59 protein-coding genes (1 of these 59 only partly in view) are annotated in these 57162 nt (G+C 65.9%); 39 read left to right on the top strand and 20 right to left on the bottom strand.

From position 1 onward, the window contains the following. On the bottom strand, window positions 1–240 hold a 240-nt coding region (locus tag DVS29_RS18170), incomplete at its 3' end, for a flagellin N-terminal helical domain-containing protein (protein ID WP_476704097.1). Window positions 241–773: 533 nt separating this feature from the next. Between DVS29_RS18170 and DVS29_RS18175 the strand changes: the two genes are divergently transcribed. From DVS29_RS18175 to rpsU, 3 genes are all read left to right on the top strand, one after another. Next, complete coding sequence (locus DVS29_RS18175) at window positions 774–1484, top strand: glycosyltransferase family protein (RefSeq protein WP_118181878.1); 711 nt, start codon at window positions 774–776, stop codon at window positions 1482–1484. 78 nt (window positions 1485–1562) lie between these two features. Then, on the top strand, window positions 1563–2504 hold the full coding sequence (locus tag DVS29_RS18180; RefSeq protein ID WP_118181879.1) for an aldo/keto reductase: 942 nt from the start codon (window positions 1563–1565) through the stop codon (window positions 2502–2504). 338 nt (window positions 2505–2842) lie between these two features. Beyond that, on the top strand, window positions 2843–3055 hold the full coding sequence (gene rpsU / locus DVS29_RS18185; RefSeq protein ID WP_006401410.1) for a 30S ribosomal protein S21: 213 nt from the start codon (window positions 2843–2845) through the stop codon (window positions 3053–3055). Between the two features lie 153 nt (window positions 3056–3208). On the opposite strand, the gene DVS29_RS18190 is transcribed toward rpsU, so the two are convergent. Both DVS29_RS18190 and DVS29_RS18195 read right to left on the bottom strand, forming a co-directional pair. Then, the gene (locus DVS29_RS18190) at window positions 3209–3634 is read right to left on the bottom strand and encodes a hypothetical protein (RefSeq protein WP_118181880.1); all 426 of its coding nucleotides are present in this window, start codon (window positions 3632–3634) and stop codon (window positions 3209–3211) included. A 336-nt stretch (window positions 3635–3970) separates the two neighbouring features. After that, on the bottom strand, window positions 3971–4567 hold the full coding sequence (locus tag DVS29_RS18195) for a DNA-3-methyladenine glycosylase I (protein ID WP_118181882.1): 597 nt from the start codon (window positions 4565–4567) through the stop codon (window positions 3971–3973). Window positions 4568–4748: 181 nt separating this feature from the next. On the opposite strand from DVS29_RS18195, the gene DVS29_RS18200 reads away from it, so the two are divergent. After that, window positions 4749–5627: a glucosamine kinase nucleotide-binding domain-containing protein gene (locus DVS29_RS18200; RefSeq protein ID WP_118182013.1), complete on the top strand. Its 879-nt coding sequence runs from the start codon at window positions 4749–4751 to the stop codon at window positions 5625–5627. Between the two features lie 113 nt (window positions 5628–5740). Continuing rightward, the gene (locus DVS29_RS18205; RefSeq protein ID WP_118181883.1) at window positions 5741–6562 is read left to right on the top strand and encodes a Cof-type HAD-IIB family hydrolase; all 822 of its coding nucleotides are present in this window, start codon (window positions 5741–5743) and stop codon (window positions 6560–6562) included. A 75-nt stretch (window positions 6563–6637) separates the two neighbouring features. Here DVS29_RS18205 and DVS29_RS18210 read toward each other — a convergent pair whose 3' ends face one another. The 3 genes from DVS29_RS18210 to aqpZ all read right to left on the bottom strand — a co-directional run bounded on the left by DVS29_RS18210 (window position 6638) and on the right by aqpZ (window position 8928). Next, complete coding sequence (locus DVS29_RS18210; protein ID WP_118181884.1) at window positions 6638–6919, bottom strand: hypothetical protein; 282 nt, start codon at window positions 6917–6919, stop codon at window positions 6638–6640. A 342-nt stretch (window positions 6920–7261) separates the two neighbouring features. Next, window positions 7262–7969: a histidine phosphatase family protein gene (locus tag DVS29_RS18215; RefSeq protein WP_420816125.1), complete on the bottom strand. Its 708-nt coding sequence runs from the start codon at window positions 7967–7969 to the stop codon at window positions 7262–7264. 212 nt (window positions 7970–8181) lie between these two features. After that, a complete protein-coding gene (gene aqpZ, locus DVS29_RS18220; RefSeq protein WP_118181886.1) occupies window positions 8182–8928 on the bottom strand; it encodes an aquaporin Z in 747 nt (248 codons plus the stop codon). Window positions 8929–9220: 292 nt separating this feature from the next. On the opposite strand from aqpZ, the gene DVS29_RS18225 reads away from it, so the two are divergent. Beyond that, window positions 9221–9523 (top strand): H-NS histone family protein, encoded by a 303-nt coding sequence (locus tag DVS29_RS18225; protein ID WP_118181887.1) that lies wholly within the window; start codon window positions 9221–9223, stop codon window positions 9521–9523. A 230-nt stretch (window positions 9524–9753) separates the two neighbouring features. On the opposite strand, the gene DVS29_RS18230 is transcribed toward DVS29_RS18225, so the two are convergent. Beyond that, entirely contained in the window at window positions 9754–10818 is a 1065-nt protein-coding gene (locus tag DVS29_RS18230) for a glycosyltransferase family 4 protein (protein WP_118181888.1), read from the bottom strand. Window positions 10819–11513: 695 nt separating this feature from the next. Between DVS29_RS18230 and flhD the strand changes: the two genes are divergently transcribed. The 21 genes from flhD (at window position 11514) to DVS29_RS18335 (ending at window position 34235) form a co-directional block, all read left to right on the top strand. Further along, a complete protein-coding gene (gene flhD, locus DVS29_RS18235) occupies window positions 11514–11843 on the top strand; it encodes a flagellar transcriptional regulator FlhD (RefSeq protein WP_118181889.1) in 330 nt (109 codons plus the stop codon). A 144-nt stretch (window positions 11844–11987) separates the two neighbouring features. After that, window positions 11988–12605 carry a flagellar transcriptional regulator FlhC gene (gene flhC, locus DVS29_RS18240; RefSeq protein ID WP_164707939.1) on the top strand — a complete coding sequence of 206 codons (618 nt, stop codon included), beginning with the start codon at window positions 11988–11990 and terminating at the stop codon, window positions 12603–12605. Between the two features lie 119 nt (window positions 12606–12724). Next, window positions 12725–13585 carry a flagellar motor stator protein MotA gene (gene motA, locus DVS29_RS18245; protein ID WP_118181890.1) on the top strand — a complete coding sequence of 287 codons (861 nt, stop codon included), beginning with the start codon at window positions 12725–12727 and terminating at the stop codon, window positions 13583–13585. Between the two features lie 24 nt (window positions 13586–13609). Continuing rightward, complete coding sequence (gene motB, locus DVS29_RS18250) at window positions 13610–14665, top strand: flagellar motor protein MotB (RefSeq protein ID WP_118181891.1); 1056 nt, start codon at window positions 13610–13612, stop codon at window positions 14663–14665. A gap of 164 nt (window positions 14666–14829) precedes the next feature. Then, on the top strand, window positions 14830–15207 hold the full coding sequence (locus DVS29_RS18255; protein ID WP_118182014.1) for a response regulator: 378 nt from the start codon (window positions 14830–14832) through the stop codon (window positions 15205–15207). A 50-nt stretch (window positions 15208–15257) separates the two neighbouring features. Next, on the top strand, window positions 15258–17522 hold the full coding sequence (gene cheA / locus DVS29_RS18260) for a chemotaxis protein CheA (protein ID WP_118181892.1): 2265 nt from the start codon (window positions 15258–15260) through the stop codon (window positions 17520–17522). 62 nt (window positions 17523–17584) lie between these two features. After that, window positions 17585–18112, top strand: coding sequence for a chemotaxis protein CheW (locus tag DVS29_RS18265; protein ID WP_118181893.1), 528 nt, complete (start codon window positions 17585–17587; stop codon window positions 18110–18112). Between the two features lie 72 nt (window positions 18113–18184). After that, entirely contained in the window at window positions 18185–20044 is a 1860-nt protein-coding gene (locus DVS29_RS18270; RefSeq protein WP_118181894.1) for a methyl-accepting chemotaxis protein, read from the top strand. A 153-nt stretch (window positions 20045–20197) separates the two neighbouring features. Beyond that, the gene (locus tag DVS29_RS18275) at window positions 20198–21163 is read left to right on the top strand and encodes a CheR family methyltransferase (RefSeq protein ID WP_118181895.1); all 966 of its coding nucleotides are present in this window, start codon (window positions 20198–20200) and stop codon (window positions 21161–21163) included. Further along, a complete protein-coding gene (gene cheD / locus DVS29_RS18280) occupies window positions 21160–21990 on the top strand; it encodes a chemoreceptor glutamine deamidase CheD (RefSeq protein ID WP_118181896.1) in 831 nt (276 codons plus the stop codon). The genes DVS29_RS18275 and cheD overlap by 4 nt, the downstream gene beginning before the upstream one ends. A gap of 5 nt (window positions 21991–21995) precedes the next feature. Beyond that, a complete protein-coding gene (locus DVS29_RS18285; protein ID WP_164707942.1) occupies window positions 21996–23087 on the top strand; it encodes a protein-glutamate methylesterase/protein-glutamine glutaminase in 1092 nt (363 codons plus the stop codon). A 136-nt stretch (window positions 23088–23223) separates the two neighbouring features. After that, entirely contained in the window at window positions 23224–23619 is a 396-nt protein-coding gene (gene cheY / locus DVS29_RS18290) for a chemotaxis response regulator CheY (RefSeq protein WP_118182015.1), read from the top strand. A 1-nt stretch (window position 23620) separates the two neighbouring features. Next, a complete protein-coding gene (gene cheZ, locus DVS29_RS18295; RefSeq protein ID WP_420816126.1) occupies window positions 23621–24364 on the top strand; it encodes a protein phosphatase CheZ in 744 nt (247 codons plus the stop codon). Between the two features lie 198 nt (window positions 24365–24562). Beyond that, window positions 24563–25108 carry a DUF2844 domain-containing protein gene (locus tag DVS29_RS18300; protein WP_240655677.1) on the top strand — a complete coding sequence of 182 codons (546 nt, stop codon included), beginning with the start codon at window positions 24563–24565 and terminating at the stop codon, window positions 25106–25108. A gap of 21 nt (window positions 25109–25129) precedes the next feature. Continuing rightward, window positions 25130–26425 carry a DUF3443 family protein gene (locus DVS29_RS18305; protein ID WP_118181898.1) on the top strand — a complete coding sequence of 432 codons (1296 nt, stop codon included), beginning with the start codon at window positions 25130–25132 and terminating at the stop codon, window positions 26423–26425. Between the two features lie 207 nt (window positions 26426–26632). Next, window positions 26633–27838, top strand: a complete 1206-nt coding sequence (gene flhB, locus DVS29_RS18310; RefSeq protein WP_118181899.1) for a flagellar biosynthesis protein FlhB — start codon at window positions 26633–26635, stop codon at window positions 27836–27838. Next, window positions 27835–29937, top strand: a complete 2103-nt coding sequence (flhA, locus tag DVS29_RS18315) for a flagellar biosynthesis protein FlhA (RefSeq protein ID WP_118181900.1) — start codon at window positions 27835–27837, stop codon at window positions 29935–29937. Before flhB ends, flhA begins: the two co-directional genes overlap by 4 nt. Window positions 29938–30287: 350 nt before the next feature. Then, on the top strand, window positions 30288–32270 hold the full coding sequence (gene flhF / locus DVS29_RS18320) for a flagellar biosynthesis GTPase FlhF (RefSeq protein WP_118181901.1): 1983 nt from the start codon (window positions 30288–30290) through the stop codon (window positions 32268–32270). After that, a complete protein-coding gene (locus tag DVS29_RS18325) occupies window positions 32263–33132 on the top strand; it encodes a MinD/ParA family ATP-binding protein (RefSeq protein ID WP_118181902.1) in 870 nt (289 codons plus the stop codon). Before flhF ends, DVS29_RS18325 begins: the two co-directional genes overlap by 8 nt. Window positions 33133–33153: 21 nt before the next feature. Beyond that, complete coding sequence (locus DVS29_RS18330; RefSeq protein WP_205962478.1) at window positions 33154–33888, top strand: RNA polymerase sigma factor FliA; 735 nt, start codon at window positions 33154–33156, stop codon at window positions 33886–33888. Window positions 33889–33983: 95 nt separating this feature from the next. Next, a complete protein-coding gene (locus DVS29_RS18335; protein ID WP_118181903.1) occupies window positions 33984–34235 on the top strand; it encodes a PAAR domain-containing protein in 252 nt (83 codons plus the stop codon). A gap of 172 nt (window positions 34236–34407) precedes the next feature. Here DVS29_RS18335 and DVS29_RS18340 read toward each other — a convergent pair whose 3' ends face one another. The 3 genes from DVS29_RS18340 to flgA form a co-directional block, all read right to left on the bottom strand. Continuing rightward, window positions 34408–34848, bottom strand: a complete 441-nt coding sequence (locus DVS29_RS18340; protein WP_118181904.1) for a flagella synthesis protein FlgN — start codon at window positions 34846–34848, stop codon at window positions 34408–34410. Window positions 34849–34983: 135 nt separating this feature from the next. Further along, complete coding sequence (flgM, locus tag DVS29_RS18345; protein WP_118181905.1) at window positions 34984–35301, bottom strand: flagellar biosynthesis anti-sigma factor FlgM; 318 nt, start codon at window positions 35299–35301, stop codon at window positions 34984–34986. A 131-nt stretch (window positions 35302–35432) separates the two neighbouring features. Continuing rightward, complete coding sequence (flgA, locus tag DVS29_RS18350) at window positions 35433–36806, bottom strand: flagellar basal body P-ring formation chaperone FlgA (RefSeq protein WP_118181906.1); 1374 nt, start codon at window positions 36804–36806, stop codon at window positions 35433–35435. A gap of 225 nt (window positions 36807–37031) precedes the next feature. Between flgA and DVS29_RS18355 the strand changes: the two genes are divergently transcribed. From DVS29_RS18355 to flgL, 12 genes are all read left to right on the top strand, one after another. Beyond that, the gene (locus tag DVS29_RS18355) at window positions 37032–37532 is read left to right on the top strand and encodes a flagellar basal body protein (protein WP_118181907.1); all 501 of its coding nucleotides are present in this window, start codon (window positions 37032–37034) and stop codon (window positions 37530–37532) included. 66 nt (window positions 37533–37598) lie between these two features. After that, window positions 37599–38024, top strand: coding sequence for a flagellar basal body rod protein FlgC (gene flgC / locus DVS29_RS18360; RefSeq protein ID WP_118181908.1), 426 nt, complete (start codon window positions 37599–37601; stop codon window positions 38022–38024). Window positions 38025–38034: 10 nt separating this feature from the next. Beyond that, entirely contained in the window at window positions 38035–38754 is a 720-nt protein-coding gene (locus DVS29_RS18365) for a flagellar hook assembly protein FlgD (RefSeq protein ID WP_118181909.1), read from the top strand. 18 nt (window positions 38755–38772) lie between these two features. After that, window positions 38773–39987, top strand: a complete 1215-nt coding sequence (flgE, locus tag DVS29_RS18370) for a flagellar hook protein FlgE (protein ID WP_118181910.1) — start codon at window positions 38773–38775, stop codon at window positions 39985–39987. A gap of 35 nt (window positions 39988–40022) precedes the next feature. Beyond that, on the top strand, window positions 40023–40781 hold the full coding sequence (gene flgF / locus DVS29_RS18375; protein ID WP_118181911.1) for a flagellar basal-body rod protein FlgF: 759 nt from the start codon (window positions 40023–40025) through the stop codon (window positions 40779–40781). An 89-nt stretch (window positions 40782–40870) separates the two neighbouring features. Next, window positions 40871–41659, top strand: a complete 789-nt coding sequence (flgG, locus tag DVS29_RS18380) for a flagellar basal-body rod protein FlgG (RefSeq protein ID WP_118181912.1) — start codon at window positions 40871–40873, stop codon at window positions 41657–41659. 34 nt (window positions 41660–41693) lie between these two features. After that, window positions 41694–42377, top strand: coding sequence for a flagellar basal body L-ring protein FlgH (flgH, locus tag DVS29_RS18385; RefSeq protein WP_420816127.1), 684 nt, complete (start codon window positions 41694–41696; stop codon window positions 42375–42377). Beyond that, a complete protein-coding gene (locus tag DVS29_RS18390) occupies window positions 42371–43555 on the top strand; it encodes a flagellar basal body P-ring protein FlgI (protein WP_118181914.1) in 1185 nt (394 codons plus the stop codon). Before flgH ends, DVS29_RS18390 begins: the two co-directional genes overlap by 7 nt. Window positions 43556–43564: 9 nt before the next feature. Next, window positions 43565–44515 (top strand): flagellar assembly peptidoglycan hydrolase FlgJ, encoded by a 951-nt coding sequence (flgJ, locus tag DVS29_RS18395; protein WP_118181915.1) that lies wholly within the window; start codon window positions 43565–43567, stop codon window positions 44513–44515. Window positions 44516–44818: 303 nt separating this feature from the next. Beyond that, window positions 44819–45577 (top strand): flagellar brake protein, encoded by a 759-nt coding sequence (locus DVS29_RS18400; RefSeq protein ID WP_118181916.1) that lies wholly within the window; start codon window positions 44819–44821, stop codon window positions 45575–45577. 289 nt (window positions 45578–45866) lie between these two features. Then, complete coding sequence (gene flgK / locus DVS29_RS18405) at window positions 45867–47870, top strand: flagellar hook-associated protein FlgK (RefSeq protein ID WP_118181917.1); 2004 nt, start codon at window positions 45867–45869, stop codon at window positions 47868–47870. A gap of 11 nt (window positions 47871–47881) precedes the next feature. Next, a complete protein-coding gene (flgL, locus tag DVS29_RS18410; protein ID WP_118181918.1) occupies window positions 47882–49114 on the top strand; it encodes a flagellar hook-associated protein FlgL in 1233 nt (410 codons plus the stop codon). A 100-nt stretch (window positions 49115–49214) separates the two neighbouring features. Here the strand turns inward: flgL and fliR are convergent, their stop codons facing one another. The 10 genes from fliR to fliI form a co-directional block, all read right to left on the bottom strand. Beyond that, window positions 49215–49997, bottom strand: coding sequence for a flagellar biosynthetic protein FliR (gene fliR / locus DVS29_RS18415; protein ID WP_118181919.1), 783 nt, complete (start codon window positions 49995–49997; stop codon window positions 49215–49217). Between the two features lie 46 nt (window positions 49998–50043). Next, window positions 50044–50313: a flagellar biosynthesis protein FliQ gene (fliQ, locus tag DVS29_RS18420; protein WP_118181920.1), complete on the bottom strand. Its 270-nt coding sequence runs from the start codon at window positions 50311–50313 to the stop codon at window positions 50044–50046. A gap of 48 nt (window positions 50314–50361) precedes the next feature. Beyond that, entirely contained in the window at window positions 50362–51180 is an 819-nt protein-coding gene (gene fliP / locus DVS29_RS18425) for a flagellar type III secretion system pore protein FliP (protein ID WP_118181921.1), read from the bottom strand. After that, on the bottom strand, window positions 51180–51716 hold the full coding sequence (gene fliO, locus DVS29_RS18430; RefSeq protein ID WP_118181922.1) for a flagellar biosynthetic protein FliO: 537 nt from the start codon (window positions 51714–51716) through the stop codon (window positions 51180–51182). Before fliO ends, fliP begins: the two co-directional genes overlap by 1 nt. After that, a complete protein-coding gene (gene fliN, locus DVS29_RS18435; protein WP_118181923.1) occupies window positions 51713–52168 on the bottom strand; it encodes a flagellar motor switch protein FliN in 456 nt (151 codons plus the stop codon). The genes fliO and fliN overlap by 4 nt, the downstream gene beginning before the upstream one ends. After that, window positions 52161–53159 carry a flagellar motor switch protein FliM gene (gene fliM, locus DVS29_RS18440; protein WP_118181924.1) on the bottom strand — a complete coding sequence of 333 codons (999 nt, stop codon included), beginning with the start codon at window positions 53157–53159 and terminating at the stop codon, window positions 52161–52163. The genes fliN and fliM overlap by 8 nt, the downstream gene beginning before the upstream one ends. Window positions 53160–53218: 59 nt before the next feature. Next, window positions 53219–53725 carry a flagellar basal body-associated protein FliL gene (fliL, locus tag DVS29_RS18445; protein WP_118181925.1) on the bottom strand — a complete coding sequence of 169 codons (507 nt, stop codon included), beginning with the start codon at window positions 53723–53725 and terminating at the stop codon, window positions 53219–53221. Between the two features lie 390 nt (window positions 53726–54115). Further along, window positions 54116–55675, bottom strand: a complete 1560-nt coding sequence (locus DVS29_RS18450) for a flagellar hook-length control protein FliK (protein ID WP_118181926.1) — start codon at window positions 55673–55675, stop codon at window positions 54116–54118. 148 nt (window positions 55676–55823) lie between these two features. Continuing rightward, window positions 55824–56273, bottom strand: coding sequence for a flagellar export protein FliJ (gene fliJ / locus DVS29_RS18455; RefSeq protein ID WP_118181927.1), 450 nt, complete (start codon window positions 56271–56273; stop codon window positions 55824–55826). 2 nt (window positions 56274–56275) lie between these two features. Beyond that, on the bottom strand, window positions 56276–57162 hold the 3' portion of the coding sequence (gene fliI, locus DVS29_RS18460) for a flagellar protein export ATPase FliI (RefSeq protein WP_118181928.1). The gene runs 835 nt beyond the window's last position; only the last 887 of its 1722 coding nucleotides appear in the window; its start codon lies beyond the right edge, outside the window; its stop codon occupies window positions 56276–56278.

The following is a 57162-nucleotide window of genomic DNA, read 5'->3' on the forward strand; positions in this document are numbered from 1 at the left end:
CGCGCTGCTGGCCGTCTGCACGATCGACGTACCGTCGTTCGCGTTCGACACACCCTGGTTAAGACCGTTGATCTGCGTTTGCAGGGTCGTCGAGATTGCGAGACCAGCTGCGTCGTCGGCCGCGCTGTTGATCCGCTTGCCCGAGGACAGGCGCGTGATCGCTTGCGAGAGCGCGTTGCCCGAACCGGTCAGGTTCTCTTGAGCGACGAGCGAGCTGATATTGCTATTGATCGAAAGCATGTTGTTCTCCGAAGAGCAATGGTCCCAGACCGGACCAATGTTGAACTGGGCGGAAGCAGCGTTGCTGCGCGCCTCTAAGCTGGTTTTCGGCGAACCCTTTCCGAACTTTAGGAAAGGAAAGAGAAAAATTACCAACCCTTGGGCGCGCGGGGGCGCGGCGCGGCCACGGAAAACGGGCTCGGCGGGGCGCTCCGGCGGCCATCCGCCGTAAGGTCTGGGGCGGGTGGACGCGCTGTCCGCGCTTCCTGCGCACCGTTCGCGATCGGGTGCCGTGGCGGACAGTTCGACTCAGTTCAACACCCCGACAGTTTCGGGCAAAGCGCGGTATCCGAAAGCCGCGAACAGCGGGGAAGAAGGCGCGTTGCTCACGGCTTCGCGCTCGCGTGCGCTCCTTACAATGCGCGGTGGAGCTGGTGGATCCAGCTTGCATGTCCTTATCGCAGCCTCGCGCCGCCGGACCTCCGGTCGCGGCCGGCGGGCGGCGGTCCCCTGAATTTTCCTGCGCCTCAGCGCGTCGATCCCGAGCCGTTTCGATGAAACCAGTCAGAATTGTGTGCGGTACGCGGCACTCGCAAGCCGACTTCCTGGCGAAAACGGCGCTTGGCCGCTCGCTCATCGCACATCAGAAGCTGAATCCCGTGGACGTCTGTCTGTTCCCGGAGAACCGGCGCGGGCTGTCCGAGATCTACAACACCGCGATCGAACAGGCGCGCGGCAATCCGGCGATCCTCGTGTTCATCCACGACGACGTGCATCTGCTCGACTTCCAGTGGAGCCAGAACCTGCGCGAAGGCCTGAAGAGCTTCGACGTGATCGGCGCCGCGGGCAACACGCGGATCGTGCCCGGTCATTCCTCGTGGGTCTTCATCAACGACCGGCTCACCATCGACGACCGGAGCAAGCTGAGCGGCGCGGTGGGACACGGCAAGGGTTTCCCGTGCCGGCTGGCCAACTACGGCGCAGCGGGCCAGCGCTGCAAGCTGCTCGACGGACTGCTGCTCGCGGTGGACAGCGAGCGTCTGCACGAGCGCGGCGTGTCGTTCGACGAGCAGTTCCAGTTCGACTTCTACGATCTCGATTTCTGCCGTACCGCCGACGAGAAGGGGCTGAGGCTCGGCACCTGGCCGATGAGCGTGGTCCACGAAAGCGAAGGCGCGTTCAATACCCCGGCGTGGCACGACGCTTACCAGCGCTACACGCGGAAATACGCAACGCGCGACGCGGTCGACACTGTCGCGGTCTAGTGTTGCCAGCCTTGCTGCGGGCCGCCGGGGCCCGGCGTATTCTTGACGCTTCCCCAGTTGCACACTCGTGGAGGCACCATGCAAAAGCGCCGGATTGGCCAGTCTGAGCTGCAGGTCGCGCCGCTGATGTTCGGCGGCAACGTGTTCGGCTGGACGGCGGACGAAGCGGCTTCGCTGTCGATCCTCGATGCGTTCTTCGACGCCGGGCTCGACTTCATCGATACCGCCGACGTCTATTCCAAATGGGTGCCCGGCCACGTGGGCGGCGAATCCGAGACGATCATCGGCAAGTGGCTGAAGCAGTCGGGCCATCGCGATCGCGTCGTGCTGGCCACCAAGGTCGGCATGCTGCCGACGCGCGAGGGGCTGTCGGCGGCCAACATACTCGCGGCAGTCGAAGACTCGCTGCGCCGGCTGCAGACCGACTACATCGACGTCTACTTCTCGCACAAGGACGTACCCGACACGCCGCTCGAAGAGACGCTCGGCGCGTACCAGCGGCTGATCGAGGCGGGCAAGGTGCGGGTGATCGGCGCATCGAACTACACGGGCGCGCGTCTGCAGGAAGCGGCGCGCGTGTCGCGCGAACAGAACCTGCCCGCCTATCAGATCGTCCAGCCGGAATACAACCTGTACGACCGGGCCGGGTACGAGACCGACCTGGAGCCGGTGGCGGTGGCGCAGAAGCTGTCGGTGGTGAGCTACTACAGTCTCGCCAGCGGCTTCCTGTCGGGCAAATACCGGTCGCGCGACGATCTTGGCAAGAGCCCGCGCGGCTCGCGCGTCGAGCGCATGCTGGATGCGCGCGGCCTGCGGATCCTCGCCGCGCTCGACGAAGTCGCCGCGCAGCACCGCAGCACGCCGGCTTCGGTCGCGCTCGCGTGGCTGATCGCGCGGCCGAGCGTGACGGCGCCGATCGCGAGCGCGACATCGCTCGAGCAGCTGAAAAGCCTCGTCGAAGCGGTGCATCTGACGCTCAGTTCCGCCGACATCGCGGCGCTGAACGATGCAAGTGCCTGAGTCGGTTGACAAATGCGTAGACAAAACGCTGGTCCGAGGTGCGGTTTCCTGTTAGAATCGAGAGTGAATTGAGATCTTTGCCTGTTTCGTTGCGCGCTTTCCGGTGGTTGTCGGGCGGCTTTGACAGCGGCAACAGGCATCCAGCGCGGCGCTGCAAGGTTGTTCCGCCAGCGGGTCGCGGTGAACTCTCCACCTCTCTTTTCCGGCCTCCGGGCCGATCGCCTCTCGTTTCTTCGTTGCAATTGCACGGTGGAGACGACCGGAGGGCCGGCGCGTCGGCGGTGTTGCCTGTTAGCCGCGGCGCATTAACGTATCAAGCGATTTGAGTTAGGAATTACATGACGACGATTCTTCTGAAGGAAAACGAGCCGTTCGAAGTGGCGATCCGCCGCTTCCGTCGTGCTATCGAAAAAAACGGTCTGATCGCCGAGCTGCGTGAGCGTCAGTCGTACGAAAAGCCGACCGCTGTGCGCAAGCGCAAGAAGGCTGCGGCTGTGAAGCGCCTGCACAAGCGCCTGCGTAGCCAGATGCTGCCGAAGAAGCTCCACTAAGCTTCTGTCGCGCACAAGGAAACGGCGTGAGCTTCGCAAGAAGCCACGCCGTTTTTCTTTGCCTTCGTTGTTCTTCGCTTTCCTTCGTTCCCGCTCGTCAGCATAGCCGCGTCGAGTTGCCGCGGCGCCTCGCCGGATGGCGGGGCAGGTGGCTCAAGCCGCCGCTTTCAGCCGCTCTGCCGAGAGCCCGAACTGTCTCGCGATCGACATCAGCCGATCGCGCCATTCCCACGTGCCGAACACATCGTGAACGTTCTGCAGGCAACTGAGCAGGTCGACCGTGGCGGGGTCGAAGATGTTGATGTGTGAGCGCAGCAGCGCCTTCTTCAGCGCAAGCACACCCGCGTCCATATACGCGGGCACGTCGACCGGCGTGCGGCCGATGAACCGCACCGGCACCCCTTCCATCGAGGTCATGTAGTCGCGCGGCTTGATGAAGCTGCCGACCGGACAGCCGCCGCAGTAACCCCGATACGCGCCGCCGCCGCGCGGCAGGAGCGCTGCGCGCCCCTGGCCGAAAAGATGATCCACGGCCCGATCGAAAATGGCCTGATGGCTCAGAAAGTCGAGGTTCTTCATGGTTGGTCTCCCGCGCTTCGTTCGCGGCGGTTTGTCTCGTTCGATTGCACTGCAGGCAGTATCCGGGTTCCGGTGTTTCCCGAAGCGTCGACTTGAGCGGCAAAGACCGATCAGTTCCCCGCTTCAGCCTTCAGCCCGTCCGCACGGCCTCGCTTCCCCGCGTTCGCGCTTCGCTGCCTGTTAACAGTTATAACGGCCGCGCGAGCGCGAAACACAGGCCTTCTGTCTGCCAGCGCGCAGTTCTCGGGTGTTTGTCGGTGTCGCGGCGAGCGCCGCATGTGGCCGAGCGCCGGGGTCCGGGGACTTTCCCTGGTGCGGGCCGCGGCGGGGAGTGGCTCAGCGGCCTTTGCCGCGCTTCATCTTCTTGCCGAGCGCCGCGCAGCGCGCGCGGCACATGCATCCCGATTCGTGATCGTTGACCATGCCGACGGCCTGCATGAACGCGTAGCAGATGGTCGTGCCGACGAACTTGCAGCCATAGCCCTTGAGCGCCTTGCTAAGCGCATCGGAGATCTCCGTCGACGCGGGCGCGTGCGTGTACGACTCCCACGTATTCTGGATCGGCGTGTGGTCGACGAACGACCAGATGAAGTCCGCGAACGAACCGTGCTCGGCCTGGATCTGCTGGACCGCCTTCGCATTGATCACCGCCGACTCGACCTTCGCGCGGTTGCGCACGATGCTGGGATCGGCGAGCAGCTTCTCGAGATGCTTCGGCGTGAGACGCGCGACGGCGTCGATGTCGAAGCCGGCGAAGCCGCGCCGGTAGCCGTCGCGCTTGTTCAGAATGGTCGACCATGAGAGGCCGGCCTGCGCGCCTTCGAGCACGAGCATCTCGAACAGATGCTGATCGTCTCGCGAAGGGACGCCCCATTCGTTGTCGTGATAGTGCGCGAGCGCTTCGCTCGTTGCCCAGTTGCATCGCTGTGTCACGGTCCGGCTCCTGCATGTTCGCGTTTGAGGACGCTGCAAAGGATAACGGAACCGCATGCGTCCGCAAGCAGGCCGGATGGCTGTCGCGGGGTTCGCAGTCGCGTCGGACATCTGGTGTATTGTTCGCCAGATTCGGGCGTGTCAATCTCTTCCTTCCATCGAACTCAAGCGCATCGTGCAGATGAACCAGGACCTCTTTCTGATCGGCGTCGACGGTGGCGGCACCGGCACCCGCGTCGTGCTGGCCGACGCAACCGGCCACGAACTCGCGCAAGGCACCGCGGGGCCGTCGGGGCTCGGGCTCGGCGTCGAACGCGCGTGGCAGTCGATCGGCGCGGCATGCAACGACGCGTTCCAGCGCGTCGGGCTGACGTTCGACTGGTCGCGCTGCGTGCTCGGCTGCGGCCTTGCCGGCGTCCACAATCGCGACTGGCTGGCCGCGTTCCTCGCGGCGAAACCGGCGGCGGCAGGCCTCGTCGTGAAAGACGACGGCTACACCACGCTGCTGGGCGCGCACGACGGCGCGCCGGGCGTGATCGTCGCGCTGGGAACGGGCAGCATCGCCGCCGTGCTGACGCCGGACGGGCTAGATCGACAGGCGAGCGGCTACGGCTTCCCGTCCGGCGACGAAGCGAGCGGCGCGTGGCTCGGCGTGCGCGCGATTCCGCACGCGCAGCAGGCGCTCGATGGCCGCGTTCCGCGCGATGCCTTCGCGCAGGCGCTGTGCGATTTCGTCGGCGCGCAGGATCGCGACAGCCTCGTCGTCTGGCTCTGTGCGGCGAACCAGACCGCCTATGCGAGCCTGACGCGAGTGCTGTTCGAGCATCGCGACCATCCGTTTGCGAAGCGCCTGTTGAACGACGCGGGCAACGAGATCGCGAAGATCATCGACGGGCTCGATCCGGGCGCCACGCTGCCCATCGCGCTGTGCGGCGGCCTCGGCGAGCCGCTGCGCGCCTATGTGCCGAAGCGCTTCGAAACGCGGCTGCGCGCGCCGCTGTCGGATTCGGCGCACGGGGCGCTGCAGCTCGCGAAACGCGAAGCCGCGAAGGCTGGCTGAGCGGTCGGCGGGCGAGTGGCGGGCGAACGACAAGCGGCCCGCGCGCCGGGTCGGCGAACGGCCGCAGGGCGGAAGAAAGGTAGAATGGAACCCCAAAGCCGCTCGATACCGCCATGTATAAAGTCATCGCCACCGATCTCGACGGAACGCTGCTCAACGCCGATCATCAGGTCGACCCGTTCACGGTCGCCACCGTCGGGCGGCTCGAAGCACAGGGGCTGCACTTCGTCATCGCGACCGGCCGGCACTATTGCGACGTCGCGGGCATCCGCGACCTGCTGCGCATCCGTCCTTATCTGATCACGTCGAATGGCGCGCGCGTTCACGCACCGGACGACACGATGGTCTTCTCGCAGGATCTGCCGGCATCCACGGTGCGCGATCTCGTCAAGCCGGAGATCGTCGGGAAGCACGGTCGGGTGATCGTCAACCTGTTCGCGGACGACTCATGGCTGATCGATCGCGACGCGCCGGATCTGTTGCGTCTGCATCAGGACTCGGGCTTCGTCTATCAGGTGTCCGATCTGCGGCAGCACGACGGGCGCGACATCGCGAAGGTGCTGTACATCGGCGAACCGTCGGATCTCGCGGTCATCGCGGCCAATCTGGAGCGCGAGTTCGGCACGACGCTCTACGTCACCTATTCGCTGCCGGATTGCCTCGAAGTGATGGCGGCGGGCGTATCGAAGGGGCGCGCGCTGCGCTTCGTGCTGACTGAGCTCGACATCGACCCCGCCCGCTGCGTCGCATTCGGCGACAACATGAACGACATCGATCTGCTCGAAACAGCGGGCCATCCGTTCATGATGAACAACGCGAATCCAGATCTGATGGCGCGCCTGCCCGAGGTGCCGCGCATCGGCAACAACTTCGAGGCGGGCGTGGCGCACCATCTGCGCAAGCTGTTTTCGCTGCGCGACGAGATTCTGTCGTAACGTGCCCCGCTGAAATAGCGACGAGGCGCCGCGCAAGCGGCGCCTCGTCATTCACCACCGGTTACCTGACACGGTTTAGCCGTGGCCCCAGCCATGGCCTTCCGGGCCGCGATGGTCATCGTGGTTCCAGCGATAGTCGTGGTGGTGCCAGTCATCGCGATGGTCCCAGTGGCGATGGTAGTAATCGCCGCCGTCATACGGCGCAGCATACGTCGGCTGCGCATAAGCCTGTTCGTACACCGGAGCCGGCGCGCCGAGCGACAACCCGACGTTCAGATCCGTGTGAGCCTGCGCGACACCGATTGCGCCGGCAGCAAGACCAGCAGCGACGAGCAGATGAGTAACGATGCGCTTCATGTTGGTTCTCCTGTCAGGCGGCGTGTTTGCCGCACGACTTCAATCTACGCAATCGCCCCTCGCCGCAGTGCGACCAGATGTTACGGAGTGCAAGCGTATCGTCACCAGCGCGTAAGGTGTGCGCGCATCGGAGTCGTGCCGTTTCGCGACGCGAAAAGCGGGGAACGCGCGCGAGCATCCGCGCTTCAGGGGCTTGGGGAGAAAGGGGAAGCCGCGAGGTCGCGCCTCGCGAACAGGATCGCCGCGCGACGCCCTGCGCGACGGCTATGACGTCGTAAACCGCCCTTACATCTGCACCATTTGTTAATGCTGGGGCGCTCAGTGAGCCGCTCAGTTAGCCATTCAATGAGCCGCGCTGGCGGGCGCATCCGGCAGCGTTGCGCACGGGCAATCGGTCGCGCGGCCGTTCAGGCCTTCATGATCGTGATGGAATGCAACGCTAGGTGTGCCGTCCTGCCAGTCGACCTTCAGCACGTACATGCTGTCGTAGTCGTCGCTCTCCCACTTCGGTACGTCCGATTTGCCGCCGCCATGCGCAGTCACAATCTGCCTGACCAGCGTCTCGATCTGCCGGTGTTCCCACGCCACGACCACCAGCTTGCCCCGATAGCGCGAATCGAGCACGGCCTTGCCGAGATCGTCGATATGCGACAGACCGAACGGCGTCTGGATCGGCAACTGGAACTGGATGGCCGTGGGTTCGATCGTGGCGAGCGGACGCACGTAGTAGTAGCGCTTGCCGTGATCTTCTTTCTGTTCGCCCGGATCGGGCGCGTACACGGCGGCCGGCTTGCCGAACTTCGCGGCGATGACGGCGGGCAGCGCGAGCGCGCGGTTCAGCCCCTGGCAGTCGAGTTGCCCGAGCCCTTGATCGGGCTTTTCGCCGTGCCGGACGAATACGATGGTCTCGGTGCTCGCGTTATCGACGGATGGGGCGGACGCGGCGAACGCGGTGGCGGGAGCGGCGAACACGCCCGCCGCGATCGCCGCGGCAACGACGCCATCGCGCGCCAGGCGATCGAACCATCCACGCATGCGACTCGGACTCATCGGGGCACCTGTGTTGTTTTGAGCGGGCTCGGGATCGACCGATTCTAGCAGCGGGCATGTCGATCCACCTTCCGGGACGCGCCGCCAGACGAAGCGCAATGCACTCGTGGGGCCGTGGAGAGCGACGCCACCAGGCGAAGCGACGAAGCGAAACGAAAAGGGCGGCCACTCCGGCCGCCCTCGTAATCCACACACTGCGTGATGCCGCGCGCTCAGGACACCGTTTCGCCGCGCGTCGGCACGGCCGGCAGCTTCGCGGCCGCGATAGCCGGGTAGACGATGCCCGCCAGCACCGCACCGATGATCGGCGCGACCCAGAACAGCCACAACTGATCTACCGCCGCGCCGCCGACGAAGAGCGCCGGGCCGGTGGACCGTGCCGGATTGACCGACGTGTTGGTGACCGGGATCGACACGAGGTGAATCAGCGTCAGACACAGGCCGATCGCGATCGGCGCGAAGCCTGCCGGCGCGCGTTTTTCCGTGGCGCCGAGAATGACGAACAGGAAGAAGGCGGTCATCACCACTTCGCAGACGAACGCCGCCGCCAGCGAATAGTGGCCGGGCGAGCGCATACCGTAGCCGTTGCTCGCAAAGCCGCTCGCGACCAGGTCGAAGCCCAGCTGGCCGCTTGCGATCACCGACAGGATCCACGCGCCGAGCACCGCGCCGATCACCTGCGCGGCGGTATACGGCACGACCTCGCGAAACGGGAAGCGCCCGGCGACGGCCAGCCCGACGCTGACCGCGGGGTTCAGATGGCAGCCGGAAATGTGGCCGATCGCATAGGCCATGGTCAGCACGGTGAGACCGAAGGCGAACGATACGCCGACAAAGCCGATACCCAGACCGTGAACCGGACCGGCGAAGTTCGCGGCGAGCACAGCGCTGCCGCAACCGCCGAGCACCAGCCACAACGTACCGAACATCTCGGCGGCAAGGCGTTTGGACAACTGCATGATGTGTAATCCTAAAAAAGTTCGACGAACCGCGGCAGGGAAGGCAAAATTCACCCGTGCGACGGACCGCGAGATTCTAGGCACAGGTCGTCCAGAATTGCTGTCAAGAATTGTCAATAAATGACGTATAGCGCCACTCATTCGCACATCGGGCCGAATTTCTTTTTTGACAATTGACGGTCCCTTAATAATTATCAGATGTAATCTCCGGTCCAGTATTAACAACGATTGCGGATTGGCGTGGATATCGTTAATCTCGGGGCAAATCGCTTTTCAACGGGGAGTCCAAAAAATGTCTCAATATGCAGACCTCAAGGCCCAGATCGCCAGGCTTCAGGCGCAGGCTGACGAGGCACGTCGCACTGAAGTGGAAGGGGTGATCGCGGAAATCCGCCAGAAGATCGCGGAGTATGGCCTGACGCCGCAGGATCTTGGCTTTGTCGTAGGCGCGAAGCGCGGCCGCCCGCCCAAGAAGGCGCCGCTGCCGCCGCGGTATCAGGATCCGAAGACCGGCAGCACGTGGAGCGGCCGGGGCAAGCCGCCCAAGTGGATCGCCGGCAAGAACCGCGAACGCTTTTTGATCGTTCAGGGATGAGTCCGCTTCGAAAGCGGACTGAAGGCGGCTTGAACACGTCTGGAATGGCGCCTCTAAATCGCGTCCAAAAGCTTTCTCAAGATTTCCTGAAAGCCGCGTTCGCGCTCAAAAGAAAAGCCGCCCCGAAAGGCGGCTTTTTTCACAAAAACGGCTGATTTATATCGCGATCGACGACTCGCAAACGATTGGCGTTGCGAGTCTCGCCGCAATTAACGCAGTACGCCGCCGGATTAACCGACTGCGACCTGGCGCAGCATCGGGCGCTGTGCGGCTTCCACGAGTGCCGTGTAGCCATCCACGTAATTCTGCGCCATCGTCTTCGAGCTGAAACGGCGTTCGAACTGCGCGCGAATCTCGGTGCGCGACAGGTCGTCGAGACGCTGCACGGCCGCCACTGCGCCTTGCACGTCCTCGCAGATGAAGCCCGTCAGGCCGTGATCGATCACCTCGGGCACTGACCCGCGATTGAACGCGACCACCGGCGTGCCGCACGCCATCGACTCGATCATCACGAGGCCGAACGGCTCCGACCAGTCGATCGGGAACAGCAGCGCCTTCGCGCCCGACAGGAACTCGGGCTTCTGCGCCTCGTTGATCTCGCCGACGAATTCCACATGCGCCATCGACAGCAGCGGCTCGATCTCGGTCTTGAAGTAGTCCTGGTCGACCTTATCCACCTTCGCCGCGATCTTCAGCGGCAGGCCGCTCTGCGCGGCGATCCGGATCGCGGTATCGACACGCTTTTCCGGGCAGATGCGGCCGAGGAACGCCAGGTATTCCGGCTTGCGGTGCGGTTGCGGCGTGAGCAGCTGGTCCGGCAGGCCGTGATAGATCGTGTTCAGCCAGTTCGCCTGCGGCAGCGGCTGACGCTGCGAATCCGAGATCGACACCACCGGCACGTCCTGGAAGTTGTCGAAGATCGGCTGCAGTTCGGGCAGGTCGAGACGGCCGTGCAGCGTGGTCACGAACGGCGTTTCCATCGATGCGAACAGCGGGAACGGCAGGTAGTCGAGGTGGAAGTGCAGCACGTCGAACTCATGCGCGACGCGGCGCACGTGTTCCAGCAGCACAACGTGCGGCGCCATCGCGTCGCGCACCGTCGGGTCGAGCCGGAGCGCGCGCGGCCATGCCGCCTCGAGCTTCGCCGACGTCACCGAATCGCCACTTGCGAACAGCGTCACATCGTGGCCGAGCTCGACGAGCGCCTCGGTCAGATAGGACACGACCCGCTCCGTTCCACCGTAGAGCTTGGGGGGGACTGCTTCATAGAGCGGTGCGATTTGTGCGATTCGCATGCGTATTCTCCTGTTCAGAAGGAAGCCGTACAGCCGCCGCAAACTGGGACATCGATATCAAACGGCTGCGCGGTTGCCGGTCGGACCAAAGAAAAAGGCGCGCGAAGAGCACTCCGCGACCCGTGGATTTCCCGGCTCCGTAAGCGCGAGCCAGCTGCTTGATGCCCGCTGGCTCGCCTCCCGGGTTATCCCTTACGTCTCATTATCGGGATCGGTCGCGCCAATTCGAGCTATTTTTCAAACACTTAATGTTGTTACAGCGCGAAACACCGCCTGTAACAGCGCCCGCCGAAGCGGAAAAATTCAAACGAAACAAGGGTTTGCGCAGTCGTTGCGGGAGCATCGACCTGCCGGTCGAACGGCTGTTTCAACGCATGGCTGGCCCCTAAACCGGCTGTGTTGCAGGGAAATGAAAACGCTCTATAATTCGTCCGCGCACGCCGATCGGCTACCCGCCGCGCACTCCGATTCGATCGCTTTCTCCTCGTAGACCCGTCCAATGTAGGAAAAATTCCTACAGCATTTATAGACATTTCCGACTCAAGTCCCAGGCTTCTGTCCGATTTCCGTCCTCCGACCCTTTGGCGACAATGCCCTCACGACCATAAACGGCCGTTCGTGCGAAGTCGATTGACGCGAGCGAGCAAACGTTTCCGAAAACGGCCTGACCAGCCAGCTTCAAAAACGGGGGAATCATGAGCGCCACCGCGACCAGTAGCGACATGCTCAATGAGATCCGGGACGTGAATCTGTCCTATCTCCTGCTCGCGCAGCGACTGCTGCGTGAGGACAAGGCGATGGGCATGTTCCGCATGGGGATCTCGGAGCAGCTAGCCGACGTGCTGTCGAGCCTCTCGCTCGCGCAGACCGTCAAGCTGGCGGCATCTGCGCAAGTCTTGTGCCGCTTCCGCTTCGACGATCACGCGATCCTCACTTCGCTTGCCGACAAGGGCAAGCCCAACACCGTCACGCAGGCGCATTCCGCGATCGTGATGGCGAGCCAGCCGGTCGAACAGATCGGCTGACGCGCGCGGCCGCAAGGCACGCGCGCGAGGCTCGAACGCAGCGGACCGATTCAATACAACGCACAGGGCCCGGCGCGACCACGCCTGCCCGGAACGCGCCGCCAATGCACACGGCCGGCGCACGCGACGCAGGACACGGGGCGGATGGCACATAAAAGCGTGGTACTCGAGGTCAGGGAGATCACCCTGGCGATCGAGCTGATCGAACTGGGCGCGCGGCTGCAGCTGCTCGAGGCCGAGACGAGCCTGTCGCGGGACCGCCTGATCAAGCTCTATAAGGAGCTGAAAGGTGTATCGCCGCCGAAGGGCATGCTGCCGTTCTCGACCGACTGGTTCATGACCTGGCAGCCGAACGTCCATTCGTCGCTGTTCTACAACATCTACCGGTTCATGGCCGACCATGGCGGCTGCGCGACGATCCAGTCGATCGTGAAAGGCTACCGGCTCTACCTCGAACACGTCGCGCTGCACGACGACGAGCCGATCCTGAGCCTCACGCGCGCGTGGACGCTGGTGCGCTTCTTCGACTCCGGCATGCTGCAGCTGATGCCGTGCACCCGCTGCGGCGGCCATTTCGTCGCGCACGCGCACGATCCGCAGCAGGGCTTCGTCTGCGGGCTGTGCCAGCCGCCGTCGCGTGCCGGCAAGACCCGCAAGGCCGCCGATGCGCGGGCCCGCGAAGCCGCCGATGCCGCCTTCCTGGCGGACGGCGCCGCGCATGTAGCCCACCCCGAAGACGAAGCCGCCGATCTCCCGGCCTGAACCGCCGGACACAGCCGCGACAAGCCCTCCCGACCCGTCCCGCTTTTCCGCCAAAGTTTTCCAGGCCCTTGCCGTAAACCAAGGAGACGGCGTTCCCGCCGCTACTGTGAGGGCTTGAGGTGCTGATTTTCGTTGGAACTCTCGTGACGCTGTTGTCGGTCTTCGGCGGCTATGCGCTGGAGGGCGGCCATCTTGGCGCGCTCATGCAGCCCGTCGAGGTGCTGATGATCGCTGGCGCGGGCGTCGGCGCCTTCATTCTTGGCAACGGAATCAAGACCATCAAGGCCACACTCGGGGTCATTCCCACCCTCTTCAAGGGCTCGAAGTACAACAAGGATGTCTACATGGAGCTGATGGCGCTCCTGTACGTGCTGCTCGCGAAGGCGCGCAAGGAAGGCACGCTGACGCTCGAAGCGGACATCGACGACCCCGAGAAGAGCCCGATCTTCACGCAGTACCCGAAGATCCTCGCCGACAAGCACATCGTCGAATTCCTGACCGACTACCTGCGACTGATGGTGGGCGGCAACATGAACGCGTTCGAGATCGAAAGCCTGATGGACGAGGAGATCGAGACGCACCACCACGAAGGCGAAGCTCCGGCGCACGCGCTGACGAAGGTCGGCGACGCGATGCCGGCGTTCGGCATCGTCGCGGCGGTGATGGGCGTCGTCCACACGATGGCGTCCGCCGACAAGCCGCCCGCAGTGCTCGGCGAGATGATCGCGCAGGCGCTGGTCGGCACGTTCCTCGGCATTCTGCTGTCGTACGGTCTGATCGGCCCGCTCGCGAGCGTCGCCGAACAGCGCGTCACCGAATCGACCAAGATGTTCCAGTGCATCAAGGTCACGATCCTCGCGAGCCTGAACGGCTATGCCCCCGCGATCGCGGTGGAGTTCGGCCGCAAGGTGCTGTTCTCTACCGAGCGGCCGTCGTTCGCCGAGCTCGAAGAGCACGTGCGCCGCGTGAAGGCCAAGTAACGCCCGCTTCACGGACGAACCTATATGGCCAACGACAAAGACCGCGCGATCGTCGTCAAGCGGATCAACCAGAAGAAGGGCGGTCACCACGGCGGTGCATGGAAGCTCGCGTACGCGGACTTCATGACCGCGATGATGGCGTTCTTCCTGCTGATGTGGCTGCTCAGTTCCGCGAGCACCGTGCAGCTGCGCGGCATCGCCGACTACTTCAACCAGCCGCTCAAGATCACGCTGTGGGGCGGCGACCGCAGCGCCGAAGACTCCAGCATCCTCAACGGCGGCGGCCGCGACCTCTCCACCGACAAGGACGGCGTGTCGCACTTCAACGAAGCCGCGACCGCAGCCGCGAAAGCGCAGCAGATGGCGACCCGCGGCGCCGCCGGCGAAGACGACGCGGTGAGGCGCCTGCAGGGCGCGCTCGAACGCCAGGAGCAGGCGCGCCTGCACGACCTGCAGATCAAGCTGATGGCCGCGATCGAGGCCAACCCCGTGCTGCGCCAGTTCAAGCAGCAGATCCGTATCGATTCCACGCTGACTGGCCTGCGCATCGAGATCGTCGATACGCAGAAGCGGCCGATGTTCGCGACCGCGAGCAACGACGTCGAACCGTATATGCGCGACATCCTGCGCGAGATCGGCAAGACCCTCAACGACGTGCCGAACCGCATCGTCGTGCAGGGCCACACGGACGCCGTGCCGTATGCGGGCGGCGAGAAGGGCTACAGCAACTGGGAACTCTCCGCCGACCGCGCGAATGCATCACGCCGTGAGCTGATCGCGGGCGGCATGGACGAATCGAAAGTGCTGCGCGTGCTCGGTCTCGCGTCGACGCAGAACCTGAACAAGGCGAATCCGCTCGACCCCGAGAACCGGCGCATCAGCATCATCGTGCTCAACAAGCGCTCGGAAGAGGCATTGACGCACGACGACACGACCACGACCACGCTGTCGAACGACGCGGCTGGCGCGAACACGGGCACCAACGTCGGCACGAAGCCAGGCGCGGGCGTGGGCATGAGCGGCGCCGCCGCGCCGCTGCTGCAGAAGGTTGCGCAGCCGGTTGCGGGGGAAACCCCGTAACAAAGCAGTTCTAAAGAAATCCCGTGGAAGGACGTAAAGCGGGCATGACGTGCCGCACATCGCATGGCGGTGCACAGCAGGCAGCAGGCAACAGGAGGCGCGCCGGACGCAACGAGATGAAGCGTTCAGCGTGGCAAGACAAAGAAGGGTGCAGCGAGGATTTCATGATCAGGCACATTCTGGCAATCGACGATTCGGCCGCAATGCGGGAAATCATCCGCGCGACGCTGACGTCGGCCGGCTACCAGGTGACGCTCGCGCAGGATGGCGACGAGGGACTCGAGCATGCGCTCGCAACGTCGTTCGATCTCGTGCTGACGGACCAGCACATGCCGGGCCGCACGGGTCTCGATCTGATTGCGAGTCTGCGCGGCAACCCGTCTTACCAGACCACGCCGATCCTCGTGCTCACCACCGAATCGGGCGACTCGTTCAAGGCGACCGCACGGGCGGCAGGTGCGACCGGCTGGATCGAAAAGCCGTTCGATCCGGAAATGCTCACCGAACTGGTCGCGGCGCTCGGCGCCCCCAGCCACGCCTGAGCGGTACGACAGGCAGCAAGCCATATACAGAATCATCGCGGTGACCAGGCATGACACTCGACATCACTCAGTTCTATCAGACGTTCTTCGATGAAGCGGACGAGCTGCTCGCGCAGATGGAGCAGCTGCTGCTCGATCTCGACGTCAATCGTCCGGACCCCGAGGACCTCGCGGCGATCTTCCGCGCGGCGCACTCGATCAAGGGCGGCGCAGCCACTTTCGGCTTCACCGCGCTGACGGAAACGACGCACATCCTCGAATCGCTGCTCGACCGCGCGCGCAACAACGAACTCGTGCTGCGCAAGGACATGATCGACACGTTCCTCGAAACCAAGGACGTGCTGTCGGGCCAGCTCGCCGATTACCGCGCGAGCGCCGAGCCGGACCGCGCGGTCGCGGCCGCGATCTGCGCGAAGCTCGAGCACCTGAATGCGACCAGTCAGGGCGGCGCGGTGGCGGCAGCCCCGGCAGCAGTCGAAGCGGTCGCAGCACCGGCTGCGGTGGCCGCGATGGTGGAAGCCGAAGCGCCGGCGAAAGAATTCGTGCTCGAATTCGTCGACGGCAGCGACACGCCCGAGCACGTCGTCACGCAGGCGATCGAAGCCGCGGGCGAGTGGATCGAACATGCATCACCGGCCGATACCGGCGCGTCAGACGCCGACGGCCCGCACCTCAAAATTACGCTACGGGAAGTGGGAGAGAAGGACCAGGCTCTGCTAGTCGAAGAACTGGGCAACCTGGGACATATCGTCGGGCAGAAGCAGACCAGCAGCGATCTGACGCTGTGGCTGGCTTCGGATGTACCGTCCGACGACATCGTGGCCGTGTGCTGTTTCGTGATCGACGAAAGTCAGATCGTGATCGGTCGCGGCACGGCGCCGGGAGGCGAGGCGCAGCAAGGCGAACCTGGAACGCCCGCTGATGCGCCCACGCAACCGGCGGCGCCTGTCGCAGAAGCAGCGAGCGCGGCTCCGGCCGCCGCAAGCCCCGCTTCGGCGACGAGCGCGCAAACCGCCACGGCGGCTGCTCCGGCAGCGGCCGCGGCACCGGCAGCAGTCGCGGCGGCACCCGCGGCAGTACCGGCCGAGACGGACCGCAAGAGCCGTCCGGCCGCCGCAGCCAATGCCGAAGGCAGCTCGATCCGTGTCGGCGTCGAGAAGGTGGACCAGCTGATCAACCTCGTCGGAGAACTGGTGATCACGCAGGCCATGCTCGCGGAAACGACGAGCACCTTCGATCCGGCGCTGCACGACCGGCTGTTCAACGGCATGGCGCAGCTCGAGCGCAACGCGCGCGATCTGCAGGAAGCGGTGATGTCGATCCGCATGATGCCGATGGATTACGTGTTCAGCCGCTTCCCGCGCCTCGTGCGCGATCTCGCGGCGAAACTCGGCAAGGAAGTGGAGCTCGTCACCTTCGGTCAGGCGACCGAACTCGACAAGAGCCTCATCGAACGCATCATCGATCCGCTCACGCACCTGGTGCGCAACAGCCTCGACCACGGCATCGAAACGGTCGAGGCGCGCCGCGCCGCGGGCAAGGATGGCACGGGCCAGCTCGTGCTGTCCGCCGCGCATCACGGCGGCAACATCGTGATCGAGGTCAGCGACGACGGCGCGGGTCTGCGTCGCGACAAGATTCTCGCGAAGGCCGCGAAGCAGGGCCTGCCGGTCAGCGATTCGATGACCGACGACGAAGTGTGGAACCTGATCTTCCTGCCGGGCTTCTCGACGGCGGAGCAGGTGACGGACGTGTCCGGCCGCGGCGTGGGCATGGACGTGGTGAAGCGCAACATCCAGTCGATGGGCGGCCACGTCGAGATCCATTCGCAGGCCGGCAAGGGCAGCACGACCCGCATCGTGCTGCCGCTCACGCTCGCGATTCTCGACGGCATGTCGGTGAAGGTCGGCAGCGAAATCTTCATCCTGCCGCTGAACTTCGTGATGGAGTCGCTGCAGCCGGTTGCCGAAGACATCTACACGATCGCCAATGGCGACCGCGTGGTGCGCGTGCGGGGTGAATACCTGCCGCTCGTCGCGCTGCATTCGGTGTTCGACGTCGAAACCGCGCGCACCGATCCGACCCAGGGCATCGTCACCATCCTTGAAACCGAAGGGCGCCGCTTCGCGATGCTCATCGACGAGCTGGTCGGCCAGCAGCAGGTGGTGGTGAAGAACCTGGAAACCAATTACCGCAAGGTGCACGGCATTTCCGCCGCGACCATCCTCGGCGACGGCAGCGTCGCCCTGATCGTCGACGTGGCCGCGCTCAACCGCGAATCCCGTGGCATGCACGGGGCCAAGAGCCTCGCCTGACCCTCGCGGCAGGCAAGGCATACGCAGACCGTTTTTAACCTACGCAACCTTTGGGGGTTAACGTGGCAGAAGTTCATTCCATCAGTCCGGCCGTGAATGGCGCGACGGGCCGCCGCGATGCGGGTCAGGCCGACGCGACCGGCCAGGAATTCCTCGTCTTCACGCTCGGCGCCGAAGAGTACGGCATCGACATCCTGAAGGTGCAGGAAATCCGCGGCTACGAAAGCGTGACGCGCATTGCGAACGCACCGAATTTCATCAAGGGCGTGATCAACCTGCGCGGCATCATCGTCCCGATCGTCGACATGCGGATCAAGTTCCAGCTGGGCCGCGTCGAGTACGACCATCAGACCGTCGTGATCATCCTGAACGTCGCGCATCGCGTCGTCGGCATGGTGGTGGATGGCGTGTCGGACGTGCTGACGCTCACGGCCGAGCAGATCATGCCGGCGCCGGAGTTCGGCGCGACGCTGACGTCCGAGTACCTGACGGGTCTCGGCACGGTCGACGGCCGCATGCTGATCCTGATGGATATCGAAAAGCTGATGGTCAGCCCGGAAATGGCGCTGATCGAAACGCTCGGCGGCTGACGGAAACGCGCGCGCGGCGCGAGCGCCGCGCGAATGCAACGAGCCGACGCAAAAGGTTTGAGGGGAAATTCAATGCTCGACAGATGGTCGATCCGCGCGACGCTGACAGCGGCCGGCGCGGTCCTGGTGATGTTCACGGTGGCGGTCGGCGCGCTGGGTCTTTCGGCGCTCGGCAACGCGATGTCGTCGATCGAATCGATCGCGCATGGCGACATGATCGCGATCCGCGACCTGAACGATTCGTCGACGTATCTGCTGCGCTCGCGCATCGCGCTCGATCGCGTGAGTTCGCTGCTCGCGGCGGGCGAAACGGAAGATGCGAAGAAGGGTCTCGCCCGCGCGCAGCAGCTGCTCGATCTGTCGAAGCAGAACTGGGACGGTTTCCTCGCCACGCCGAAGAAAGGCGTCGACCAGGCGCTGATCGATGCGGTCACCGCGAAGCGCGCGTCGCTGCTGAATGACGGCGTGAGTCCGGAAGTGGCCGCGCTCAACAACAGCGACCTGACCACGTACCACTCGATCGCCGACGTGAAGATCACGACGATGTTCGTCGCGTACGACAACGCCGCCACGCCGGTCATCAAGGCGCTGCAGCAGAGCGCGGACGCGGAAGAGTCCGACACGGTCTCGAAGATCTCGTCGATGCGCGCGCTGATCATCGGCGTCGTGATCGCGGCGATCGCGCTCGTGGTGGTGATCCGCTTCGCGCTGCGCGGCCTCATCATGCAGCCGCTCAGCGATGCGATCGAAGCGTTCGAACGTATCTCGTCGGGCGATCTGACGAAGCCGGTCACGCATACGAGCCGCAACGAAATGGGCCGCCTGTTCGACGGCCTCAGGAAGATGCAGGCCAGCCTGTCCACGCTCGTGAAGACGGTGCACACGAACGCCGAATCGATCGATACCGGCGCGCGCGAAATCGCGATGGGCAACACCGACCTGTCGCAGCGCACCGAAGAGCAGGCCGCGTCGCTGCAGGAAACCGCATCGAGCATGGAGCAGCTCACCGGCACCGTGCGCCAGAACGCCGAGAACGCGCGTCAGGCGAGCCAGCTCGCCGTCAACGCGTCGGATATCGCGAAGCGCGGCGGCGAAGTGGTGGGCCAGGTCGTCGACACGATGCGCGACATCGCGTCGAGCTCCGGCAAGGTGGTCGACATCATCAGCGTGATCGAAGGCATCGCGTTCCAGACCAACATCCTTGCGCTGAACGCGGCCGTCGAAGCGGCGCGCGCCGGCGAGCAGGGCCGCGGCTTCGCGGTGGTGGCGGGCGAAGTGCGCAGCCTCGCGCAGCGCAGCGCGAGCGCGGCGAAGGAAATCAAGGAGCTGATCGGCGACGCATCGACCAAGGTCGAGGGCGGCACGGAGCTCGTGAGCCGCGCCGGCACGACGATGGACGAGATCGTGCAGGCCGTGCGCCGCGTGACCGACATCATGGGCGAGATCAGCGCCGCATCGGAAGAGCAGTCGGGCGGCATCGAGCAGGTGAGCCGCGCGGTCAACCAGATGGACGAAGTGACCCAGCAGAACGCCGCGCTCGTCGAACAGGCGGCCGCCGCGGCCGCGTCGCTCGAAGAGCAGACCCGCTCGCTGCAAGGCGTGATCAGCACGTGGCGCGTGGCGAACGGCGACAGCATCGTTGCGCGCGTACGTCCGGGCGCCGCGGCGCCGCATTCGGCAAAACCCGCATTCAAGAAGCCCGCTCCCGCGGCCGTCAAGCAGGTGACGGCAGCGGCAAAGTCGGCGCCCGCAGCAGCCAGCCCGGCAGTCCCGGCGAAGGCTGCGGCGGTTGCCCCGGCCGCGGCGGCGAAGCCCGGCGCAACGGTGACCCGTCGCGAACCGGTGCTGAAGCCGAAGCTCGCGGCGCGTGCCGCGGCGACGGCCGCCGCGCCGGCAACGGCCGGTTCCGACGCGGACTGGGAAACGTTCTAGACATGGCAGGCAGACGGATATGCAGGGTTCGGTTTTCGCGCGGCACGAGCCGCGCACAGGTAACACGCGCTGTTTGAGCGCAAGCCGGACCGGCAGTCCGTCGCACCATGACCACGATGTGCGCGGCGTTTCGCGACGCTGGCAGGGAGCATCTTGATGGCAACGCGCGCACAGCAGCGGCCCGAACGGGCCGCCGAGCCCCCCCGGATCATGGGTGATGCGGGCCGCGATTTCGACTTCACGTCGGCGGATTTCTCGCGCATCCGCGAGCTGATTCACCGCAACGCCGGCATCTCGCTGTCGGACCACAAGCGCGACATGGCGTACAGCCGGCTCGCGCGGCGCCTCCGCGCACGCGGCCTCGACAGCTTTCGCGACTATCTCGACCTGCTCGAAGCCGAGAACGATCCGGCCGAGTGGGAAGCGTTCACCAACGCGCTCACGACGAACCTGACCGCGTTCTTCCGCGAAGCGCATCACTTCCCGATCCTTGCGAACTTCGTCACGAAGCGTCCGCAGCCGGTGTCGGTGTGGTGCTCGGCGGCGTCGACGGGCGAAGAGCCGTACTCGATCGCGATGACGCTGATCGAAGCGCTCGGCGATCACGCCGCGCGTCAGGCAACCGTGCTCGCGACCGACATCGACACGCAGGTACTCGCGAAGTGCGACGCCGGCGTCTACCAGATGGATCAGGTGAAGCATCTGTCGCAGGAGCGGCTCAAGCGCTTCTTCCTGAAGGGCACCGGCTCGCACGCCGGGCTCGTGAAGGTGCGGCCGGAACTGCGCGCGATGATCCGCTTCGAGCGGCTGAATCTCACCGACCGCGACTACGGTCTGCGCCAGCAGTTCGACGCGATCTTCTGTCGCAACGTGATGATCTACTTCGACAAGCCGACCCAGGCGCAGGTGCTGTCGCGCTTTGAGCCGCTGGTGAAGTCGGGCGGCCTGCTGTTCGCCGGGCATTCGGAAAACTTCACGTACGTGACGCAGGCGTTCCGGTTGCGCGGCCAGACCGTATACGAGCTGACGCGCGACGTCGGCGCGCCGGCCAGCGCCGGCCGTGCGACTGCTGTCGCGCGCATCGCCAACGCAGGTGCGACGAGCGAGGTGAGCGCATGAGTTCCCGTCTGCCGATCGCGAACAATCTGTACTACGACAACCACTTCCAGCGCCCCGGCGTGAAGCTGCTGCCGAACGAGTTCTACACGACGGGCGAGGACATGGTGCTCGTCACGGTGCTGGGCTCGTGCGTCGCCGCGTGCATCCAGGATCGCACGGCGGGCATCGGCGGGATGAATCACTTCATGCTGCCCGACGACGGCGCCGATGTCGGCCAGGCGGCGTCGGACTCGATGCGCTACGGCGCGTACGCGATGGAAGTGCTGATCAACGAGCTGATCAAGGCGGGCGGCCGCCGCGAGCGCTTCGAAGCGAAGGTGTTTGGCGGCGGCGCCGTGCTCGCCGGCATGACGACGATCAATATCGGCGACCGCAACTCGGAGTTCGTGCGCCGCTACCTCGCGCTCGAAAAGATCCGCATCGTCGCCGAAGACCTGCAGGGCGCGCATCCGCGCAAGGTCGCGTTCATGCCGCGCACCGGTCAGGCGATGGTGAAGAAGCTGCGGCTGCAACAGGAAACCGATGTCGCCGAGCGCGAACAGGCGCTCGCGCGGCAGACCGCCGAAGCGCGCGCCGAACGCCTCGCGCGCGCGAAGGAGCGGGTCGAGCTGTTCGCTGCCGGTACAACGAAGCCGCGCGTCGAGTTGTTCGGCAGTGCGCCGGCCGGTGCGGGCACAACGAAGCCGCGCATCGAACTGTTCGGCGCGGGCAGCACCGCGTCGAAACCCGCTGCGACGGGCGCCGCGAAGCCGCGCATCGAACTGTTCGGCTCGTCGACGCCCCGTGCAACCGATTCAAACAACGCCCGGACTGTAGAGGAGGCGTGACCGCTGTGCAAAAGATCAAGGTTCTGTGCGTCGACGACTCGGCGCTGATTCGCAGCCTGATGACCGAGATCATCAACGGCCAGCCGGACATGGCCGTCGTCGCCACCGCGCCCGACCCGCTCGTCGCGCGCGAACTCATCAAGCAGCACAACCCCGATGTGCTCACGCTCGACGTCGAAATGCCGCGCATGGACGGCCTCGACTTCCTCGAAAAGCTGATGCGCCTGCGGCCGATGCCGGTCGTGATGGTGTCGTCGCTGACGGAGCGCGGCTCGGAAATCACGTTGCGCGCGCTCGAACTGGGCGCGGTCGATTTCGTGACGAAGCCGCGCGTCGGCATTCGCGACGGCATGCTGGAGTACGCGGAGAAGCTCGCCGACAAGGTTCGCGCCGCGGCCCGCGCGCGCGTGCGCCAGGCTGCGACCGCGCACGCGCCGGCAGCGGGCGCGCATGGTACGGCACATGCTCACCCAGCCGTGCCCGCGCCGCTCATCAACAATCCGCTCATCAGTACGGAGAAGCTGATCATCATCGGCGCGTCGACGGGCGGCACCGAAGCGATCCGCGAGGTGCTCGTGCCGCTGCCGCCGGATGCGCCGGCTGTGATGATCGCGCAGCACATGCCGCCCGGATTCACAAAATCTTTTGCACAACGGCTTAATGGTTTGTGCCGGATTACCGTTAAAGAGGCTGAGCACGGCGAGCGGGTGCTGCCGGGTCACGCGTATATCGCGCCGGGTCATGCTCACCTGCTGCTCGCCCGCAGCGGCGCGAACTACATCGCGCATCTGTCGGACGAGCCGCCGGTGAACCGGCATCGGCCGTCGGTTGACGTGCTGTTCCGCTCGGCGGCGCAGCACGCGGGCAAGAACGCGGTCGGCGTGATCCTGACGGGCATGGGACGCGACGGCGCGGCAGGATTGCTGGATATGCGCAACGCGGGCGCGTACACGCTCGCGCAGGACGAAGCGAGCTGTGTCGTGTTCGGCATGCCGCGCGAGGCGATCGCGCTCGGCGGAGCGGACGAGGTTGCGTCGCTCGCCGAGATGAGCCAGCGCGTGATGGCGCGGCTCGCGAATCGCGTGCAGCGCGTGTGAAGCACGTATGAAGCGCGGCGCGCAGCCGGCCGGCGGGCCGGCGCGAATCGCGGCCGGGTCGCAGGTGACCGGCAAGGGCTAAAGGAACGGACCACTCGCGCCGTAAGGCCGGCTACGGGTAATCAAGAGGGAAATGATGGACAAGGGAATGAAGATTCTGGTGGTGGACGACTTTCCGACGATGCGCCGGATCGTCCGCAACCTGTTGAAAGAGCTCGGTTACAGCAACGTCGACGAGGCGGAAGACGGCGCGGCCGGCCTTGCGCGTCTGCGCGGCGGCGGCTTCGATTTCGTGATTTCGGACTGGAACATGCCGAATCTCGACGGTCTCGCGATGCTGAAGGAAATCCGCGCCGACGCGACGCTGACGCACCTGCCGGTGCTGATGGTCACGGCCGAGTCGAAGAAGGAAAACATCATCGCGGCGGCGCAGGCCGGCGCGAGCGGTTACGTCGTGAAGCCGTTCACGGCCGCGACGCTCGACGAGAAGCTGAACAAGATTCTCGAGAAGATGGCCAAAGCGGGGAGCTGACATGGACCAGATGACTCCCGAACAGGCAGCAGCGGCGGCCGAGCTCGAGGCATGGGCAGCCGAGATGGACGCCGCCACTTCCGCCGCGGTGGCGGAAGTCGACCCTTCCGACCGCATCCTGGCCCGCATCGGCCACCTGACCCGCACGCTGCGCGATTCGATGCGCGAGCTCGGGCTCGACAAGCACGTCGAGAAGGCGGCTGAAGCGGTGCCCGACGCGCGCGATCGTCTCAAGTACGTCGCCGAGATGACGGAACAGGCCGCCGACCGCGTGCTGAACGCGATCGAAGTGGCGAAGCCGATCCAGGAAAGCCTGCAGCAGCAGGCGGGCGAACTCGACGCGCGCTGGGCGCAGTGGTACGAAGCGCCGATCGAGCGCGCCGAAGTGCGCACGCTGATGAGCGACACGCGCGCGTTCCTCGGCCGCATGCCGGAAGCGACCACGGCGACCAACCAGCAACTGCTCGAAATCATGCTGGCGCAGGATTTCCAGGATCTGACCGGCCAGGTCATCAAGAAGATCATGGACGTCGTGCACCTGATCGAGCAGCAGCTGCTCGGCGTGCTGGTCGAGAACATCGCGCCGGAGCGCCGCGAGCAGTTCGCCGCGAACGCGGCCGCGCTCGCGACGTCGACGCCGCCGGAAACGCTGATGAACGGTCCGCAGATCAATCCGGAAGGCAAATCGGACGTGATGCAGGACCAGGGCGAAGTCGACGATCTGCTGGCAAGTCTGGGCTTCTGACCCCGCGCGCCGGTCGCGAAAATCGCGACCGCGTCATCCAGGGCAGGCATACTACGGGTTCAATCAACGCGATTTCGTAGCGCCTGCCGGCCCCGAAAGGTGCCCGTCAGTCGGTCTGAACATCGCACCCAGACTGGATTGCGGACACCCGCGCTCCGTACCGCGGAGCCGGCGTCCCCGATCGGGAGGAGCCTGGTAATGTCGAGTCGTCACCTGCATCGCATGCATGCGGGCCGGTTGATCCAACGCGCATTGACTGTGTCGTCTGGAGCGGCCCTGCTGTTCACTGTGTTCTCATCGCCCGCACACGCGGAACTCGGCGGCAGCCCGATCACGCCGCCGGCGGGCGCCACCGTTTCCTCATCGCAGGCCGTCTCGCATGCGGCCAGCACGACGGGTACGTCCGCTGCTTCGTCTTCCTCTGGATCCACCTACACCGTCCGGACGATCACGCTCGGGAGCGGCACCGTCGTGCGCGAATACGTGTCGCAGGCGGGCGTCGTGTTCGGCGTCGCATGGGATGGCCCGCAGATGCCGCCGCTCAGTTCGCTGCTCGGCAGCAGCAACTTCTCGACCTATGTGGCCGGCGTGCAGGCCGCGCACAAGCTGCGCGGCCGCGGGCCCGGCGACGTGAGCCAGGACGGCCTCGTCGTGCATTCGGGCGGTCACATGGGCGCGTTCAGCGGTCAGGCGTGGCTGCAGCAGGCGCTGCCGTCCGGGGTCAGCACCTCGGACATCCAGTAACCCATCGAACAGGAGACTACAGTGCGATTCACAGCGAACCTGTCCGGATGGATCAAGGCTTTCGGCGTCGTGCTCGTCGCATCGGCGCTTGCCGCATGCGGCGGCGGAGGCGGCAGCAGCAGTAGTAGCAGTTCGGGCTCGTCGAGCAGTTCCAGCACGACGACGTCCGCCAACCCCAATGAAACGCCGACCTCGTCGTCGGCTTCGAACACCGCGGCGATCGCCGTCAACACGGGCGTCGCGAACGTCGCGAATATCCCGACCGTCAGCGTGACGGTATGCGCGCCGGGTACCTCGACGTGCCAGACCGTCAACAACGTGCAGGTCGACACCGCTTCGTTCGGTCTGCGCATCGTCAATACGGCGCTCAATTCGACCATGCTGTCGGCGCTGGCCACCGTCACGCCGACGTCGGGCAGCGGCGAACTCGTCGAGTGCACGCAGTTCGCGGACGGCTACACGTGGGGCAGCGTGCGCAAGGCCACGGTGCAGATTTCCGGTGAAACGGCGAGCAACATCAACATGCAGGTGATCGGCGACCTGTCGAGCAGCACCGTGCCGTCGTCGTGCTCGAGCGCGGGTACGGACGAAAGCACGGCGAGCCAGCTCGGCGCGAACGGCATTCTCGGCATCGGCGTCGCGCCGTTCGACTGCGGCTCGGCCTGCGCGAGTTCGGCCGCGAACAGCAACTACTACGCGTGTCCGTCGTCCACCAGCACGAGCTGCACGCAGACGGCCGTCGCGGCCACCACGGCGGGCGGGCAGGTCCAGAACCCGGTGCCGAACTTCTCGACGGACAACAACGGTGTGATTGTCGAGATGGCGTCCGTGGGGTCGGGCGGGGCTGCCACAGGGTCGGGCACATTGGTATTCGGCATCGGCACGCAGTCGAACAACACGCTCAGTTCGTCCGCGACCAGGTTCCTGACCTCGTCATGGGGCGACCTGAACAACAGCACGTTCAACAGTACGAAGGTGGCGGCGTTCTTCGACAGCGGCTCGAACGGCCTGTTCCTCACCGATAGCGCGCTTGCGCAGTGCGGCGGCAGCTACGTGGGCTTCTACTGTCCGAGCTCGACGACGACCTTGAACGCGACCGTGCAGGGTGCGTCGACCACGTCGTCGACGATCACCTTCAACATCGCCAACGCCGAGACGCTCTACAACAGCGGCAACTACGCGTTCAACGACCTTGGCGGCACGAACGGCAGTTCGACGAGCCTCGACATGGGTCTGCCGTTCTTCTACGGCCGGTACATGTACTACGGCATCGACCAGACGGCGTCCGGCGGCCAGTCGCCTTACGTCGCGTTCTGACGCTGCAGATGTAAAACGGATAGCCGGCGCCGCCCGGCTATCCGGCCCCCTTTCCCCGTTTTCCCCGCCTCACCCCCGTTTCCCCACCGGTAAAACACCGAAATGCCCCGGTTTCCCTCCGCTTATCGTCAGATAACGGGTTGCGCCCAGCAGGAATAATCGCTCTCACTGGAAAAGGGCATCCCGCCCGGACCCGCGGAGAGCCGAGTGGCAGAAGACAACGACGATCGCACCGAATCAGCCACCCCCCGGCGCCTGCAGAAGGCGCGCGAGGAGGGGCAGGTTGCGCGTTCGCGGGAGCTCGCGTCGTTCGCGCTGCTGTCGGCGGGCTTTTTCGGCGCATGGGGCCTGTCCGGCATGATCGGCACCCATCTGCAGGAAATGCTGCGCAACGCGTTCACGTTCAACCACGCCACCGCCTTCGAAACCAGCAAGATGCTGGAGGGCGCGGGCGCCGCGAGCACGGAAGGCTTTTACGCGCTCCTGCCTGTGCTCGCGCTGACGGGCCTCGCCGCGCTGCTCGCGCCGATGGCGCTCGGCGGCTGGCTCCTGTCGACCAACGCGCTGCAACCCAAATTCGACCGGCTGAACCCGATCACCGGGCTTGGCCGCATCTTCTCGATCAACGGCCCGATCCAGCTCGGCATGTCGATCGTGAAGACGCTCGTGATCGGCGTGATCGGCGGCTCGGCGGTGTGGAACCGCCGCGAGGACGTGCTCGCGCTCGCCACCCAGCCGCTCAACGTCGCGCTCGCGAACACCGCGCATCTGGTCGGCGTGTGCTGCGGGATGACGGTGGCCGGCTTCTTCGTGATCGCCGCGCTGGACGTGCCTTACCAGCTGTACACGTTCCACAAGAAGCTGCGCATGACGAAGGAAGAAGTGAAGCGCGAGCACAAGGAAAACGAAGGCGACCCGCACGTGAAGGGCAAGATCCGCCAGGCGCAGCGCGCGGCCGCGCGCCGCCGGATGATGGCGCAGGTGCCGAAGGCGGACGTCGTCGTGACGAACCCGACGCACTTCGCGGTCGCGCTGCAGTACACGGACGGCGCGACGGGCGCGCCGAAGGTGGTCGCGAAGGGTATCAACCTGGTCGCGGCGCGGATTCGCGAGATCGCGGCCGAGCACAACGTGCCGCTGCTCGAGGCGCCGCCGCTCGCGCGTGCGCTGTATCACAACGTGGAGCTGGAGCGGGAGATTCCGGGATCGCTGTACGGCGCAGTCGCCGAAGTGCTCGCCTGGGTCTACCAGCTTCGCCGCTTCAACGCCGGCAACGGCGACAGGCCGGTCAAGCCGACCGATCTCGACGTGCCGCCGGGCATGGACAAGGGCAGCCCGAGTGAGGAAGAGGAGGCGCAGGAAGCCGCCGACACCTTCGCTGCCGACGATGACACCACTGGAGTATCTGCATGAACGCCCGAGCCGCAGGCGGCCTCTTCGCGAGGCGCCCTGAAGCCCTGAACGGAACGAACCTGCGCGCGCTCGCGGGCCCGATCCTGATCGTCATGATCCTCGGCATGATGATCCTGCCGTTGCCGCCGTTCCTGCTGGATCTGCTGTTCACCTTCAACATCGCGCTGTCGGTGATGGTGCTGCTCGTCAGCATGTACACGATGAAGCCGCTCGACTTCGCCGCGTTCCCGAGCGTGCTGCTGTTCTCCACGCTGCTGCGGCTGTCGCTGAACGTCGCGTCGACCCGGGTCGTGCTGCTCGAAGGCCATAGCGGGCCGGGCGCGGCGGGTCAGGTGATCGAGTCGTTCGGTCACTTCCTCGTCGGCGGCAACTTCGCGGTCGGTATCGTGGTGTTCATCATTCTGATGGTGATCAACTTCATGGTGATCACGAAGGGTGCGGGCCGGATCGCCGAAGTGTCGGCGCGCTTCACCCTCGACGCGATGCCCGGCAAGCAGATGGCGATCGACGCCGACCTGAACGCCGGCCTCATCAACGAGGAAGGCGCCCGCAAGCGCCGCTCGGAAGTCTCGCAGGAAGCCGAGTTCTACGGTTCGATGGACGGTGCGAGCAAGTTCGTGCGCGGCGACGCGATCGCGGGCTTGCTGATCATGGTGATCAACATCATCGGCGGGCTGATCGTCGGGGTCGTGCAGCACGGCATGGATTTCGCCGACGCCGGCAAGACCTACACGCTCCTCACCATCGGTGACGGCCTGGTCGCGCAGATCCCTTCGCTCGTGATCTCGACGGCGGCGGGCGTGATCGTGTCGCGCGTCGCGACCAACGAGGACATCGGCACGCAGCTCACCGGCCAGCTGTTCGCGAACCCGCGCGTGCTGATGATCACGGGCTCGATCCTCTGCCTGATGGGCATGATTCCCGGCATGCCGCACTTCGCCTTCCTGCTGCTCGGCGGCGGCGCGATCCAGTGGAGCCGTGTGGCGAAGAAGCGCGCGGCGGAGAAGAAGACCAGCACGGCGCTCGCCGAAGCGGCCCCGGCCGCGGCGACGCCGGTCGAGAACGCGGAAGCGAGCTGGGACGACGTGACGCTGATCGACGCGCTGAGCCTCGAAGTGGGCTACCGCCTGATCCCGCTCGTCGACAAGAATTCGGACGGCGAACTGCTGAAGCGGATCAAGAGCATCCGCAAGAAATTCGCGCAGGAAATCGGCTTCCTGCCGCCGGTCGTGCATATCCGCGACAACCTCGAACTGCGCCCGAACGCTTACCGGATCGCGCTGAAGGGCGTCGAAGTGGGCAGCGGCGAGGCGTTCCCGGGCCAATGGCTCGCGATCAATCCGGGCCAGGTGACGGCGGCGCTGCCCGGCGCGCCGACCACCGATCCGGCGTTCGGCCTGCCGGCGATCTGGATCGACACGTCGATGCGCGAGCAGGCGCAGGTGTACGGCTACACGGTGGTGGATTCGAGCACCGTCGTCGCGACGCACCTGAACCACCTCGTCGTCACGCATGCGTCCGAGCTGCTCGGCCGTCCGGAAGTGCAGGCGCTCGTCGAACGGATGGCGAAGGACACGCCGTCGCTCGTCGAGGAAATCGTGCCGAAGGCGGTGCCGTTCACGACCCTGCAGAAGATCCTGCAGAACCTGCTGGACGAAGCGGTGCCGATCCGCGACATGCGCTCGATCCTCGAATCGATCGCCGAACATGCGCCGCGCATGACCGACGCGCACGATCTGACGGCCGCAGTGCGGCTTTCGCTCGGCCGCGCGATCACGCAGCAGTGGTTCCCCGGCAGCGGCGAAATGCAGGTGATGGGACTGGACGCCGGGCTCGAACGCGTGCTGTCGCAGGCGCTCACGACGGGACCGAACCCGGGCCTCGAACCGGGCCTCGCGCAGACGCTGCTCGGCGAGACCCAGAAGGCGATGCTGCGCCAGCAGAACCTCGGGCTGTCGCCGGTGTTGCTGGTCCAGCACGCGCTGCGGCCGATGCTCGCCCGTTTCCTGCGACGCAGCCTGCCGCAGCTGAAGGTGCTGTCGTACGCCGAAGTGCCGGATACGCGCACGATCAAGGTCGCGAACCTGATCGGCGGTTGATGCGGGGCAGGCGGGTTCTCCGCCGCCCGGTCAACCGTCTTGCCGGCGTGACACATTGCGTTGCGCGCGCCGGCACCCTCCTGAATCTCCCCATCTCCCCAAATCGCCTGCTCCTGAGGGTGTCGGTCACCCAAACGTTTGCGCGCAACCGCCGCGCGGACCCTTTTCGGAAAGTCTTTCCGGGCGCCTTAAGCGCCGCTCGGCGAATCGAGCGAATTACCCGGTTTTCCTGCCGCTGATCTCCCGATAGTCCCAGGTCATCTTTCGAAATAATCATCATCAACGAAGCGTCTCTTCCGTCAGCAATCGGAAGCGGCGCCACCAGTGATCGGAAATCCTCGGGAGCCAGCTTGAACATTCGTAAATTTATCGGAGCCACCAGCCGTGACGCGCTGCGCCTCGTACGCGAAGCGCTTGGTCACGACGCGGTCGTTCTCTCGAATCGCTCGCTCGAAGATGGTTCGGTCGAAATCGTTGCACTGGCCGATCGCGATCTCGCTTCCCTGAAGCCCGGCGCCGGCCAGCGTCCGGCCGCGCAAGGCGCAGCTGCTGCGCCCGCCGCTCCCGCTGTCGCCCGTATGAGCGCGCCGGCCGGCGGTGCGAACCCGTATTCGAGCGGTCTGCCGGATGTGTTCTCGTCGGTGTTTGGCGCGAGCCCGGAAGCCGGCACGACGGCCGCCGCGGATGACGCCTCGCGCGACGCCGCCGGCCGCCGCGCACCGCGCTACGCTGCTGCCGACCTGCACGACGATCTGGAAGACGACGCGCAGGACGACGCCACCGAACTCGCGAGCCTGCGTGCCGCCGCCGCGCCGAAGCACGACGCCGCCGCGCGCACGATGGCTGAATCGAACCCCTGGCTGATCGAACATGCCCGCCGCCTCGCCGACAAGCAGCGTGCGCAGGCCGCGCACAGCGCGCCGCGTGGCGCGATGACGGCATCCGCCGCGATGGCGCGTGGTCTCGGCATGCCGGTCGACGTACCGGCGCCGGCCCCGGAAGCCGCCGCGCCCGCGATGCCCGCCTCGGTGGCATCGGCGCCGTCGATTGCGTCGCTCGTCGCCGCGCATGCGCCGCAGCAGAGTGCCGCAGCGCCGGCTCATGTGCCTGCGCAGGCGCCGGTTCAACATGCCGCACCCATTGCGCCGAAGGCCGCCGCGACGACCGCGCTGCCGGGCGCATCCGAATGGACCCGCGAAGCCGCCCAGCTTGCCGCCGCGCGCCGCGCAGCACCGCAGGCGCCGGCCGCTCCGCAGCCCGCCGCAACCGCCGCGAACGCGGCGCGCCTTGCCGCCGAGCAGACCGCGAGCGCCGCCGCCCAGGTGACCGAAGCCGTGAAAGCGCGCGTCGAGCAGCTCGTCAACGAAACCGTGATGAGCGAACTCGCGTCGATGCGCGAAATGATGGAAGAGCACTTCGCCGGCCTGATGTGGGCCGACCGCCAGCGCCGCACGCCGGCGCACGCAGCGGTGACGAAGCACCTGTTCTCGCAGGGCTTCTCGGCGCAGCTCGTGAAGATGATGGTCGACAACCTGCCGGACGTGGACAGCTTCGACGCCGGCATCGAGTGGGTGAAGTCGGTCCTCGCGACCAACCTGCCGGTGATCGACAACGAAGACGAACTGATGGAACGCGGCGGCGTGTTCGCGCTGACGGGCCCGACGGGCGTCGGCAAGACCACCACCACCGCGAAGCTTGCCGCGCGCTGCGTGATGCGCTTCGGCGCGAGCAAGGTCGCGCTGCTGACGACGGACAGCTACCGTATCGGCGGCCACGAGCAGCTGCGCATCTTCGGCAAGATTCTCGGCGTGTCGGTGCATGCGGTGAAGGACGCGGCGGATCTCCAGCTCGCGCTCGCCGAACTGCGCAACAAGCACATCGTGCTGATCGACACGATCGGCATGAGCCAGCGCGACCGTCAGGTGTCCGACCAGATCGCGATGCTGTGCGGCGCCGGCCTGCCGGTGCAGCGCCTGCTGCTGCTGAACGCGACGACCCATGGCGACACGCTGAACGAAGTCGTGCAGGCGTACACGGGCAACGGCGGCCAGCCGCTCGCCGGCTGCATCCTGACCAAGCTCGACGAAGCGACCAACCTCGGCTCCGTGCTCGACACGGTGATCCGCTACCGCCTGCGCGTGCATTACGTGTCGACCGGCCAGAAGGTGCCCGAGAACCTGTACGTCGCGACGAAGAATTTCCTGATCAAGAGCGCGTTCTGCATTCCGCGCGAAAACTCGCCGTTCGTTCCGACTGAGGACGACACGCCGGCGCTGCTGTCCGCGCTGTCGAGCCGTGCCACCGCTGAAACGCACGAGGTGCGCTTTGGATAAGTTCCTCGGAGACCAGGCCGAAGGCCTGCGCCGTCTGCTGGCCCATCACGGCTCGCGCGTGATCGCGGTGATCGGCGGTTCGCGCCGCGTCGGCGGTACGACGACGGTCGTGAACCTCGCGGCCGCGCTCGCGGAGCTTGGCCGGGACGTGATCGTCGTCGACGAGCACACCGGTCCGGGATCGGTGAGCAGCATGCTGGGCGCGACGCGCGGCGCGGGCAACTTCGCGGCGCTGATCTACGGCCAGCTGACGCTCAATGAAGCGCTTTCGCGTCATCCGCTCGGCTTCGGCGTGCTCACGGCTTCGCCGGCGAACCGCGCGGGCCTGCCGATGGAAGCGTTCGACTGCGTGTTCGACGGCCAGGCCGATGTCGTGCTGATCGACGCCGAACTCGACCGTCACGGCGCGCTGTCTCCGCTCGCGCTGCATGCGCACGACGTCGTCGTCGTGACGCGTGCCGCCGCCCAGGAGATCACCGATACGTATGCGGCGCTGAAGCGTCTGCACTACACGCATGCGATCCCGCGCTTCTGGGTGCTCGCGAACCAGGTGCACAGCGCCACGGACGCGAAGGTCGCATTCGAAAATCTCGCGGGCGTCGCGAGCCGCTATCTCGCGGTCGCCCTTCATGATGCGGGCAGCGTCAGCGCGGATCCGCGCATGGCGCGCGCCACTGAACTGGCGCGCTGTGTCGTCGATGCTTTTCCGTCGACGCCGGCCGCCAGGGATTTCCGGCAGCTCGCTGCCGAATTGCAGTACTGGCCGATGCGGCCAGCGATGTCGTCGCGCGGGCAGTGGATGCCTGCTGCGACCGTGCCAGCGGCCAGCCAGGCCACCCAACCGTCTGCGGAACACGCCTGAGGCGTGGCCGACAAGGGGTACATGATGTACAACGCTCAAGGAAAGATCTCGCAGGACGAGGTTCTGACCAAATACGCGCCGCTCGTAAGGCGGCTGGGTTTGCAGCTCGTGGCGAAGATGCCGGCGAGCGTCGATCTCGACGACCTGATCCAGGCCGGCATGATCGGCCTGCTGGATGCCGCCAGCCGGTACAAGGAAGACCAGGGCGCGCAGTTCGAAACGTATGCGAGCCAGCGGATCCGCGGCGCGATGCTGGACGAGCTGCGCAGCAACGACTGGCTGCCGCGTAGCCTGCGCCGGACGTCGCGCGAAGTCGAAAGCGCCGTGCACCAGGTCGAGCAGTCGCTCGGCCGCTCGGCGAGCGAGGCGGAGATCGCGGGTCATCTGAACATGCCGCTCGACGAGTACCAGTCGATGCTGCAGGATCTGCATGGCAGCCAGCTGATCTACTACGAAGACTTCGACCGCTCGGCGGACGACGAGCCGTTCCTCGACCGCTACTGCGTCGATCACTCCGACCCGCTGTCGGCGCTGCTCGACGAGAGCCTGCGCGGCGCGCTCGTCGAAGCGATCGACAAGCTGCCGGAACGCGAGAAGCTGCTGATGTCGCTGTACTACGAGCGCGGGATGAACCTGCGCGAGATCGGTGCGGTGATGGAAGTGAGCGAATCGCGCGTGTGCCAGCTGCACAGTCAGGCGGTGGCCCGCCTGCGCGCGAAGCTGCGCGAGATGCAGTGGGCCGGCACGGAAAGCTGACCTGCGCGGCCACTTTTCGGATTATTCGTAGCACCCTCTCTCCGATCTCTACGTAACGTCGCTGCCCAACCAGCGACGACACGTGGAGATCCGGCATGAAAGACGCGAACGGCAGGCCGATGGCCCGCCTCGGCGATACCACCGATCACGGCGGCACGGTCATTCAGGCCGCCGCCGATTTTTCCCATCAAGGCAGAGCGGTCGCACTCGACGGACACATGGTCAAGTGTCCGAAGTGCGGCAGCATGTATCCGATCATCGCATCAGGCATCCTTATGCACCGCGGCCGCCGGGTCGGCTATATCGGCGACTGGACCGGATGCGGCGCGCGGCTCGTGGCCGCGTGAGTCGCGCGGCGTCCGCGTTCCCTCTGTAGCGATCGTCAGTATGCCGGTGAGCGGCGGCGCGTCAGTCGAGCCGCAACCGCAGGCCCAAAGCAGAAAGGCCGCCGAAGCGACCTTTGCTGGAAATCCTGAACCGCGAGCCGGCCATCGCGCCGGCTTCTGCGCATTCGCGCGCTTACATCCCGAATGCCGGCATCCGGCCATCCGGACCGTAGAAGCCCGAGCGGCCCGTGTCTCCGCGCAGCACGGCGAGCGCGCGGCGGTTGTAGTCCATGCGGGTGTGGATCAAGAGGCCGATCGTCTGATTGGCGCGGCGCGCGCGTTCCGTCGAGCCCTGGAGCAGCGCCCATTGGCTCGCGACCCGCTGGTCTTCTGCGCAGGCGAGTTCGATGCCCTTGCGGCCGCGCGGCAGGCCGAGTTCGGCGAGCTGCGCGTCGCGGACCTTTTCGAGGCCTGCGAGACGGTCGGTGAGATTGGTCTTCTGCGCGACGATCGACGGCAGTTCGTTGAGCGCGTCGGCCGAGGTGAGCGTCTTCTCTTCGTACGCGAATAGCGAGGCGAGCGCCTCCACCGTCGCGTGTTCGTCGATCAGGGTGGCCAGCAGGGCGTCTTTCATTGCAACTCGCTCAATCAATCAGTGGCAAGCGTTTGCCTGCCGAGCCGTGCGCACGCCCGGCCAGCAATGGCCGCCACGCGCGAACGTGGACTATTTCCGGCTGTCCGCCGCGCCGTCCGACTATGCGGAACGGCGTCAGCCTGCCGAAGGCTTCATCGTATCCCGCGCCGACTGGAGCATCCCGTCGGCGATCTTGCCGCTGTCGACCTGGTACGTGCCGTTGCGAAGCGCGGCCTTCACCGATTCGACTTTCGCCGTGTCGATGTCGCCGGAATTCGAGGCGGCAGCGGACCGGACGTGCGACGACAGACCCGACAGATTGACGGTCGTGCCGGCTGCCGGCGTCGTGGCGGAACCGGACGTGCCGGTGCTGCCAGTGGCGTTCTGCTGGGTGCGTGTCTGGTTATCCTGGTACTGCAGGACGTTTGGGTTAGTGCTTGAATCAATCTTCACGATGGGCTTCCTCGTTGAATCTGATCGAAATAACGGCGGCACTTACCGAAACTTTAGGCCGGTCTGCCCGCTGTTACTCCTTGTTACGAGTTCCACCGCACATTTCCTCTTACACCGTCTTCAAACCCCGCTCAGATCTGCACTTCGACCGTGCCCGCGTCCTTGACGACGCCGGTAATGATCTGCCCCCCGGCGGTCCGTACCTGCACCTGCTGGCCGGGCGCCGCGTTGTTCATCACACTGCCTTCGGCAGAAATCGAGAAATCTGAACCCACGGCGATCAGTTTGACTGTCTGGCCGATCACGACCGACGACGCGCTGCGCAGCATGTCCGTGCGCAGCGGCAGTCCGGCGGACACGCGCGCCAGCGCGACCGCGCCGATCGCCTGCGACGGATCCGTGATCACGGTGCGCGGCAGGTTCGCGAGGTCGCCCTCGCGTGGCATCAGGTCGACGGCCGCGAGCACTTCGTTCGGCATCATCGGCCGGGCGGCAACGTAGTACGTGACCATCATCGATACGCGCGCCTGCAGGTAGAGCGTCCAAGGACGCTCGCCGACGCAGCGCACGCCGACCGTCGTGTTGCCCCACATCCGCGCGGCGGGCGGCAGGAACGGCTCGAGCGACGCGCAGGCCGCGAGGCCGCGCGGGAATACCTGCGCGACGGTGATGGTGACCTTGCCGGGCAGTCCGGCGGCCTGTTGTTCGAGGAACGCCTGCGCGACGGCGCGCACGGCCTCGCCGTCCTGCTGGCCGGTGGGCGCGGCGGCGGAGGCGGGTGCCAGCGCGCGCGGCGCCGGAGCGGCGGCTGCCACGGCGGCGGTCGGCGCGACGTAGCGGCGGTTCGCGGTGGAGAACGCGGCCGGGTTGACGGGGTTCGCCGGTCTCACCGGCAGGGTCGTGGGCAGCGGCATCGCGCGCGCGGCGCTCTCGGGCTGCTCGGTGATCGTCACCGGCACGACAGTGCGATTGTTCGGCACCTGCACGTTGACGCGCTGGAAGCCGCCCACGGGCTGCATGGCCGGCGCGGGCGCAGGCGCGGGAATGGTCTGGATCTGCGGCACGTAGCGCTGGGCGGCGGCGATCGAGTTGACTGCCGCGGCGGGCTCGCCGTTGCCGGGAATCGTGATCGTGCCGTCGCTGGCGCTTTCGCTTTCCTCGGCCGGCGCGCGCGGCGCGGCAACGGGCATCGGGCGCATCGGCGCCGGTGCGGCCGTTGCGACCGCGGCCGCCGGCGCCATGCTCGCCGCATCCGGAAGTGTCTTGCCATTCGCACGGGCCACCGCGAGCGCGTATTCCTCGGGGGTGATCGCGCCGCCTTGCTGCTCGCCGTTGCCGGGAATCGCAATCATGCCGGCCTGCTGCGCGTGCGCGGCGTGCATCGCGAGTCCGAGCACGCCGAAGACGAACGACGAGCGCGCCAGTGCGCCGAGCGCCCGGCCGCGTGCGACAGCACGTGCGGCGCGTGGGCCGCGGCGCGCGGTATCGGAAGCGGGATGCGCCATCGTCGTTCTCCATCGAATGCATTGGTACGGATCGAAATTCTAGGCAACCGGTCCAGCAGGCAAAGGTTGAATAGAGGGGCCCTTCCCCGGCTATTCGTCAGATTGGTTCTTGCGCCCCCCACCTAACATTCCTCTCCATGGAAAAAGCCGCTTCGTGCGGCAGGCAGCCCGGCCAGACCGGATGCCTGTTCGAAGCGGCTCAACGTATCTGACGGAGAGATCCCGATGCTGGACAAACTCGATGCCGAATTCGCCTTTGGCCGCGAAGCCCTCGATGTACGGGCCACGCGGCAGGCGCTGCTGTCGTCGAACATCGCGAACGCGGACACGCCGGGCTATCTCGCGCGCGACGTCGATTTCGCGAGTTCGCTTGCGGGCGCATTGAAGAAAGCCGGCGCAACGGGACCGACGGGCAACGGCGCGACCAACGCGGCGCCGCTCGCGATGGCGCAGCCGGTGGGCGTGTCGAGCGGCATGTCGCTCGCGGCCACGGAAGACGGCCACATGGCCGGCCGCGCGCAGCTCCAGGCCACGGGCGGCTCCGTCGACGACTACAGCAAGCTGATGTATCGCGTGCCGACGCAGCCGGCGCTCGACGGCAACACGGTCGATCTCGACACCGAGCGCGTGCAGTTCGCGGACAACTCGCTGCACTTCGAGTCCGGCATGACCGTGCTGTCGAACCAGATCAAGACGATGCTGTCGGCGATCTCGTCCGGCAGCTAGGCGTAAGCGTTCCATCCACCCAGTCATACACACCGTGCACGCGCATCCAGTGAGGTCGAGGCAGCCATGACATCCCTGATGAACATTTTCAACGTCGCGGGTTCCGCGATGTCCGCCGAATCCGAACGGCTCAACGTGACCGCGTCGAACCTCGCGAACGTCGACAGCACGACCGGCCCGGACGGCCAGCCGTACCGCGCGAAGCAGGTCGTGTTCGCGGTCAATCCGCTCGGCGGCGACGCGACCGCGTCCGGCCAGCAGGTGGGCGGCGTGCGCGTGACGGGCGTGATCGACGATCCGACGCCGATGAAGACCACCTACGACCCCAGCAATCCCTCGGCGGACGCGAATGGCTACGTGACGATGCCGAACGTCGACCCGGTGGGCGAGATGGTGAACATGATTTCCGCCTCGCGCGCCTACCAGGCCAACGTCGAGACGCTGAACACCGCCAAAACGCTGATGCTGAAGACACTCACCATCGGCTCCTGAGGAGATTTCCTTGACTACCAACACCACCATCGGCGGCAGCGGCACGACCGTATCGCAAACGCTGCTCGACACGATGAACGGCACGAGCGCGTCGAGTGCATCGAGCAGCTCGTCGACCAGCTCGACCTCGGGCCAGAACCTGCAGACCACCTTCCTGCAACTGCTTGTGACGCAGCTGCAGAACCAGGATCCGACCAACCCGATGGACAGCTCGCAGATGACGTCGCAGCTGGCCCAGATCGACACCGTGACCGGCGTGAGCCAGCTGAACACGTCGCTGACGTCGCTCGCGTCGCAGCTGTCGGCCGGCCAGAACGCGCAGGCTGCGCTGCTGATCGGCTCGACGGTGCTCGCGCCTTCGAGCAGCGGCTTCAGCGTGTCGAGCGGCACCGCGCCGGAACTCGGCGTGTCGCTGCCGGCCGCCGCCTCCGACGTGACGCTGACCATCAAGAATTCGTCCGGCTCGACGGTACGCACGGTCGACCTCGGCGCCGAATCGGCCGGCACGACGACCTACACGTGGGACGGCAAGGACAACTCGGGCAACACCGTGGCGGACGGCAAGTACACCGTCACCGCGGCGGCGACCGTCAACGGCTCGGCCGGCACGGCAACCGCACTGGCGGCCGGCACGGTACAGAGCGTGGTTCAACAATCCGATGGCTCCGCAGGACTTGCGCTGTCCAACGGCTCGACGGTGCCGCTCTCGAGCGTCGCGTCGATTCTCTAATAGCAAAGGGAGCCATTCATGGGCTATCAGCAAGGTTTGAGCGGTCTGGCCGCTTCGTCGAACGACCTCGACGTCATCGGCAACAACATCGCGAACGCGAACACCGTCGGCTTCAAGGAAAGCACCGCGCAGTTCGCGGACATCTACGCGAACACGCTGGCCACGTCGGTCAACAACCAGATCGGCCTCGGCGCGATGCAGTCGGAAGTGCAGCAGGATTTCTCGCAAGGCACGATCAACTCGACGGGCCAGGCGCTCAACGTCGCGATCAACGGCAACGGCTTCTTCCAGATGTCGAACAACGGCACGCTGACGTACTCGCGTAACGGCGTGTTCTCGCTGTCCGCGAACGGCAACATCGTCAACGCGCAGGGCCTCGAACTGATGGGCTACGCGGCGAACTCGTCGGGCGTCGTCAACACCGCGGCCACCGTGCCGCTGACGATTCCGACCACCAACATCGCGCCGCAGGCGACGACGTCGGTCACCGCGCAGCTGAACCTGAACTCGCAGGCCACGACGCCGACCGACACGACGTTCTCGGCGAGCGACTCGAACAGCTACAACTACTCGACCTCGGTGCAGACGTACGACTCGCTCGGCGGCACGCAGCAGGTCAACATGTACTTCGTGAAGGACACGACGGCGAACACGTGGGACGTGTACGCGGGCGCGAGCGGCAGCACGCCGACGGACGTCGGCCAGATGACCTTCAGCACGTCAGGCACGCTGACGACCCCGACCAACGGCCAGTTCACGATGACGCTGCCGACCACCGACGGTTCGTCGACGCCGCAGTCGATCACGCTGAACTTCTCGGGCACGACGCAGTACGGCAGCGCGAACGGCGTGAACAACCTGACGCCGAACGGCTACGCCGCCGGCCAGCTCAGCAACTTCACGATCGGCCAGGACGGCACGATCACGGGCAACTACTCGAACGGCCAGACGATGGCGCTCGGTCAGGTCGTGCTCGCGAACTTCAACAACCCGAACGGCCTCCTGAATCTGGGCGGCAACGAGTTCCAGCAGACGGCCGCTTCCGGCTCGCCGCAGATCTCGGCGCCGGGCGCGACCAACCACGGCACGCTGACGGGCGGCGCGGTCGAAGAGTCGAACGTCGACCTGACCAACCAGCTCGTCGACCTGATCACCGCGCAGCGCAACTACCAGGCGAACGCGCAGACCATCAAGACGCAGCAGACCGTCGACCAGACGTTGCTGCAGCTGTAAGCGTGAATGACGGGCAGCACTGAGACGGGGCGAACATGGACCGACTGATCTACACCGCGATGACGGGCGCGAGCCAGGCGCTCGAGCAGCAGACCGTTGTCGCGAACAACCTGGCGAACGTGTCGACGACGGGCTTTCGCGCGCAGCTCGCGAATTTCCGCGCGGTGCCGATGGGGCCGGAAACGGCAAACGGCGTGGCCGACGACACGACGCGCACCTTCGTGCTGTCGTCGACGCCGGGCTCCGACATGACGCCGGGCGCGATCTCGCAGACGGGCAATCCGCTCGACGTCGCGGTCGACGGTCCGGGCTGGCTCACGGTCCAGGATGCGAACGGCGACGAAGCGTACACGCGTGCCGGCAACCTGCACGTTGCCGCGGACGGTCAGCTGATGAGCGCGAACAACCTGCCGGTGATCGGCACGGGCGGCCCGATCGCGGTGCCGCCGGGCGCGCAGATCACGATCGGCAAGGACGGCACGGTGTCGGCGATCGCGCCGGGCAACTCGCCGAGCGCGATCGCGGTGGTCGACCAGCTGAAGCTCGTGAATCCGCAGGACGGCACGCTGCAGCGCGGTGACGACGGCCTGTTCCGCACCGCCGACGGCAACCCCGCCGACGCGGACCAGAGCGTGACGCTCGTGCCTGGCGCGCTGGAAGGCAGCAACGTCAATCCGGTCTCGGCGATGGTCGCGATGATCACCAACGCGCGCCAGTTCCAGCTGCAGACCAAGATGCTGACGACCGCCGACCAGAACGAGCAGAGCGCCAACCAGCTGCTCAATTTCAGCTAACCGCGCGCTCGCCGCCAGTCCGCGCCCCGTACAGATTTTCGGCGCCGCCCGCATAGCCGGCAGCGCCCCAAGGAAGGAGAAGATTTACCGTGAACCGTTCGCTCTATATCGCCGCCACCGGCATGAATGCGCAGCAGGCGCAGATGGACGTGATCTCGAACAACCTCGCCAACGTGAGCACCAATGGCTTCAAGGGCTCGCGCGCGGTGTTCGAGGATCTGATGTACCAGACGCTGCGCCAGCCGGGCGCAAGCTCGACGCAGGAAACGCAGCTGCCGTCGGGCATCCAGGTCGGTACCGGCGTGCAGCAGATCGCCACCGAGCGCCTCTACACGCAGGGCAACCTGCAGCAGACCGGCAACTCGAAGGACGTCGCGATCAACGGTGCGGGCTTCTTCCAGGTGCAGATGCCGGACGGCACGACCGCCTACACGCGTGACGGCTCGTTCCAGACCAACGCGCAGGGCCAGCTCGTCACGTCGAGCGGCTACCCGGTGATTCCGTCGATCACGATTCCGGCGAACGCGACGTCGCTCACCATCGGCACCGACGGCGTGGTGTCGGTGACGACGCCGAATTCGAGCAACAACACGACGGTGGGCTCGCTGCAGCTCGCGAACTTCATCAACCCGGCCGGCCTGCAGGCGAACGGCGAGAACCTGTTCTCCGAAACGGCTTCGTCGGGCACGCCGAACGTGACGACGCCGGGCCTGAACGGCTCGGGCACGCTGAGCCAGGGCTACGTGGAAGCGTCGAACGTGAACGTCGTGCAGGAACTGGTGAACATGATCCAGACGCAGCGCGCGTACGAAATCAACAGCAAGGCCGTGACGACGTCCGACCAGATGCTGCAAACCCTCAGCCAGATGTCAGTTTGACGCTGCGGGCGTAATTCACTTGATGGTGACCAGGATGGTGCAGTCCGTTTTCAACCCAATCCGTGCCGGCGTGCTGGCCTATGCCGCGCTCGTACTCGCAGGCTGCGCGTACGTGCCGACGAAGCCGCTCGTCCAGCAGCCGATGCGCGTCGATCCGGCGCCGCCGCCGCAGATGCAGACCCCGGGCTCGATCTACAACCCGGGCTATGCCGGCCATCCGCTGTTCGAAGACCAGCGGCCGCGCAACGTGGGCGACATCCTGACGATCGTCATTGCGGAAAACATCAACGCCACCAAGTCGTCCGGGCTCGATACGAACCGCTCGGGCAACACGAGCTTCTCGGTGCCGACCCACGGCTTCCTGTCGGGGCTGCTCGGCAAGACCAATCTCAGCGCGCAGGGCGCGAACACGTTCAACGCCACCGGCGGCGCGAACGCGTCGAACACGTTCAACGGCGTGATCACCGTCACGGTGATCGGCGTGCAGCCGAACGGCAACCTGATCGTGAGCGGCGAGAAGCAGATGCTGATCAACCAGGGTAACGAATTCGTCCGCTTCTCGGGCGTCGTGAACCCGAACACCGTTGCAGGCGACAACTCCGTTCTCTCGACCCAGGTGGCCGACGCGAAGATCGAATACTCCGCGAAGGGCGTCATCAACGAGGCCGAGACGATGGGCTGGCTGCAACGCTTCTTCCTGAACGTCGCACCATGGTAACGCTGCGCTTTTCCCTCCACCGCGCCGCGCTGCGCGCGCTGTCCGTCACCGCGGTTGCGGTGCTCGCGTTCGGCGCGCTGCTCGGCACCGCACCCGCGGCCCACGCGGAACGCCTGAAAGACCTCGTGTCGATCCAGGGCGTGCGCGACAATCCGCTGATCGGCTACGGTCTCGTCGTCGGTCTCGACGGCACGGGCGACCAGACGACGCAGACGCCGTTCACGGTGCAGACGCTCGCGAACATGCTCGCGAACCTGGGCATCTCGATCAACAACACGTCGAGCGCGTCGGGCAGCTCGCAGACGCTCTCGAGCATGCAGCTGAAGAACGTCGCCGCGGTGATGGTGACCGCGACGCTGCCGCCGTTCTCGCGTCCGGGCGAGCAGCTCGACGTGACGGTGTCGTCGCTTGGCAACGCGAAGAGCCTGCGCGGCGGCACGCTGCTGATGACGCCGCTCAAGGGCGCCGACGGCCAGGTGTATGCGCTCGCGCAGGGCAACGTCGCGATCGGCGGCGCGGGCGCCAGCGCGAACGGCAGCAAGGTGCAGGTGAACCAGCTGGCGGCAGGCCGCGTGGTCGGCGGCGCGATCGTCGAGCGCTCGGTGCCGGCGGCGGTCGCGCAGGCCGGCGGCGTGATGCAGATGGAAGTGAACGATATGGACTACGACACGACGCAGCGCATCGTGTCGGCGGTCAACAACCTGTTCGGCAGCGGCACCGCAACGCCGCTGGACGGCCGCACGATCCAGCTGCGCGCGCCGACGGATCCGGCGCAGCAGGTCGCATTCGTCGCGCAGCTCGAAGACCTCGACGTGAAGCCGGCGCAGGCCGCCGCGAAGGTGATCCTGAACGCGCGCACCGGCTCGATCGTGATGAACCAGATGGTGACGCTGCAAAGCTGCGCGGTCGCGCACGGCAACCTGTCGGTCGTGATCAACACGCAGACGGCGGTCAGCCAGCCGAACGCGCTGTCGAACGGCCAGACGGTGGCCGCGCGCCAGTCGCAGATCCAGCTGAAGCAGGACAACGGCGCGCTCAAGCTGGTGACGGCGGGCGCGAATCTGGCGGAAGTGGTGAAGGCGCTGAATGCACTCGGCGCGACGCCCGCGGATCTGATGTCGATCCTGCAGGCGATGAAGGCGGCCGGCGCACTGCGGGCGGACCTCGAGATCATCTAAGGAACAGCAATGGACAACTCGAACGCACTCAACACCACCGGATCCGGCTTCGATCTTTCGAACCGCTTCGCGCTCGACGTGCAGGGTTTCGACGCGTTGCGCGCGCAGGCCGGCACCCAGTCGCCGCAGGCGATCAAGGCGGCCGCGAAGCAGTTCGATGCGGTGTTCACGCAGATGATGCTGAAGAGCATGCGCGAAGCCACGCCGTCCGACAGTCCGCTCGATTCGCACGATGGCGATTCCTTCACCGGCATGATGGACCAGCAGCTCGCGCAGCAGATGTCGAACAAGGGCATCGGCGTCGCGGACGCGATGCTGAAGCAGCTGATGCGCAACGCCGGCGCGAGCAGCGACGCAAGCGGTTCGAACGCGGGCAATCTCGCCGCGCTCAACGCGCTCGGCAAGGCCTACGGCAACGCGGCCGCGAACGGTTCGCTGTCGAAGGATCAGGTCGCGTACGGCGACAACAGCTCGCTCACGCCGCCGCTGCGCGGCCGCGGTGACTCGCCGAAGGTCGATTCGTTCGTCGACAAGCTCGCCGTGTCGGCGCAGCAGGCGAGCAACGAGACCGGCATTCCGGCGCGCTTCATCATCGGCCAGGCGGCGCTCGAATCCGGCTGGGGCAAGAAAGAGATCAAGAACCGCGACGGCTCGACGAGCTACAACGTGTTCGGCATCAAGGCGACGAGCGACTGGAGCGGCAAGACCGTCAGCACGACGACGACCGAATACATCAACGGCCAGCCGCACAAGGTGGTCGAGAAATTCCGCGCGTACGACTCGTACAAGGACGCGATGACCGACTACGCGAACGTGCTGAAGAGCAACCCGCGCTACGCGTCGGTGATGAGCGCGTCACGCGACGCCGAAGGTTTCGCGAAGGGCATGCAGCGCGCGGGCTATGCGACCGATCCGCATTACGCGAAGAAGCTGATGTCGATCATGTCGAAGATCGTGTGACGGACTGCATTGGGATCAGACTGGAACAAGGACGCCGGGCGACGGGGCCATTGTCGTAGCGTAGACGAAGACGGTCGGGCGGATGAGCGCAAGCTGATCCGCCCTCAACCGCGCCCCTTTTTGGGTGGAAAGTCCTTGCAATTCCAGGCTGCGGTTAATATTTTTCGTAACGGCCCTAAACTTTTGGGCGTCGGCTGCCGCTAATGATATTGACATATAGCAGGGTGGCGAACGTCGCCCAGCCGGCTACCGCATCTCCAGCGTGGGATGATGTACCCCGGCCTTACGAATACCGGCAAGCCCATGAATACCGCTCAGTCGAATGTCCAGGTGGAGGGTGGCAAAGACACCCATCCCGATTACGGTCGGCGCAACCCGCTCGAGGTTGGCGTACAGCTGCGCAATCTCGTGAATCGGGGCGACTTCCTCACGCTGCAGTATCGCGGCGGTCAGCTCGTGACCCGGATCCTGGATGTGGATGTGCGCGAACGGGTGTTCGTGTTCGACTGGGGTGCGATCGCCGACCAGAATCGCGAGGTGCTCGCGTCGCCGGACTGCCAGTTCCATGCCGCGCCGGATGGCGTGCGCGTCGAGTTCGCGACGGGCGTCCCGCGCGAAACGAAATTCGAAGGACGTCCGGCGTTCGAAGCCAATTTTCCCGAAGTGCTGTACTACGTGCAGCGGCGCGAGTACTTCCGCGTCGACACGCCGGTGCTGGAGCCATGCGTGTGCCGCGGCGCGCTGCCGGATGGCAACACGTTTCGCTTCGAGGTGCACGACCTGTCGCTCGGCGGCCTCGGCCTGCGTACGACGGACGATCGCGTCGAGCAGTTGCAGATGGGCGCTTCGCTGCACGACGTCGAGCTGGATCTGCGCTCGCAGGGGCTGCTGCGGATCGAGCTCGGCCTCGTGTCGTTGCGCTTCCTCGACGTGCCGCCGAACGGCGCGCGTCGTTATCACCTCGGTTTCCGCTTTCTCTCGCTGCCCGGTGCGGCGGAGAACACGCTGCAGCGCTACATCACCCATCTCGAGATGAAGCGTCGCTCGCTGACGCGCTCCTGATTCTGAGCGGCGGCTGCGCGCGTGCCGCGCAGCGCCGTTCGCCCCGCCGTTCGCCCGCTTCCACCGGTTGGCCTGCTCCGCGCGCAACGCGTCGCGCGGGCGCCGGCGCGCGCCTGACGTTCGCAGCGTCGCCGGCCCGCACCACCTTTCGCGCCGTGGATCGAATCGCACACCCGCAAACGTGTGCGATGCGGCCATTCCTTCCTCAATGTTTCGGCCCGGATGCCGATAAACAGAGAGTTAATGCGACGGGGCCTCTGGGCCCAACGACCGCCATTTAGGATGAAGCATGTCCGATATCATCAGCATTGGTCTTAGCGGCCTCGCGGCTGCGCAGCTCGGTCTGCAAACCTCGGGCGAGAACATCAGCAATGCCTCGACCACGGGTTACACGCTCGAAACGCCGGTCTATGCCGAAGCGAGCGGACAGTACACGTCGTCCGGTTACGTGGGCGGCGGCGTCAACACGGTCACCGTGCAGCGCGCGTACAGCCAGTACCTGACCACCGAGCTGAACAACGCGCAGTCGTCGAGCAGCTCGATGTCGGCCGCGTACCAGCTCGCCTCGCAGCTGAACAACCTGGTCGGCAGCCCGACGAGCGGCATCGCGAGCGCGATGACGACGTTCTTCAGCGGCCTGCAGACGGTTTCGAACGACCCGAGCAATCTGTCGACACGCCAGACGGCGATGTCCGATGCGACCGCGCTCGCCGACCAGATCAACGCGCTCGGCCAGCAATACGACCAGCTGCGCTCGTCGGTCAACACGCAGATCACCAGCACGGTCGCGTCGATCAACCAGTACTCGACGCAGATCGCCAAGCTCAACAGCGAGATCAACGCGGCGTCGGCATCCGGCCAGTCGCCGAACCAGCTGCTCGACCAGCGCGACACGGCGGTCTCGAATCTGTCGCAGCTCGTCGGCGTGCAGGTGGTGTCGAACAGCAGCGGCTATAACGTGTTCATCGGCAACGGGCAGCCGCTCGTCGTCGGCAGCCAGAATTTCTCGCTGAGCACGCAGGCGTCCCCGACGGATCCGAGCGAACTGTCGGTCGCGTATCAAGGACTGTCGAGCTCGAGCAGCAGCGCGCAGGTGATGTCGGACACCGCGTTTTCGGGCGGCACGCTCGGCGGCATCATGCAGTTCCGCGACCAGATGCTCGATCCTTCGGAGCAGCAGCTCGGCGCGATCGCGACCAGCTTTGCCGCGCAGGTGAACTCGCAGAACGCGCTCGGTATCGATCTGTCGGGCAATACCGGCGGGGCGCTGTTCTCGGTCGGTTCGCCGACCGTCGTCGCGAGCTCGAAGAATACCGGCACGGAGTCGGTCACGGCATCGCTCGTCGATCCGACGGCCGCGTCGTCGGACAGCTATGCGCTCTCGTACGCGAGCGGCACCTACACGTTGACGGATACGACCTCGAACACGGTGGTCGGCACGGCAACGCCGGGCACGTCGACGTCCGCGACGATCGGCAACTTCAATTTCACGCTCTCGGGCACACCGGCCACCGGCGACACGTTCTCGGTGCAAGGCACGCGCGGCGCGCTCGACAGCTTCGCGGTCGCGACCAGCGACCCGTCCGCGATTGCCGCGGCGGCGCCGGTACTCGCGAGCGCATCGTCGAGCAACACGGGTTCGGCGACGATCACGCAGGGCTCGGTGACGGCCGGCTACACGGTGCCTTCCACGGCGACCACGCTGACCTACACGGCGTCGGGTTCGACCGGATCGCTCGCGGGCTTCGCGACGGGCTCCACGGTGACCGTCGCGGTGCCGGGCTCGTCGACTTCGACCACCTACACGATCGGCACAGGAACGGGCGACGTCACGTCGATTCCGTACGACCCGAGTACAGGCGCGACGATCACGGTTGCGAATTCGACCTCGGGCAATCTGAACAACGTGAGCTTCACGATCAGCGGCACGCCGTCCACCAACGACACCTTCACGATCGGCTCGAACACGACCGGCACGAAGGACGGCCGCAACGCGCTCGCGCTGTCGAACCTCACGTCGAGCACTTCGATGTCGGGCGGCACGACGCTGACGGGCGCGTACGCGAACTACGTGGACGGCATCGGCAATTCGACGAGCTCGCTGAACGCATCGAACACGGCGCAGGCGTCGCTCGTGTCTCAGATCACGACGCAGCAGCAGTCGGTGTCGGGCGTGAACCTGGACGAGGAAGCGTCGAACCTGCTGCAGTATCAGCAGCTCTACCAGGCGAACAGTAAAGTGATCCAGACGGCGGCGTCGTTGTTTCAGACGCTGCTCGGCATCTTCCAGTGAGGCGTTGAAGCATGCGAATTGCGACTTCACAGTATTACGCGTCCAGCGTGCAGACGATGGACAACCAGCAGACGCAGCTGCTCCAGCTCGAACAGGAGCTGTCGACGGGCGTCTCGATCTCCACCGCCGCGGACAATCCGGTTGGCGCCGCGCAGGCCGTGTCGCTTTCGGTGACCTCGGCGACGCTCACGCAGTATTCGACGAACCAGACGTCGGCACTGTCGTCGCTGCAGACCGAGGACACCGCGCTGTCGAGCACGACGAAGACGATGCAGAGCGCGCTGACGCTGATCCAGGAAGCGCAGAACGGCACGCTGAGCGACGCCGACCGTCAGGCGGTCGCATCGGAGTTGCAGGGCGTTCGCTCGCAGCTGCTCACGCTCGCGAACACGTCCGACGGCATGGGCAACTACATCTTCGCGGGCTTCCAGCCGACGGCGCAGCCGTTCACCGACAAGTCGGGCGGTGGCGTCACGTACACCGGCGATCAGGGGCAGCAGCTCGTGCAGGTTTCGGGCACGCGCCAGATCGCGGTCAACGACAGCGGCGCGAACGTGTTCATGACCGTGCCGACGTTCGGCACCAGCGCGGTCGCGTCGGGCAACTCGGCCAACACCGGCACCGGAACGGTGGGTGCCGTGACGGTCACGAACCCGAGCAACACCGCGAACAACGATGTCTGGCAGGTCACGTTCGGCGGCACGGCGTCCGCGCCGACCTACAGCGTGGTCGATACGACGACCAACACCACGTACAGCAGCAACCAGCCCTACACGGCGGACTCGTCGATCGACATCGGCGGCGGCGAGAGCATCGCGATCTCCGGCACCCCCGCGTCGGGCGACACGTTCAACGTGACGCCGGCCACCAAATCGACGACGGACGTGTTCCAGACGCTCGACAACGTGATCAGTGCGCTGCAGACGCCGGTCGGCACGAGCAACTCGGCGGCCGCATCGCTGACGAACTCGCTGAATGCCGCGATGACGCAGATCAACAACTCGCTTGTCAACGTGACGACGGTGCAGGCGTCGGTCGGCGGCCGCGAGCAGGAGCTGCAGGCGCTGCAGACCGTGACGACGAACAGCCAGACGCAGACGACGAGCGATCTGCAGGACCTGACCGGCACGAACATGGTGTCGACCATCAGCCAGTACGAGCAGGTGCAGAACGCGCTGTCGGCGTCGCAGAAGAGCTTCGTGCAGATCCAGCAGCTGTCGCTGTTCCAGTACATCAATACGTGATCGGTGTCGTGCGCGCCGGGTTGGTCCGGCGTTGCCCGATGGCAGTACCAAAAGCAACGGCCGCAGATGCGGCCGTTGCTTTGTGCGAGTGCTGCGCGCCCTACCTGAACGCCGCCGCCACCCGCCCCAACTCTTCGATGCCGCCATCGAACAGATGCGAGAAGAAAGGGATCATGTTGGGCAGCATGAACTGCACGAGCAGCATTCCAACCAGCAGTGTAAGCGGCAGGCCGATCTGGAACACGCCGATCTGCGGCGCCGCGCGGTTCAGGATGCCGAGCGCGAGGTTCGAGATCAGAATCGCGGCGACCACCGGCAGCGCGAGCAGCAGCCCGCCCGCGAAGATTGAGCTGCCCCATTCGGCCAGCATCTTCCAGCCGGCCGCGTTGAGCACGTTCGCCGAGATCGGCACGGAGCGGAAGGTTTCGATCAGCGCCGCGATCACCTGCAGATGACCGTCGAGCGACAGGAACGCGAGTGTTGCGATCGCGTTGAAGTAGCGCGACATCACGTCGGTGGTTTCGCCGAGGCTCGGGTCGAACAGCGACGCGAAGCTCAGGCCCATGTTCAGACCGATCAGTTCGCCGGTCGCGGCGATGGTCGCGAACACCACCTGCATCGTGAGGCCAAGCGCCGCGCCGATCAGGAACTGGTTGACGATGATCCACACGCCATTCGCGGAGAACACCGTGACCTGCGGCATCGCGGGCAAGGTCGGCGCGACGATCAGCGTGATGAAAGCGCCGAGCCCGACCTTCACGCGCACCGAAAGCGACGTGTTGCCGAACACGGGCGCGGTGGCGATCAGCGCGAGAATCCGCGTGAGCGGCCACAGAAAGGCGGTGAGCCACCCGTTGAGCTGCGCGTAGGTGACGGAGAACATCGTGCGGCGAACGTGTCGAGGAACGTGAGCGAGGACGATGCCCCGCTCAGGTCCCGAGCGTCGCGACGTTGGTAAGGACGGTGCGCATGTAGTCGAGCATCGTCGTCAGCATCCACGGGCCGGCGATCACGAGCGTCACCGCGATGGCGAGCAGCTTCGGAATGAACGACAGCGTGGTTTCGTTGATCTGCGTCGCGGCCTGGAACAGGCTCACGACGAGACCGACTACGAGCGCGATCAGGAGCAGCGGAGCAGCGAGAATGAGCGCGGTGTACATCGCGTGGTGCGCGATCGTCATGACGGCTTCAGGGGACATGGTGGTGCTAACCCGTGAATGGCGGCACAGGGCCGCGTGCGTGAAAAATTACGAAAAGCTCTGCGCGAGCGAGCCGATCAGCAGTTGCCAGCCGTCCACCAGCACGAACAGCATCAGCTTGAACGGCAGCGATATCGTGACCGGCGACACCATCATCATGCCCATCGACATCAGCACGCTGGCCACGACCATGTCGATGATGATGAACGGAATCATGATCGTGAAGCCGATCTGGAAGCCGGTCTTCAGCTCGCTCGTGATGAACGACGGCACGAGCAGCGACAGCGGCACGTCTTCCGGACCGTTCATCGCGGGCGCATGCGAGATGCGCGCGAACAGCGCGAGGTCGGTTTCGCGCGTCTGGCGCAGCATGAACTGCTTGAACGGCGCGACGCCGCGGTTCACCGCGTCGTCCATCGAGATCTGCCCGTCGGCGAACGGCTTGTAGCCGTCGGTATACGCCTTGTTCAGCACCGGCGACATCACGAACATCGTGAGGAACAGCGCGAGGCCGATCAGCACCTGGTTCGGCGGCGTGGTGGTCGTGCCGAGCGCCTGGCGCAGCAGCGACAGCACGATGATGATGCGCGTGAAGCTCGTCATCATCAGCACCATCGCCGGCAGGAACGACAGCATCGTGAGCAGCAGCATCGTCTGCACGCTCAGCGAATACGTGGTGCCGCCGTTCGGGCCCGGGCTCGTGTTGAACGCGGGCAGGCCCGCGGTCTGCGCGAACGAAAGCGTGGGCAGCGCGAGCATCAACGCCGGCACGGCCATCGGAGCGGCGATGCGTGCAGCGCGGCGAAGCGATGCTGGAGCGAACGTGCGGCGCAGGGTTTGCCGCGCGGTATGAAGACTGAACTGCATTACCTGTCACCGTCCTGACGGCGTCCCAAACGTTTGCCCGCTTCGCCTTTGAGCGCGTCGCGAAAGCGCTGGCCGAAGCTGCCTTGCAGCGGCGCGGCGCCGGCCGGCGTGGTGACGCCGGCGTTCTCGGCCGCGGTGGAGTCCGCGGGCATCGTGTGCAGCGTGCGCACGTTGCCGGGCGCGACGCCGAGTACGAGCCACGTGTCGCCGACCTGCACGACCGCGACGCGTTCCTTGCCGCCGAGCGATGCGCTGCCGATCGTCTTCACGATGCCGCCGCGTTGCGCAGGCTGCAGGCCGAAGCGGCGCGCGATCCACGCGCAGCCGAACACGATGCCGATCACGATGGCCAGCGCGAGCAGCGTCTGCAGCACGGCGCCGACACCGAGCGACGGCACCGCGGTGCCCGCGCCGACGCCGGACGCGATCTTCGTCGCGTCGTTGAGCGCCTTGAGATCGGCGGCGCGCGCGAGGCGGATCGTGAACGATGCCGCCAGCGCGAATGCAACGACGCCGCGTGCTGCCATGCGTTTCATCGATTGAGTTTCCGGATGCGCTCGGAGGGCGTGATGATGTCGGTGAGGCGGATACCGAACTTGTCGTTCACGACCACCACTTCGCCCTGGGCGATCAGGCAGCCGTTGACGAGCACGTCCATCGGTTCGCCAGCCAGACCATCGAGTTCGACGACCGAACCTTGCGCGAGTTGCAACAGATTCCGGATAGCAATTTTCGTGCGGCCGAGTTCGACGGTCATCTGGACGGGGATGTCCAGGATCATGTCGATGTCGTTGCGCGTCGAGTTCGCCGCGACCTTCGACAGCGGCTGGAACACGCCCGCCGCCGCATGGTTCACTTCGCCGACGTTGTTCTGCTCGGCGAGCGCGCTCGCCCAGTCGTCCATCGCGGGATCGGCCGCGCCTTCGCCGGCGGCGAATTGCGGGTCCAGGGGCATCTCGCTGCCTGGCGTTGCGTTCAGATCACTCATAACCACCTTCCTTCGCTGTATCCGCGGCGCTGATCATCTTCTGTACCCGCAGCGCGTATTGTCCGTTGAAAATTCCGTAACCGCATTCCATCACCGGCACGCCATCCACCTTCCCGACGATCGCTTCGGGAATGTCGATCGGCAGCACGTCGCCTTTGCGCATGTTGAGGATCTGCTCGAACGTGATCGGGATCTGCGCGAGATCCGCTGTCAGCTGCACTTCGGCCGACTGCACCTGCTGCGACAGCACGCGCACCCAGCGGCGGTCCACTTCGAGCGCTTCGCCCTGGATCGGCGAGCTCAACACGTCGCGGATCGGTTCGATCATCGAGTACGGCATGCAGATGTGCAGTGTGCCGCCCGTCGGGCCGAATTCGATCGAGAACTGCGTGACGATGACGATTTCGTTCGGCGTCGCGACGTTAGCGAACTGCGTGTGCATTTCCGAGCGCACGAATTCGAACTGCAGCGGCCGCACGCTTTTCCACGACGCCGCGTAATGCTCGAACGTGAGCGACAGCAGCTTGCTGATGATGCGGTGCTCGGTCTGCGTGAAATCGCGGCCTTCGACGCGCGTGTGAAAGCGCCCGTCGCCGCCGAACAGGTTGTCGACGACGAAGAACACGAGGTTCGGGTCGAACACGAACAGCGACGTGCCGCGCAGCGGCTTCACGTGCACCAGATTCAGGTTCGTCGGAATCGGTAGATTGCGCGTGAACTCGCTGTACTTCAGGACCTTCACCGGGCCGACGGAGATTTCCGCCGTGCGTCGCATGAAGTTGAAGATGCCGACGCGCAACAGGCGTGCAAAACGGTCGTTGATGATCTCGAGGCCGGGCATCCGGCCGCGCACGATCCGTTCCTGCGTCGCGATGTTGTAGGGGCGGACACCGGTACGCTCGGTCTGTTCGACCTCTGAGTCGTTTTCGCCGGTGACACCCTTGAGGAGGGCATCGACCTCCTCCTGGGACATGAATTCTTCGTGACCCATGGCGGTTCCTGGTTCGTCGGTTCGCTATGGCGTGGGGTATTCGCTGGCAGGACTCGACGTCACTGCACGACGAACTCGGTGAACAGCACATCTTCGACGTGCAACGGCTCTTCGCCCTTGTCCGTCGGCTGTTCGATCAGCTGGACCAGCTCCTTCGCGAGCGCGTGCTTGCCATCGAGCGTCGCGAGGTCGTCGGGGTGCTTGTTCGACAGCGCGAGCAGGATGCGGCTGCGAATTTCGGGCATGTGTTCGTTGATGCGCTCCTGCGCCTTCTGGTCGTCGAGCTTCAGCGTGAGGCCGACGCGCAGGTAGTGCTGCTGGCCGTCGTCCGACAGCAGGTTCACCGTCATCGAGTCGAGCGGGAAGAACACCGGGGCGGGCGCCGGCTTCGGTGCGGCGGCCTGCGCGGCGCCCGCGGGAGCCTGCTTCTTCATGAAGAACCAGACACCCGCGCCGGCACCGCCTGCCGCGATGAGCACGATCACCAGGATGATGATCAAACGCTTCATGAAGCCCGGGCGGGCGGGTTGTGCTGCGGGTTGCTGGTTTGCGGTCGTGGATGCCATGGGATATCTGCTTGTATCGATTCGTCCAGGGTGAATTGTTCGGTAAACCCGGGTTCCGTGATAAGCCGAAAAGAAGGGGGATTCGTGGCCAGCTTGATGTTTTAACGCGCCGCGAGCAGCTGTGGCCCTTTTGTGCGCCCGCTGGTATCGGGCATCGCGGCCGGACGGCGAGGCGGTCGAGCGCGATTTTTCAGCGCGCGCGGCGAGGTGCGATTCAAGCGACTGCGCGGGTCCGACGCTTCGACTGCTTCAATGCTTGGGTCGGCCGGATGGCCGTTGGTGCCATGCGGGCTGGGTTTTGTGTGCGCCTTTGCGTGTGCTTCGGGCATGCGCCAGACGGGCGGCGCAGGTCATGGCGCCGCCTGCCTGGGCGATGGTCCTTCCAGCCGCTTACGCGAACGTATCGACGAGCCCGACCGTGCGCCGCGTCGGCGTGGCCGAGGAGACACCCGCTGTCGTCAGATCGGCGCCCACCGACGATCCGCGGCCCGATCCGCGCCCGCCGCGCGTGCTGCTGCCGCCGCTCGACTGCTGCTGGCTCGCCTGCCGCGAGAAGCCGTCGCTGACGGTCGTGCTGCCGAGCCCGATGCCGTTCTGCTGCATCTGCTCGCGCAGCTTCGGCAGCGCGGCTTCCACAGCCTCGCGCACCTGCTGGTGCTGCGACACGAAGAGCGCGTGAGCGTGCGAATCCGACACCTGCAGCACGACCTGCAACGGCCCGAGATCCGGCGGGTTGAGCGTCAGCTCGGCGGTCTGCTGGTGCGCGTTCGACAGGAACACCACCTTCTGGCTGAACGCGTCTTCCCAGTCCTGGGTGCCGACTTCCGGCGCGATCGACGCCTGCGCGGCCGCCGCCGTCGCGTTCGGGTTCGTGGTCTGCGTCGCAGCGGCCGCGGCCGTTGCGGCGGCGCTGTTGGCCATCGCCTGGGTTGCCGCGAAGCTCGCGCGCGCGTTGTCGGCGCTGGCGTTCGCGGCGCTCATGCTGGCCGTGGTCGCGGTGGCCGTGGCAGCGGCGAGTGCCGCTGCGTCGTTCTGCGCGGTGGCCGCGCCTGCGCCGCCATCCGCGCCGCCGCCGGCTGCCGCGTCCGCCGCCGTGCCTTTACCATTGCCATTGCCGCCGCCCGTGAGCAGGCTGACGGCGCGCGCACCCTTGCCGCCGCCGGTGGCGAGGCTGACGGTGCCGTCGTCGTCCGTGCCGGTGCCGCTGGTGGCGCTCGTGCCGCCGGTCGCGTTCGCTGCGGTCGTGGTGGTCGTCGCGCCCGTTGCGTTCGCGAGGGCGGCGAGCGCGGCCTGCAGCGCGTCCATCGGTGCGCCCGATGCCGTTTGCGTGGCCGCGTCCTTCTTGCCGGCCGCGCCGGTGCCATCGGTGCCGTCAGCCGTGGTGGCCGCGGTCGCGGCGGCAGCTGCCGTCGACGGGTCCGTGCTGCTACCTCCCTGCGATGCCGCAGCCTGCGCGGCTGCGATGGCCTGCGCCTGCGCCGCGGCGGCGGCTGCCGCGGCGTTCTGCGTCGCGGCTGTCGCCTGCTGCGCCGTCTGGGCGTTCTGCGCGCTCGCGTTTTGCCGCGACCGCACCGCCGTGTTGCTCGGGTCGTTCGGGTTGGACGCCTGCTGCGTCGAATCGGCGGACTGGCTGTCCTGCGTGCTGTCCGACGCGTTCGTCGAATCGGTCGAGTTCGATGCGTCGGTCTGGTCTGCCGAGTTCGCCGAGTCGGCCGCGTTCGTGGTGTCGGACCAGCCGGAGTCGTCCGAAGGGCCGAGCGACGACGTGTCGTCGGACTGCGGCTGCGACCAGAACGGCTGCGACCAGTTCGGCACCTGCGACTGCGCGTTGAGGTTCTGCTGCAGCGTCTGCGCGAACGACGGGCCGTTCGTGTTCGACGTCGACGACGGCGCGAAGCCACCCGTCGACGCGTTCGACAGCGAGTTGAGTAGAGAAACGGACGAGGTCATGGCGATTCCTTCAAACCGTCCTGCGGCATTGAAGCGGGCTTGTTCGGAGCGGCCGGCCCGCGTACGGGCCGTGGTCTATCGGTTGAATTCGGTACAAAAGACGCTTGCGGCGTCGTCGGATACGGATCACGCGTGCATCACGCACGCATCAGGCATTATCGGCACGCATACGCAGCACGCGCGCCGCGTGTTCGTCGGCGTCGCGCTGCTCGCGCCGCGCGGTCTTGCGTGCTTCCACCGCGTCGCCGCGCGCCTGCAGCACTTCGTACGAGCCGAGCTTCTGGCGCTGGCGCTGCCACTCGGGCTTCGCCGCTTCGACCCGCTGCGTCGCGGCCGTGAGCAGACGCCGCTGCTGCTCGATCGCGGCGTCGAGCGTGTCGATGAACGCCTGGAAGTTGCGCATGTTGCCGGCCGGCATGCCTTGCTGCGCGGAGGTCGTGAAGCGCGAGTAGTACTCGTTGCGGTATTCGACGAGCGCATTCAGCTGCTTTTCGACTTCGCCCCGTTCGCGCTGGGCTCGGCCGAGCCGTTGCGCGGCGGCGTCGACGTCGTCCTGCGCAAGCTCGATCAGGGTCTGCAGCGGTGAGGGGTTCGGCATCGTCAGCCTCCGTGTTCAAACAGCGAGCCGAGCATGGCAATGCTCTGGTCAAAGGGTGCGCATTCCCGGAAACCTTGTTGCAGGAACGCTTCCATCCGTGGGTACAGCGCGATCGCGCGGTCCAGCAGCGCGTCCCGACCCGTCGAATAGGCGCCGACGTTGATCAGGTCACGGTTGCGCTGGTAGCGCGACAGCATCTGCTTGAACATACGCGTTTTGTCGAGATGCTTATCGTCGATCAGCGCGGTCATTGCCCGGCTTATCGAGGCTTCGATGTCGATGGCCGGATAGTGCCCGGCTTCCGCCAGCGCGCGGGACAGCACGATGTGACCGTCGAGAATCGCGCGCGCCGAATCGGCGATCGGATCCTGCTGGTCGTCGCCTTCGGTCAGCACGGTGTAGAACGCGGTGATCGAGCCGCCGCCTTCCGGGCCGTTGCCGGTGCGCTCGACGAGCGCCGGGAGCTTGGCGAACACCGACGGCGGATAGCCTTTGGTCGCGGGCGGCTCGCCGATCGCGAGCGCGATCTCGCGCTGCGCCATCGCGTAGCGGGTCAGCGAATCCATCAGCAGCAGCACGTGCTTGCCCTGGTCGCGGAAATATTCGGCGAGCGAGGTCGTGTAAGCGGCCGCCTGCATGCGCAGGAGCGGCGACACGTCGGCCGGCGCGGCCACCACCACCGAGCGCGCGAGACCGTCTTCGCCGAGAATCTGCTCGATGAATTCCTTCACTTCGCGGCCCCGTTCGCCGATCAGCCCGATCACGATCACTTCGGCGCTGGTGTAGCGCGCCATTGTGCCGAGCAGCACCGATTTACCGACGCCTGAGCCGGCGAAGAGGCCCATCCGCTGGCCACGTCCGACGGTGAGCAGCGAGTTGATCGCGCGCA

This window comes from Paraburkholderia phosphatilytica (assembly GCF_003443895.1).
GTDB classification, from domain to species: domain Bacteria; phylum Pseudomonadota; class Gammaproteobacteria; order Burkholderiales; family Burkholderiaceae; genus Paraburkholderia; species Paraburkholderia phosphatilytica.

Bases quoted from the DNA above. Each gene is read 5' to 3' on its own strand.
- DVS29_RS18175 (WP_118181878.1), top strand. From the start codon at position 774: ATGAAACCAGTCAGAATTGTGTGCGGTACGCGGCACTCGCAAGCCGAC.
- DVS29_RS18180 (WP_118181879.1), top strand. From the start codon at position 1,563: ATGCAAAAGCGCCGGATTGGCCAGTCTGAGCTGCAGGTCGCGCCGCTG.
- rpsU (WP_006401410.1), top strand. From the start codon at position 2,843: ATGACGACGATTCTTCTGAAGGAAAACGAGCCGTTCGAAGTGGCGATC.
- DVS29_RS18190 (WP_118181880.1), bottom strand. From the start codon at position 3,634: ATGAAGAACCTCGACTTTCTGAGCCATCAGGCCATTTTCGATCGGGCC.
- DVS29_RS18200 (WP_118182013.1), top strand. From the start codon at position 4,749: ATGAACCAGGACCTCTTTCTGATCGGCGTCGACGGTGGCGGCACCGGC.
- DVS29_RS18205 (WP_118181883.1), top strand. From the start codon at position 5,741: ATGTATAAAGTCATCGCCACCGATCTCGACGGAACGCTGCTCAACGCC.
- DVS29_RS18210 (WP_118181884.1), bottom strand. From the start codon at position 6,919: ATGAAGCGCATCGTTACTCATCTGCTCGTCGCTGCTGGTCTTGCTGCC.
- DVS29_RS18215 (WP_420816125.1), bottom strand. From the start codon at position 7,969: ATGAGTCCGAGTCGCATGCGTGGATGGTTCGATCGCCTGGCGCGCGAT.
- aqpZ (WP_118181886.1), bottom strand. From the start codon at position 8,928: ATGCAGTTGTCCAAACGCCTTGCCGCCGAGATGTTCGGTACGTTGTGG.
- DVS29_RS18225 (WP_118181887.1), top strand. From the start codon at position 9,221: ATGTCTCAATATGCAGACCTCAAGGCCCAGATCGCCAGGCTTCAGGCG.
- DVS29_RS18230 (WP_118181888.1), bottom strand. From the start codon at position 10,818: ATGCGAATCGCACAAATCGCACCGCTCTATGAAGCAGTCCCCCCCAAG.
- flhD (WP_118181889.1), top strand. From the start codon at position 11,514: ATGAGCGCCACCGCGACCAGTAGCGACATGCTCAATGAGATCCGGGAC.
- flhC (WP_164707939.1), top strand. From the start codon at position 11,988: ATGGCACATAAAAGCGTGGTACTCGAGGTCAGGGAGATCACCCTGGCG.
- motB (WP_118181891.1), top strand. From the start codon at position 13,610: ATGGCCAACGACAAAGACCGCGCGATCGTCGTCAAGCGGATCAACCAG.
- DVS29_RS18255 (WP_118182014.1), top strand. From the start codon at position 14,830: ATGATCAGGCACATTCTGGCAATCGACGATTCGGCCGCAATGCGGGAA.
- cheA (WP_118181892.1), top strand. From the start codon at position 15,258: ATGACACTCGACATCACTCAGTTCTATCAGACGTTCTTCGATGAAGCG.
- DVS29_RS18270 (WP_118181894.1), top strand. From the start codon at position 18,185: ATGCTCGACAGATGGTCGATCCGCGCGACGCTGACAGCGGCCGGCGCG.
- cheD (WP_118181896.1), top strand. From the start codon at position 21,160: ATGAGTTCCCGTCTGCCGATCGCGAACAATCTGTACTACGACAACCAC.
- cheY (WP_118182015.1), top strand. From the start codon at position 23,224: ATGGACAAGGGAATGAAGATTCTGGTGGTGGACGACTTTCCGACGATG.
- cheZ (WP_420816126.1), top strand. From the start codon at position 23,621: ATGGACCAGATGACTCCCGAACAGGCAGCAGCGGCGGCCGAGCTCGAG.
- DVS29_RS18300 (WP_240655677.1), top strand. From the start codon at position 24,563: ATGTCGAGTCGTCACCTGCATCGCATGCATGCGGGCCGGTTGATCCAA.
- flhA (WP_118181900.1), top strand. From the start codon at position 27,835: ATGAACGCCCGAGCCGCAGGCGGCCTCTTCGCGAGGCGCCCTGAAGCC.
- DVS29_RS18330 (WP_205962478.1), top strand. From the start codon at position 33,154: ATGATGTACAACGCTCAAGGAAAGATCTCGCAGGACGAGGTTCTGACC.
- DVS29_RS18335 (WP_118181903.1), top strand. From the start codon at position 33,984: ATGAAAGACGCGAACGGCAGGCCGATGGCCCGCCTCGGCGATACCACC.
- DVS29_RS18340 (WP_118181904.1), bottom strand. From the start codon at position 34,848: ATGAAAGACGCCCTGCTGGCCACCCTGATCGACGAACACGCGACGGTG.
- flgA (WP_118181906.1), bottom strand. From the start codon at position 36,806: ATGGCGCATCCCGCTTCCGATACCGCGCGCCGCGGCCCACGCGCCGCA.
- DVS29_RS18355 (WP_118181907.1), top strand. From the start codon at position 37,032: ATGCTGGACAAACTCGATGCCGAATTCGCCTTTGGCCGCGAAGCCCTC.
- flgC (WP_118181908.1), top strand. From the start codon at position 37,599: ATGACATCCCTGATGAACATTTTCAACGTCGCGGGTTCCGCGATGTCC.
- flgE (WP_118181910.1), top strand. From the start codon at position 38,773: ATGGGCTATCAGCAAGGTTTGAGCGGTCTGGCCGCTTCGTCGAACGAC.
- flgF (WP_118181911.1), top strand. From the start codon at position 40,023: ATGGACCGACTGATCTACACCGCGATGACGGGCGCGAGCCAGGCGCTC.
- flgH (WP_420816127.1), top strand. From the start codon at position 41,694: ATGGTGCAGTCCGTTTTCAACCCAATCCGTGCCGGCGTGCTGGCCTAT.
- DVS29_RS18390 (WP_118181914.1), top strand. From the start codon at position 42,371: ATGGTAACGCTGCGCTTTTCCCTCCACCGCGCCGCGCTGCGCGCGCTG.
- flgJ (WP_118181915.1), top strand. From the start codon at position 43,565: ATGGACAACTCGAACGCACTCAACACCACCGGATCCGGCTTCGATCTT.
- DVS29_RS18400 (WP_118181916.1), top strand. From the start codon at position 44,819: ATGAATACCGCTCAGTCGAATGTCCAGGTGGAGGGTGGCAAAGACACC.
- flgK (WP_118181917.1), top strand. From the start codon at position 45,867: ATGTCCGATATCATCAGCATTGGTCTTAGCGGCCTCGCGGCTGCGCAG.
- flgL (WP_118181918.1), top strand. From the start codon at position 47,882: ATGCGAATTGCGACTTCACAGTATTACGCGTCCAGCGTGCAGACGATG.
- fliR (WP_118181919.1), bottom strand. From the start codon at position 49,997: ATGTTCTCCGTCACCTACGCGCAGCTCAACGGGTGGCTCACCGCCTTT.
- fliQ (WP_118181920.1), bottom strand. From the start codon at position 50,313: ATGTCCCCTGAAGCCGTCATGACGATCGCGCACCACGCGATGTACACC.
- fliP (WP_118181921.1), bottom strand. From the start codon at position 51,180: ATGCAGTTCAGTCTTCATACCGCGCGGCAAACCCTGCGCCGCACGTTC.
- fliO (WP_118181922.1), bottom strand. From the start codon at position 51,716: ATGAAACGCATGGCAGCACGCGGCGTCGTTGCATTCGCGCTGGCGGCA.
- fliN (WP_118181923.1), bottom strand. From the start codon at position 52,168: ATGAGTGATCTGAACGCAACGCCAGGCAGCGAGATGCCCCTGGACCCG.
- fliM (WP_118181924.1), bottom strand. From the start codon at position 53,159: ATGGGTCACGAAGAATTCATGTCCCAGGAGGAGGTCGATGCCCTCCTC.
- fliL (WP_118181925.1), bottom strand. From the start codon at position 53,725: ATGGCATCCACGACCGCAAACCAGCAACCCGCAGCACAACCCGCCCGC.
- DVS29_RS18450 (WP_118181926.1), bottom strand. From the start codon at position 55,675: ATGACCTCGTCCGTTTCTCTACTCAACTCGCTGTCGAACGCGTCGACG.
- fliJ (WP_118181927.1), bottom strand. From the start codon at position 56,273: ATGCCGAACCCCTCACCGCTGCAGACCCTGATCGAGCTTGCGCAGGAC.